Genomic DNA, 57,671 nt, shown 5'->3' on the forward strand with positions numbered 1-57,671 from the left:
GACCCGCGCCTGGCTGGCGGACGAGCGCCTCTCCGACTCCCGCCTCGTCGTCGTCACGAACAACGCCGTCGCCGTCGGCGAGGAGGACGTCACCAACCTCCCCCACGCCGGCCTCTGGGGCCTCCTCCGCTCCGCGCAGACGGAGAACCCGGGCCGGATCGGCATCGTCGACATCGACAGCACCGCGACCGAGGAGCAGCTGACCGCCGCCGTCACCACCGCCGAGCCCCAGCTCGCGATCCGCGGCGAGGCAGTCCTCGTACCCCGCCTGGCCCGTGCCGAGCTGACAGTGGAAACCGCCCCCGCATGGGAGCGCGGCACCACCCTCGTCACCGGCGCCACCGGCGCCCTCGGCGGCATCCTCGCCCGTCACCTGGTCACCCAGCACGGCGCACGCCACCTGCTGCTGCTCAGCCGGCGCGGCGCCGACGCCCCCGGGGCGGCGGAGCTGCGCGACGAGCTGACCGAGCTGGGCGCCACCGTGACGCTCGCCGCCGTCGACGTCGTCGACCGCGCCGCGCTCGCGGACGTGATCGCGGGCATCCCGGCCGAGCACCCGCTCACGGCCGTCGTCCACACGGCGGGCGTCCTGGAGGACGGCGTCATCGCCCAGATGACGCCCGAGCAGCTGACCACGGTCCTGCGCCCCAAGATCGACGCGGCCTGGAACCTCCACGAGCTCACCAAGGACCTGCCGGACCTCTCCTCCTTCGTCCTCTACTCCTCCGTCGCCGGTCTCCTCGGCACGGCCGGCCAGTCCAACTACGCGGCGGGCAACACCTTCCTGGACGCCCTCGCCGAGCACCGCAGGGCCAACGGGCTGCCCGGCACGTCCCTCGCGTGGGGCCTGTGGGCGGACACCGGCTCCATCGCCGGGCACCTGGCGGAGGCGGACCTGCGACGACTGGCCCGATCCGGGCTGCTGGCGCTGAACTCCAAGGAGGCCATGGAGCTGTTCGACGCGGCTCCCGCCACCGGCGAGGCCGTCCTGGCCGTCACCCGGCTGGACACGGCCGCGCTGCGGCGCGGCGAACCGCCGGTGCTGCTGCGCGGCATGGTGCGCACGCCCGCCAAGCGCGCGGCGGCCGCCGCGGGCGGCGGCGCGGACGCCGGGCCGTCGCTCGCCGAGCGGCTGGCGGCCCTGTCCCCGCTGGAGCGGGGCCGGGTCCTGACCGACCTCGTCCGGGCGCAGGTGGCGCAGGTGCTGGGCCACTCCGACGCGAACGGCGTCACCGCCGACCGGGCCTTCTCGGACCTGGGCTTCGACTCGCTGACCGCCGTGGAGCTGCGCAACCTCCTCAACAAGGCCACCGGTCTGCGGCTGCCGACGACGCTGGTCTTCGACCACCCGAGCCCGGCCGCGCTCGCCGCCCACCTCCAGGACCAGCTGGTCATCGAGGAGGTCTCGCCGGCCGAGCCCGTGCTGGCGGGGCTGGACGGCCTGCGGGCGGCGATCGAGTCGGCGGCGGCCACGGGCGAGGACGACCGCGCCCGGATCACCGCCCGGCTGCGGGAGCTGCTGGAGGCCGCGGAAGCGGCCGCCGGCACGCCCGCGGCCGAGGAGGAGGACGACAACGCCGACCTCGACGCGGCCAGCGACGAGGAGCTCTTCGCACTCTTCGACGGTCTCGAATGACCGGCCCGCACCCCACTTGGCCATCACCAGTGGTTGCCGTACCCGTAGTTGCCGAACCCACTCACCAGGAGCTGAACACACGTGGCTGACGAGGTAAAACTCCGCGAATACCTCAAGCGGGCCATCGCCGACGCCCGGGACGCCCGCAAGCGGCTGCGGGAAGTGGAGAGCAAGGACCAGGAGCCCATCGCCATCGTGGGCATGGCCTGCCGCTACCCGGGCGGGGTGACCTCGCCCGAGGACCTGTGGAAGCTGGTCGAGGACGGCGTCGACGCCGTCTCCGAGTTCCCCGCCAACCGCGGCTGGGACGTGGACGGCCTCTACGACCCGGACCCGGAGCAGGTCGGCAAGTCGTACTCCCGCGAGGGCGGTTTTCTCCACGACGCCGACCTGTTCGACCCCGCGTTCTTCGGGATGTCGCCGCGCGAGGCGCTCGCCGCCGACCCCCAGCAGCGGCTGCTGCTGGAGACCGCGTGGGAGACCTTCGAGCGGGCGGGCATCGACCCGGCCACCCTCAAGGGCAGCCGCACCGGTGTCTTCACCGGCGTGATGTACAACGACTACGGCTCCCGGCCGAACCTGCCCCCGGAGGGCTTCGAGGGCTATCTGTTCAGCGGCAGCGCGGGCTCCATCGCCTCCGGGCGGCTCGCCTACAGCTACGGGCTGGAAGGCCCGGCCGTGACCGTGGACACCGCCTGTTCGTCCTCGCTGGTCACCCTCCACCTGGCGGCGGGCGCGCTGCGGCGCGGCGAGTGCGACCTGGCGCTCGCCGGCGGCGCGACCGTGATGTCCACGCCGGTGGCGTTCATCGAGTTCTCCCGGCTGCGCGGCCTGGCCGCCGACGGCCGCTGCAAGTCCTTCGCGGCGTCCGCCGACGGCACCGGCTGGGCCGAGGGCGTGGGCCTGCTGCTCGTCGAGCGGCTCTCCGACGCCCGGAAGAACGGCCACCACGTGCTGGCCGTGCTGCGCGGCTCGGCCGTCAACCAGGACGGCGCGTCCAACGGCCTGACCGCCCCCAACGGCCCCTCCCAGGAGCGGGTCATCCGCCAGGCGCTGGCCAGCGCGGGCCTGAAGCCGTCGGACGTCGACGCCGTCGAGGCCCACGGTACCGGTACGACGCTGGGCGACCCGATCGAGGCGCAGGCGCTGCTGGCCACCTACGGCCAGGACCGGCCCGAGGGCCGCCCGCTCTACCTGGGCTCGCTGAAGTCCAACATCGGCCACGCCCAGGCGGCGGCCGGTGTGGGCGGTGTCATCAAGATGGTGCAGGCCATCGACCACGGGGTGCTGCCCCGCACCCTCCACCTCGGCGAGCGGTCCTCGCACGTCGACTGGGAGGCGGGCGCGATCGAGCTCCTGACCGAGGAGCGCAAGTGGCCCGAGACGGACCGGCCGCGCCGTGCCGCCGTCTCCTCGTTCGGCTTCGGCGGCACCAACGCGCACGTCATCATCGAGCAGGCGACGCCCGAGCAGGCACCCGCCGAGGACGGCGAGCAGGGCGAGGGCACGGCCCCGGCCGCGGCGGCCCCCGAGGCGCCCGCCGTGACGACCGAACTGCCCGCCGTGCCCTGGCCGGTGTCCGGCCACACGCCCGACGCGCTGCGCGCGCAGGCCCGCCGGCTCCTGGACCGCGTCGAGGCGAACCCCGACGCGTCGGCCACGGACATCGGCTTCTCGCTGGCCACGGGCCGTTCGGCGCTGGAGCACCGCGCGGTGGTCACCGGCACCGGCCGCGCGGAACTCGTCGCGTCCTTGCGCTCCCTGGCCGACGGCGAGCCCGGCGCGGGCGTCGTCTCCGACGTGCGCGGCGGCGGCCGGACGGGCTTCCTCTTCACCGGCCAGGGCGCCCAGCGCCCCGGCATGGGCCAGGAGCTGTACGCGGCGTACCCCGTCTTCGCCGCGGCCTTCGACGCGGTGGCAGCCGAACTGGACCCGCTGCTCGGGCGGCCGATCCGTGAGGTGATCGCCTCCGGTGACGGCCTGGACGACACCGGCTTCACCCAGCCCGCCCTCTTCGCCGTCGAGGTCGCCCTCCACCGCCTCGTCGAATCGTGGGGCGTACGGCCCGACTTCCTCGCCGGGCACTCCATCGGCGAGATCACGGCCGCCCATGTGGCCGGGGTGCTCTCGCTGGCGGACGCGGCGAAGCTCGTCGCGGCGCGGGCGAAGCTGATGCAGGCGCTGCCCGGCGGCGGCGCGATGATCGCCGTGCAGGCCGCCGAGGAGGAGGTCCTGCCGCTGCTGACGGGCCTGGAGGACCGGCTCGCGATCGCGGCGGTCAACGGCCCGGACGCCGTGGTGGTCTCCGGTGACGCGGACGCGGCCGAGGAGGTCGCGGCACGGCTGAAGGAGCAGGGCCGCAAGACCAAGCGGCTCACCGTCAGCCACGCCTTCCACTCCCCGCACATGGACGGGATGCTGGAGGAGTTCCGGGCGGTCGCGGCGGGCCTGGCCTACCGCGCGCCGGAGATCCTGGTCGTCTCCACCCTCACCGGCCGGATCGCCACCGGCGACGACCTGCGCACCCCGGACTACTGGGTGCGGCAGGTGCGCGGCGCCGTCCGCTTCGTGGACGCCGTGCGCGTCCTGGAGGCCGAGGGCGTCACCACGCTGCTGGAGCTGGGCCCCGACCCGGTGCTGACGGCCATGGCCGCCACCGCCGTCACGGACGCCGTCGCCGCCGTGCCCGCGCTGCGCTCGGGCCGCCCGGAGGCCGTCACCGCGGTGGCCGCGCTCGGCCGGCTGCACTCCCGGGGCACGGCCGTGGACTGGGCCGCCGTGTTCGCCGGCACCGGCGCCCGCCGGGTGGACCTGCCCACGTACGCCTTCCAGCACCAGCGCTTCTGGCTGGAGCAGCTGCGCACCGCCACCGACCCGTTCGGCGTGGCCGCGGGCACCGACGGCAAGCAGCACCCGGTGCTCGGCTCGCCGATCACCGTGGCCGGCGCCAACCAGCTGCTGTTCGCCAGCCGTCTGTCGCTCAAGACCCACCCCTGGCTCGCCGACCACGTCGTCCTCGGCTCGCCCGTGCTGCCGGCCTCCGCGCTCGTCGAACTGGCCATCCACGCCGGTGACATGATCGGCTACCCGGTCATCGACGAGCTCAACCTCATGGTGCCGCTGGTGCTGCCCGAGGACGGCACCCTCCAGCTCCAGGTGCGCGCGGGCACCCACGACGACTCCGAGCGCCGCTGCCTGTGCCTGTACTCGCGGCCGGACTCCTCCGACGGGCCCTGGACCATGCACGTCGAGGGCTACTACCTGCCGGAGACCGCCGAGCCCGCCGCACGCCCGGAGGGCGAGGGCAAGACGATCGAGTTCCAGCTCCCGGAGGAGCTCCACGAGGAGGCGGGCCGCTACGGCCTCCACCCCGTGCTGCTCAACGCGGCCGTCCCGGTCCGCCCCGCCGACCCTGCCAACGGCACCATCCCGGTGCCCGCCGACTGGTACGGCGTCCGGCTGCACGCCACGGGCGCCACGGCCGTCAGGGCGAAGGTGACCGAGCTCGACGCGAACAGCGTCGCGATGGAGCTGACCGACACGGCGGGCGAGCTCGTCGCCACCGTCGAGTCGATCGTCTTCCGCGACGTGCCCAACGGCCAGTTCACCCCGCACGTCGACAGCACCGGCCGGGACTCCCTGCTGCGCGTCGACTGGGTCCCCGCCCAGCTCACCCCGGCGGAGGAGGCCCCGCTGTGGGGCGCACTGGGCAACACGTCCGAGGACCTGGACGCCCAGCGCTTCCTGGACCCGGCCCAGGTGGCCACGGCGATCGCCTCCGGCACCCCGGTGGACGCGGTCCTGGCGCCCGCCGCCTCCCTCTCGGCGCCCGGGGGGCGCAACGGGGCGGGTTCGGGGAATTCCCTCCCGCCGCAGCCGGCCTCGGCCACGACGGCGCGGTCCGGCGATGCCGAACTCCCGGCAACCGTCCATGCGGAGGCGGCCCGCACCCTCGAACTCCTCCAGCGCTGGCTGGCCGACGACCGTCTGACGGCCACCCCGCTGGTCGTCCTGACCCAGGGCGGCGTGGCCGCGGCCAACGGCGAGGACATCACCGACCTCACCGCGGCCGCCCTGTGGGGACTCGTCCGCACCGCCCAGTCCGAGGCCCCCGACCGCCTCGCGGTCGTCGACACCGACGGCAGCCACACCCCCGAGCTGCTGGCCGCGCTCGTCGCCTCCGGCGAGCCGCAGGCCGCCGTGCGCGGCGGCAAGGTGCTCCTGCCGAGGCTCCAGCGCCTGCTCGCGCCGGAGTTCAAGCCGAAGCGCCCGGAGTGGAAGCCCGACGGCACCGTGCTGATCACCGGCACCGGCGCCCTGGGCGCGGTGTTCGCCCGCCACCTGGTGGCCGAGCACGGCGTCTCGCGGGTGCTGCTCGCCAGCCGCACCGGGGCGGCGACCGAGGGGCTGACCGAGGTCGTCACCGACCTCCAGTCGCTGGGCGCCGAGGTCACCGTCGCCGCCTGCGACGTCGCCGACCGCGAGGCCCTCGCGGAGCTCCTGGCCGGCATCCCCGCCGAGCACCCGCTGACCGGTGTCGTGCACACCGCCGGCGTCCTCGACAACGGCCTGCTGCCCACCCTCACCCCCGAGCGGCTCTCGGCCGTCCTCCGCCCCAAGGTGGACGCGGCCTGGCACCTCCACGAGCTGACGAAGGAGCTGGACCTCGCCGCGTTCGTGCTGTTCTCCTCGGCCGTCGGCGTCCTCGGCGGCCCGGGCCAGGCCAACTACGCCTCCGCCAACGCCTTCCTGGACGCCCTCGCCGAGCACCGCAGGGCCAACGGGCTGCCCGGCACGTCGCTGGCCTGGGGCCTGTGGTCGGTGCCCGGCGGCATCAACAAGGGCCTGGACGAGGCCGACCTCAACCGGTTCGCCCGCGACGGCTTCCGGCCCATCGCCCGCCCCGAGGGCCACTCCCTGTTCGACCGGGCGCTCGCCCACGACAGCGCGGCCCTGGTCGGCACCCCCGTCGGCGCGGCGGCCGTACGCGCCCAGGAGCGCATCCCCGCGCTGCTGCGCGCCCTGGTGAGCCCCGCGACGCCCCGGCGCGCCGCGCAGTCGCAGACCGAGCGGACCGAGTCGCTGGCCGACCGGCTGGTGGAGCTCGCCGTCCCGGAGCGGGAGGCGACGGTACTGGACGTGGTGCGCACCGCCGTCGCGGCCGTGCTGGGCCACGCCGACCCGGCGGGCATCGAAGCCGAACGGGCCTTCTCGGACCTGGGCTTCGACTCGCTGACGGCCGTGGAGCTGCGCAACCGGCTCACCGTGGTCGCCGGCACCCGGCTGCCCGCGACGCTGGTCTTCGACCACCCCACCTCCGCCGCGCTCACCGCGTTCCTCCTGCGCCAGCTGGTGCCGGACGGCGCCGAGGCGCCGCACCCGGTGCTGGCGGGGCTGGACAAGCTGGAGTCGCTGCTGCCCGGCATGACCTCCGACGACCCGGCCCGCGCCGCCGTCTCCGTACGCCTCCAGACGCTGCTCGCCAAGCTCAACGAGTCCACGGCGGCGGCCGCGGAGGAGGACGTCACCGACCAGTTGGAGTCGGCCTCGGCCGAGGACATCTTCAGCTTCATCGACAACGAGCTCGGCCGCTCCTCCGGCTGAGGTGCTCACCGACTTCCGTATCTCCAGGAGAGATTCAGCATGACCAATCAACCCTCCAACGAAGAGAAGCTGGTCGAGTACCTCAAATGGGTGACGGCCGATCTGAAGAAGGCGCGGGCCCGCCTGGCCGAGCTGGAGGCGGGCACCCAGGAGCCCGTCGCCATCGTCGGCATGGCCTGCCGGTTCCCCGGCGGGGTGCGTTCGCCGGAGGACCTGTGGCGGATGGTCGAGGGCGGTGTGGACGGCATCTCGCCGTTCCCCGCCGACCGCGGCTGGGACCTGGAGCGGCTCTACGACCCGGACCCGGCCACCCCCGGCACCTCCTACACCCGTGAGGGCGGCTTCCTCGACGACGCGGCCCAGTTCGACGCGGGCTTCTTCGGGATCTCCCCGCGCGAGGCGCAGGCGATGGACCCCCAGCAGCGGGTGCTGCTGGAGACCGCCTGGGAGACCTTCGAGCAGGCCGGCATCGACCCGGCCGGGCTGCGCGGCAGCCAGGTCGGCGTGTTCGCGGGCGTCATCGAGCAGAGCTACCTCGGGCTCGACGGGCCCGAGGAGTTCGAGGGCTACCTGCTGACCAGCAAGCTCAACTCCGTGGCCTCCGGCCGGATCGCCTACACCTTCGGCTTCGAGGGCCCGGCGCTGTCCGTGGACACGGCCTGCTCGTCCTCGCTGGTCGCCCTCCACCTGGCCGTCCAGTCGGTGCGGCAGGGCGAGTCGACGCTGGCGCTGGCCGGCGGGTCGACGATCACGGCGACCCCGGGCGGCTTCGTCGACTTCTCCCGGCAGAGCGGCCTCGCCCCCGACGGCCGCATCAAGTCCTTCTCGGCGTCCGCCGACGGCACCTCCTGGTCGGAGGGCGTCGGCCTCGTCCTCGTCGAGAAGCTGTCGGACGCGCGGAAGAACGGCCACAAGGTCCTCGCGGTGATCCGCGGTTCCGCCGTCAACCAGGACGGCGCGTCCAACGGCCTGACCGCGCCCAACGGCCCCTCCCAGGAGCGGGTGATCCGCCAGGCGCTCGCCAACGCCCGGCTGACCACCGCCGATGTCGACGTCGTCGAGGCGCACGGCACCGGCACCCGCCTCGGCGACCCCATCGAGGCACAGGCCCTGCTCGCCACCTACGGCCAGGACCGGCCCGAGGGCCGCCCGCTCTACCTGGGCTCGCTGAAGTCCAACATCGGCCACACCGTGGCCGCGGCGGGCGTCGGCGGCGTCATCAAGATGATCCAGGCCATGGAGCACGGGACGCTCCCCCGGACGCTCCACGTCGACGAACCCACGCCCATGGTCGACTGGGAGTCCGGGGCCGTCGAGCTGCTCACCGAGGCGCGGCCGTGGCCCGAGGCCGACCGGCCGCGCCGGGCCGCCGTCTCCGCCTTCGGCGTCAGCGGCACCAACGCCCACCTGATCCTGGAGCAGGCCCCCGCAGAGGAGCCCACCGAGGCCCCGGCGGAGCCGGTCGTCCGGCCCGTCCTGCCGTGGCTGCTGTCCGCGAAGAGCGCCGAGGCGCTGCGCGAGCAGGCCCGCCGACTGCTGGCCGCCACCTCCTCGAACTCGCCCCTCGACGTGGCGTACTCGCTGGCCACGACCCGTTCCGCCCTGGAGCAGCGGGCCGTCGTCACCGGTGCCGACGCGGACGAGCTCCGGGCGGGCCTCACCGCGCTGGCCGAGGGCGGGCAGAGCCCGTACGTCGTCCAGGGCGCGCGCGGCAAGGGCAAGACCGGTGTGCTCTTCACCGGCCAGGGCGCCCAGCACCCCGGCATGGGCCAGGAGCTGTACGCGGCGTACCCCGTCTTCGCCGAGGCCTTCGACGCGGTGGCCGCCGTCCTGGACCCGCTGCTGGAGCGGCCGATCCGTGAGGTGATCGCCTCCGGTGAAGGCCTGGACGACACCGGCTACACCCAGCCCGCCCTCTTCGCCGTCGAGGTCGCCCTCTACCGGCTCGTCGAGTCCTGGGGACTGCGCCCCGACTACCTCGCCGGGCACTCCATCGGCGAGATCGCCGCGGCCCACGTGGCCGGGGTGCTCTCCCTGGAGGACGCCGCCGAGCTCGTCGCCGCGCGCGGCCGGCTGATGCAGGAACTGCCCGAGGGCGGCGCGATGATCGCCGTCCAGGCGACCGAGGACGAGGTGCTGCCGCTGCTCGCGGGCCGCGAGGACGAGGTCGCGATCGCGGCCGTCAACGGCCCCTCCGCCGTCGTCATCGCCGGTGACGAGGGCGCGGCCGAGGAGATCGCGGCACGGCTGAAGGAGCAGGGCCGCAAGACCAAGCGGCTCACCGTCAGCCACGCCTTCCACTCCCCGCACATGCAGCCCATGCTGCCGCTCTTCCGCAAGGTCGCCGAGAGCCTCACCTACCACCCGCCCACGATCCCGGTCGTCTCCGGCCTCACGGGCACCCTCGCCACCGCCGAGGAACTGACCTCGCCCGACTACTGGGTGCGCCACGTCCGCGAGGCCGTGCGGTTCGCGGACGCCGTCCACGCCCTCGCCGCCCACGGCGTGACCACGTTCGTGGAGGCCGGCCCCGGCGGCGTGCTGACCGCGCTCGTCCAGAACACCGTCGAGCCCGGCGCGGCGGTGGCGCTGCTGCGCCGCGGCCGCCCCGAGCCCGCCGCCCTCGTCAAGGGCCTCGGCCGGCTCCACAACCACGGGACGCCCCTGGACTGGCGGGCGTTCTTCGAGGGCACCGGCGCACGCCGGGTGGACCTGCCCACGTACGCCTTCCAGCACCAGCGCTTCTGGGTGGAGTCGGCGGCACGGGCCGCCGACGCCGCCGGGCTCGGCCTGGCCGTCGCCGGGCACCCGCTGCTGGGCGCGGCGCTGCCCGTCGCGGGCGCCGACGAGGCCCTGTTCGCGGGCCGGATCTCGCTGCGCACCCACTGCTGGCTCGGCGAGCACCGCGTGCTGGGCACGGCCGTGGTACCGCCGGCCGCCCTGGCCGAACTGGCGATCCGCGCCGGTGACGAGCTGGGCGCGAGCGTCCTCGCGGACCTCGCGCTGGACGCCCCGCTGGCCGTGCCCGACAAGGGCGAGGTCCAGCTCCAGGCCCACGTCGGCCCCGCCGACGCCGAGGGCCGCCGGACGGTCACCGTCCACGCCCGGCCCGACGGCCTCGACGTGCCGTGGACCCGCCACGCCCACGGCACGCTGAGCCCTGCCGGCTCCGGCTTCGCGGACGACTCCTTCGAGCTCACCGCCTGGCCGCCCCAAGGCGCGGAGGAACTCGCCCCCGAGGAGGCGTACGAGCGGCTGGCCGCCGCCGGGCTGACGTACGGCCCGGCGTTCCGGGGCCTGACCGCCGCCTGGCGGCAGGGCGAGGAGACCTTCGCCGAGGTCCGGCTGCCCGAGGGCACCGACCTCGACGGCTTCGCCCTCCACCCGGCCCTCCTGGACGCGGCCCTGCAGACGGCCGCCCCCGCCGGCGCCCTCGCGGACCGCTGGCAGGGCGTCCGGCTGTACGCCACGGGCGCCACGGCCCTGCGCGTCCGCATCTCCCCCGCCGCCGACGGCGCGCTGTCGCTCCGGCTGGCGGACCTCTCCGGCCGGCCCGTCGCCTCCGTGGAGGCGCTGCGCACCCGCCCGGTCACGGCCGCCGACATCACCGGCGCCCTGGCCCGCCCGCACGACGCGCTGTTCCGCATGGACTGGACGCCGGTCGCCCTCCCCGCGCGGGATGCCGCCCCGGCGTACGCGGTCCTGGACCCCGACGGGTTCGCCGACGTGGCGGCCGTCGCGACGGCGGTCGCGGCCGGCACGCGCTACGACACCGTGCTGCTGCCCCTGACCGCCGAGCCCACGGACGACGTCCCGGCGAGCGTCCACGCCACGGCGCTGCGGGTGCTGGGCCTGGTCCAGGAGTGGCTGGCCGAGGAGCGGCTGGCGGAGACCCCGCTGACGGTCGTCACGTCGGGCGCGATGGCGACGACCCCCGGCGAGGACGTCACCGACCTGGCGGCCGCGACGGTCTGGGGCCTCCTGCGCTCGGCCCAGTCGGAACACGCGGGCCGCTTCGTCCTCCTGGACGCTGAACCGGGCACGGACGAGGCCCTGCTGGCATCGGCCATCGCGACGGGCGAACCCCAGCTGACCCTCCGGGGCGGCGAACTCCGAGTGCCGAGGCTGGCCCGAACCCCGATTGTGGGCACCGCAGCCGCGCAGAGCGCGGCAGGCGGCGCGGTTGTGGGCAATCGTCCCGCAGGGCGGGACGGGTGGGCACAACCCGACCACCGGCCCGCAGCCGCAAACGCGCCCCTGGACCCGCACGGCACCGTGCTCATCACCGGCGGTACGGGCAGCCTCGGCGCCCTCTTCGCCAAGCACCTGATCAAGACGCACGGCATCCGCCACCTGCTGCTGAGCAGCCGCCGAGGAGCGGCGAGCCCCGGCGTCGAAGAGCTCACTGCCGAGCTCAAAGCCCTCGGCGCCGAAGCCGTGACCGTCGCCGCCTGCGACGTAACCGACCGCGAGGCAGTCGCGAAACTGCTGGCCGGCATCCCGTCCGACCACCCCCTCACCGCCGTCATCCACACCGCGGGCGTCCTGGACGACGGCCTCCTCACCTCCCTCACCCCCGAACGCCTCGCCGCCGTCCTCCGCCCCAAGGTCGACGCCGCCTGGCACCTCCACGAGCTGACGAAGGCGAACGAGACGAACCTCGCCGCCTTCGTCCTCTTCTCCTCCATCGCCGGCATCGTCGGCGGCCCCGGCCAGTCCAACTACGCGGCCGCCAACGTCTTCCTGGACGCCCTCGCCGAGCACCGCAGGGCGAACGGCCTGCCCGCCACGTCCCTGGCCTGGGGCCTGTGGGCGCAGGAGGCCGGCATGAGCGGCCACCTGGACGACACCGACCTCAAGCGGATCGCCCGCAGCGGCTTCCGTCCGGTCACCGCCGTCCAGGGCACCGCGCTGCTGGACCTGGCCCTGGAGCTCGGGGACGCGGCCCTGGTCGCCACCCCGCTCGACCTCACCCCGCTGCGGGCCCAGCCGGCCCAGGCGCCCACCGTGCTCGGCGCCCTGGTGCGCACCCCGGCGCGGCGCGCCGCCCGCAACTCCGACGTGGTGGACGGCTCGCTGGCCGAGCGGCTGGCCGGGCTGGACGCGGACGGGCAGCGGCAGGCCGTGCTGGAGCTGGTCACCGCCGAGATCGCCGGGGTGCTCGGGCACTCCGGGGGCACCGGCATCGACGTCTCGCAGCCCTTCCCCTCCCTCGGCTTCGACTCGCTCACCTCGGTCGAGCTGCGCAACCGGCTGGGCGCCGCCACCGGCGTCAAGCTGCCGGCGACGGTGGTCTTCGACCACCCCACGCCGGAGGGCCTGGCCGCCTTCCTGCTGACCGAGGCCCTCGCCGCGGGCACGGACGGCGGCGGGGACGCCCCGGCCGCTGGGACCGTGGACTTCGCCGCGGAGATCGTCCTCGCCGAGGACATCCGCCCGGCGGACGAGGTCGTCCGCGTCGTGGCCGACCCGAAGGAGATCCTGCTCACCGGCGCCACCGGCTTCCTCGGGGCGTTCCTGCTGCGCGATCTGATGCGGACCACCACGGGCCGGATCCGCTGCCTGGTGCGCGGCACGGACGAGGCCGGCGCCCTGGCGCGGCTGCGGGCCAACATGGAGTACTACCGGGTCTGGGACGAGGTCGACCCCGCGCGGCTGACGATCGTCCTCGGCGACCTCGCCGAGCCGGGCCTGGGCCTGACGCCGGAGGACTTCGACGCCCTCGCCCGCGAGGTCGACGTGGTCTACCACAACGGCGCCCGCGTCCACTGGCTCCACCCGTACACCTCGCTCAAGGCGTCCAACGTCCTGGGCACGGAGGAGGTCCTGCGGCTGGCCGCCCGGCACCGCACGGTGCCCGTCCACTACGTCTCGACCGTCGGCGTCTTCGACGGCGTGCGCGAGGAGGGCGTCCCGCTGAAGGTCACCGACCCGACCGGCCCCGCCGAGGCGCTGCCGAGCGGCTACCTCCAGAGCAAGTGGGTGGCGGAGCAGCTCATCGGCGTGGCCCGCGACCGCGGTCTGCCGGTCTCGGTCTACCGCGTCGACGTGATCTCCGGCGACCAGGAGAACGGCGCCTGCCAGACGGCGGACTTCGTCTGGCTCAGCCTCAAGGGCCTGCTCCAGGCCGGTTCGGTGCCCACGACCAGCGGCGGCCGCTTCCACCTGCTGCCGGTGGACTATGTGAGCGCCGCGATCCTGGGCATCTCCCGGCAGGAGAAGAGCGCCGGCGGCACGTTCCACCTCTTCAACCAGAGCTCGCTCTCCCTGGGCACCTGCGTCGGCTATCTGCGCGACCTGGGCTACCCGCTGGGCGAGCGCGCCTGGGACGAGTGGAGCGAGTCCGTCCGTACGGACCGGGACAACGCCCTGTACCCGCTGCTGCACGCCTTCGAGATGATGACGTCGGACACCGACGCCTTCTACCCGCCGATCGGCACGGAGGAGACGGAGGCCGCGCTGGAGGGCAGCGGCATCGCCTGCCCGGAGCTGACGCGCGAGCTCTTCGAGAAGTACGTCGGCTTCTTCGTGGAGGAGGGCCACTTCCCGCCGGTTCCGGTGGGCTAGCCCGCTCGAAAGCCGGAGGGGCCGGTGCGTCCGGCCCCTCCGGCCTTTCCGGCTTTCGGGGAACGAGCCCAAGGGCTGGCAAACTCCCCACCATGAGCAGCCAGAACTCTCTCCTCCCCCACAAGGTGACCCTCGTCACCGGCGCCAGCAGCGGCATCGGCGCCGCCGCCGCCCGCGTCTTCGCCCGTGAGGGCGCCCGCGTCGTCCTCGCCGCCCGCCGCGAGGACCGCCTCGCCGCCCTCGCCGCCGAGCTCCGCGAGCGGGGCGCCGAGGCCTCCTACGTCGTCACCGACGTCACCCGCCCCGACGACGCCCGTCGCGCGGTCGAGTTCGCCGTGGAGCGGTACGGCCGTCTGGACGCCGCCTTCAACAACGCCGGCATCGGCGGTGACCGCACCCCGATGCACCTGATGGGCGACGACGCCTACGACACGATCATGGACATCAACGTCCGGGGCGTCTGGAACTGCCTGCGCCACGAGATATCCGCCATGCTGGCGACCGGCGGCGGCGCGATCGTCAACAACAGCAGCGTCGCGGGGCTCGTCGCCATCCCGGCCGCAGCCCCCTACGTGGCCGCCAAGCACGCGGTGGTCGGGCTCACCCGGGCCGCGGCCGACGAGTACGCCGGGCAGGGCATCCGGGTCAACGCAGTCGCCCCGGGCACCACACGGAGCGAGATCACGGCCGACTGGTTCGACCGCAATCCGGGCCTCGAGGAAATGGTGAACGGCATGACCCCGCAGGGCCGCACCGCGGCCCCGGAGGAGATCGCCGAGGCGGCCGCCTGGCTGCTCAGCGACCGCTCGCCGTTCCTCACCGGCGTGGTGATGCCGGTGGACGGCGGCTTCGTCAACCATTGAGTCCTCCCCTCCTTGAAGGGAGGGGATTCCTGGCTCAGGCCGCCTCCTGGAGCAGCGCTCCAGGAGGTCTTCCGCCGTCGTTACCAGCCGGGTTGAGACCAGCCCGGGTGAGCATGACGTGTGCGGAGTTCTGCGTCGTGGTCGCGGACAACCTTCTTGGCCCACTTACGGCCGGTGTCCTCACGCCGCCTCGCGACCTTCTTGTGCGCCTTCGCCCGCAGTTTCCTCGCCTCGCGGTAGCCCTTCGACCCAGGCCGACCCCTCTCCGGCCTGCGGCGGGCCATCATCCGGTCGTACCGGGCCAGCCTCGTCCGGGCCTTCTTGCCGTGCTCGGCATGCGGCAGGTCGTGCGCGTCCGATGTGGTGGTCGCGGTCTGCTTCACACCCCAGTCGACACCGAGTACGCGGCCGGTCTCCGGCAGGGGCTGGACCTGGGCGGGGACGACGAACGAGCAGTACCAGTGCCCCAGACTGTCCTGGTACACGCGCACCGAGGACGGCTCGGCCGGCAGCTCCCGCGACCACACCACGGTGACCACGATGCCCCCGGCCAGGTGCAGCCGACCGTCCTTGAGCCGGAACCCGCGCCGGGTGTAGTTGAGGGATGGCAGCGCCTCGCGCTTGGTCTTCCACTTCGGCATCCCGGCCCGGCGCGCCATGGGCAGGCGCTCCGCGATGTCCTTGTGCGCCTTGGCCCGGGAGCGGCCGAAGTCGCGGACGACCTGCTGCTGGGGAACCGACGAGCCCTCACGCAACCACGACGTACAGGCGCGGGCCCCGGTCAGCATCCGATCGAGCTGAGCCGGACCGCACGTGGCCTTCCGGCCGGTGGCCTTGTTGTGCAAGTGCACGGCCCTGGACTTGGCGACACACTCGTTCCACACCCACCGGCACCGGTCCCACTCCGCCGCCAGGGCGGTGCCAGCGGTGGACGACACGCGAAGCCGGTAGCTGCAGCGGGCATACCCGGCCTCCGCAGCCACCCCCACCCATGCCACCTCCCCCACGATCCCCGGCCGGGAACCACGACACCCCCACCCTCCGAAGGACCATACGCACGACCGCCGCACACACGTACCCCGATCCCACAACCGCCACCCCAACCAGCGATCACAGGAACGCGCGTTCACATCACCCCCGGCGGCTCCTGGCAGCGATACGGGCGCTCCACGCCCCGAACCGGCTACGGCGACACTCCACGCCACGACACCCGGATGCGATTCCTCCCCGGCATGAATGCCGGGGCCTCCTCGCAAGAACCAGGCGACGTCGGTCAACCGGCAACGTCTCCGGCCCCGGCAACGGCCTCCGCTCCGTACCGCAGCCCTATCCGGAAGGCGACCTCGCCCTCCTGCGTCCCGGTGACCTCGTAGGCCTCCGCCGCCCCCGTCCCCGCCGCCTCCAGGAAGCAGGGCGCGTCGAACTCGACGTACCGGCTGTAGGCCATCGTCACATCGACCGTGCCCGCCGGGGGGTCCCCGGCCGAGGCCGCCGCCCGGGCGGCCCGGGCGGCCTGGCACGCGGCGGTGAAGAGGCCCAGCCCGGGCACATGGTCGACGGGGTGGTCGAACATCTCCTTGTTGTCCGGGTCATTGCGCAGCCGCCAGACGTCCGGGGCACCGGTGGCGGCCAGGACGACCTCACCGGCCCCAAAGCGCCCGACGGCCGAGGGCGCCACCGGCGGGGGTATCTCCCAGTCGCCCCAGCGCGGCGAGAGGTGGGCGCCGCGCAGCCGGCGGTAGACGCCCGGGGAAATCCAGGTGGCGAGCGACCGGGCCCGGATGATGGTCCGCGCACCGGCGCGGACCGTGAAATCCATGGCCTCGCAACCGTGTCCCCGGCCGTCGCGGCCATTCTCCGGTGAACACCGGAGATCGACGCTGAGAAGCAGCGGAGCATTCCCTTCCGCCGGTGCCATGGGGGCAATACTGAAGTCCAGGTTCCGCAAGAGCGACTGATGGTCGAGCGGAACACCGAACTCGGCGTGCGAAATAGCCAGTCCGCACTGCCGGAGGGTATGCGCGGCGAGTTCCGGATCGGGCCGGTCGCCGGACGCGGAGGCGGGCCACTCCACCGTGAGCGTGAATTCGGCGGCGCCCCGGCGCACCCAGTCGATCACGAGGACGGACGCCGGGTCGTGGAGGTGCACCAGGTTCTTGGCGATTCTCTTGCGCGTCGGTCCGGGGGCAGGTCCGGCCGTCCGTCCGCCGGGAGACCGGGGGGACGGTACGGTTGCCGCCTCCGAAGCCTCGGCCGATTTCGGAATTCCGGGCTCCAGCGTGCAGGATTGCTGCACCGTTGCGGACATGATCCCCCCTGGGTCGCCGATGAGTGGGATTGAGCCTGGGCGGGCACTCGCCGCTGAGGATACCTACCCATTGGTACAAATCAACCCTGGGGTAGCCGAACAGAAGGAGGGGGTTTCCGTGGCACAGCAAGAGCGCGCGAAGCGGACCCGTCAGGTGATTCTGGAAGCCGCCGGAATCGTCTTCGACGAGTGCGGCTATGAAGCGGCCACCATTTCCCAGATCCTGGCCCGGGCCGAGGTGACCAGGGGCGCCCTCTACTTCCATTTCAGCTCCAAGGAAGACCTGGCGCGCGGTGTCCTGGACATGGCGGTCACCACGGAGGGCGTACTGCCGCAGCAGTTCAAGCTCCAGGAGCTCGCCGACACCTCGCTGCTGCTCGCCCACCGCATGCCGCGGGAGCCGCTGCTGCGGGCCGCCCTGCGGCTGTCGGTGGACCAGCGGGCGCGCCGGATGTTCGGCACCAAGTGGCCGGAGTGGATCACGGTCGGCGCCGGGCTGCTGGCCGAGGCCAAGGCCCGGGGCGAGCTGCTGGCCCATGTCGACCCGTACGAGACCTCCCGCTTCCTCGTGGGCGCCTGGACGGGCGTCCAGCTGGTGGCCGAGGCCGTGCCGCAGGACGACAGCCTCGTGCACGAGGTCTCGCTGATGTACCAGATGCTGCTGCCGAACATCGCCGTTCCGGCCGTTCTGGCGCGGCTCGACGTCGCGCCGGACCGCCCGCTGCGGCTGAGCGAGGCGGCCGGGGCGTCCCGCTCCGACGAGGGCGGCGAGGGCGAGACCTCCGGGAACTGAACCCGGCGGCCGACGGACGGGGCCCACCGGCTCGCCAGGGGGGCGGGCCGAACGGACCCTGACCATTGGCCAAACCTTCACCCGGTGAAACCGTTCGTATGGTTTATTTACAGTAGTCAGCCCGAGGAGTGACAAGTCCCGGGCTGGGGGGATATCCGCCTGCTCGTACCAGGCCCGTTACGCATAACCAACACGCACAGCGGATCAACATGCTTCGGAGGTCGGCCGTCCGGCCATCGCGGTGGGGGGAATGATGGGAACGGACTCGAGCCGTCCAGTCCTGGGCGACCGGGCGCCGGAACAGGTGCTGGCGGAGCTGCGCACCGCGCTCTTCACGTCGTTCCAGCGGAGCGACCAGCGCCTCCGGGCCGAACAGTACGTCCGCGGCCTGCTGGCCGCCGAGGGGCGCAAGACGCTGCGGAACATCGCGGCGCAGATCGGCGGGGCCACCGCCCGGCAGAGCGTCCACCACTTCATCAGCGACTCGTCCTGGGAGTGGCGGCCGGTGCGCCAGGCCCTGGCACGCCACACCGAGCGGCTCCTGGAGCCACAGGCCTGGGTCGTCCGCCCCACGGTGATCCCCAAGGCGGGGGTGCACTCGGTGGGGGTCGAACCGCGCTTCCTGCCCGATCTGGGCCAGACGGTCAACAGCCAGCAGGCGTACGGGGCCTGGATGGTCTCCGGCGCCCACGCCGTGCCCGTCGACTGGCGGCTGCTGCTGACCGAGAGCTGGCTGGCCGACGCCGAGCGGCGCCGGGGCGCCGGCATCCCCGCCACCGTGCGCACCGCCACCCCCGAGGACTGCGTCAGCCAGCTGGCGCCCCGGGCCGGCGGCGAGTCGCCGGGACGGGTGCCCGTCGTGGTGAACGTCGACGGGCTGGACGCCGCCGAATGCGCCCGCCGGCTGGAGTCGCTGGGCGCCCCGCTGCTGATGCGCGTCGACGCGGCCACCCGGCTGCGCGCCGACGGCTCCGCCCTCCAGGGCTACAGCGAACGGACGACGACCGCGGGGCAGCTGCTGGAGGCCGTGAAGCGGCTGCGCCGCCCGACCGAGTGGACCCTCACCCGCGACGACCGCCGCGACACCGTGGCCACCACCGTTCCCGTGCTGCTCCCCCGCCCCCGGCGCGACCGCGCCGGACGCCCGGACGGCACCCCCTGGCGGCCCATGCGGCTGATCGGCGAATGGGCCGGCGGCGAGCGCCGGCAGGCCCGGCTGTGGCTCACCGACGCGACCGATCTGCCGATCGGGGCGTTACTGCGGCTGACCCGGCTGACCGCCGTCGCCGACCGCGACGCCCGGCGCGTCGCCGACCAGGTGGGCATGCGGGACTTCGTGGGCCGCTCGTTCCAGGGCTGGCACCGGCATGTGACGCTCGCGTCGGCCGCGCATCTCGCCGTGGTCATGGCGGGCACCGAGGCGTTCCCGGCGACGCGCGCGACGACGGCCGCCCCGTCCGACTCGGCCGGGACGGCCGCCTGAGCGAGGGGCCGTACGTACGGGCCGTACGGACGGGCGCGCCAGGCGCGAGCCGGGTCAGGCGCGAGCCGGGTCAGGCGCGAGCCGGGTCAGGCGCGAGCCGGGTCAGGCGAGCGACGCCCCCGCGGGGATCAGCTCGTGGAAACCGCGCTGGTAGTAGACGAGCGGCTCGCCGTCGCCCGCATCGGCGTGGTGGACCTCGCCGATGAGGATCAGGTGGTCGCCGCCGGGGATCCGGCGCTCGGTCCGGCACTCCAGCCGCGCCAGCGCGCCGGGCAGCAGCGGCAGCCCGCGCTCGGAGAGCCGCACGTCCGTCCCCTCGAACTTGTCGGCACCCTTGCTGGCGAACTTGCCGGCCAGGCCCTCCTGGCCCTGGGCCAGCAGGTGGATGACGAAGCCCTCCGACTTGTCGAAGGCGTCGAAGCAGTTCGCCCGGTTGTCCAGGCACACCAGGACGAGTGCGGGGTCCAGGGAGACCGAGGAGAACGCACTGGCGGTGAACCCATGGTTCCGGCCGTCGGCATCGGTGGTGGTCACCACGGTGACGCCGCTGGCCCAGCGGGAGAGCGCGGCGCGGAACAGGTCGGGGGAAATCGTCTCTGTGAGCACGTCCCAAGCCTGTGCGGAACCCCTAGAGCGAGGGTCGAGGGGCACCCTGTCGCCGGGGCTCGCGGGGCTCGAGACCGGATCGAGGTCCGGTGGAGTCCCGCTGTCACGCCTCCGGGTCCAGGCCCGTTCGAGCTGGCCTCAAGCGCCGGGCGCCACGCTGGGACCGCCGGGCGCCCTTGGCCGCAGCCAGGGCGCGCCCGCGTGTTCCCGACCGGAGAGAGGCACCCGTGAGCATCGTCGAGGATAAGCCGCTGAACGTCAGCGACCGGCCGGCCCCGGAGGCGGCCGTCGCGCCCCCCGCCGCCCCCGCCTCCCCCGCGGACATGACCGGACGCGTCGCGGAGCTGGCGGACCTCCGGACGCGGATCCTCGAAGGACCGAGCGCCAAGGCCACCGAGGCCCAGAAGGCCAAGGGCAAGCTCACCGCCCGCGAGCGCCTCGAACTCCTCTTCGACAAGGGCACCTTCACCGAGACCGAGCCCTTCCGCCGCCACCGCGCCACCGGCTTCGGCCTGGAGGCCAGGAAGCCCTACACCGACGGCGTCATCACCGGCTGGGGCAAGGTCGAGGGCCGTACGGTCTTCGCCTACGCCCATGACTTCCGCATCTTCGGCGGCGCCCTCGGCGAGGCCCACGCCCAGAAGATCCACAAGCTGATGGACCTGGCCGAGACGGCGGGCGCGCCCATCGTGGGCCTGTGCGACGGCGCCGGCGCCCGGATCCAGGAGGGCGTCACCGCGCTGGCCGGCTATGGCGGCATCTTCCAGCGCAACGTCCGCAACTCCGGTGTGCTGCCGCAGATCAGCGTCATCATGGGCCCCTGCGCGGGCGGCGCGGCCTACTCCCCCGCGCTCACCGACTTCGTCTTCATGGTGCGCGGCACCTCGCAGATGTTCATCACCGGCCCGGACGTCGTCCAGGCGGTCACCGGCGAGAAGATCACCCAGGACGGGCTGGGCGGCGCGGACGTCCACGCCGAGACCTCCGGAGTGGCGCACAACGCCTACGACGACGAGGAGTCCGCCCTGGAGGACGTGCGCCACCTGCTGTCGCTGCTGCCCTCCAACAACCGCGAGCTGCCGCCCGCCGAGCCGGTGCACGACCCGGTCGACCGGCGCAACGACGTCCTCCTCGACCTCGTCCCGGCCGACCCCAACCAGGCGTACGACATGCGGGCGGTCATCGAGGAGATCGTCGACGACGGCGACTTCTTCGAGGTCCACGAGCGCTGGGCGCCCAACATCATCTGCGCCCTGGCCCGGATGGGCGGCCAGGTCACCGGCATCGTCGCCAACCAGCCGCAGCGGCTGGCGGGCGTGCTGGACATCGAGTCCTCGGAAAAGGCCGCGCGCTTCGTCCAGATGTGCGACGCCTTCAACATCCCGCTGGTGTCCCTCGTCGACGTGCCCGGCTTCCTGCCCGGCGTCGACCAGGAGCACGGCGGCGTCATCCGGCACGGCGCCAAGCTGCTCTACGCCTACTGCAACGCGACCGTACCCCGTATCTCGCTGGTGCTGCGCAAGGCCTACGGCGGCGCCTACATCGTCATGGACTCCCGCTCCATCGGCACCGATCTCGCCCTGGCCTGGCCGGTCAACGAGATCGCCGTCATGGGCGCGGAGGGCGCCGCCAACGTCGTCTTCCGCCGTGAGATCGCCGCCTCCGACGACCCGGAGGCCACCCGGCAGGCCCGGATCGCCGAGTACCGCGACGAGCTGATGCACCCTTACTACGCGGCCGAGCGCGGCCTCGTCGACGACGTCATCGACCCGTCACTCACCCGCGCCACGCTCATCGAGGCCCTCACCATGCTGCGCAACAAGCACGCCGCCCTGCCCGCCCGGAAGCACGGCAACCAGCCGCAGTAGCCATCGATTTGACGGCGCCTCACGGTGCGTACCGTCATGAGCGGTACGTACCGTGGGTACGGGGGCACCCGGCCAACGGCCCGGCCGGTGGGCACAACGGACGGAGCGTCATTAAAGTAGCCCCTTATTAAAATACCTACCGTTAGGTAACATGACACTCTTGGGTCCCTTCGGTAGGAATCCGTACCTGGCATGCCTACTGTCAGAATCACCCTTTCAGGTGATCGGCGCAGGGTTCATCGGTCGCGCCGGGAACAGGAGTGTGCGCAGTGAGGTTCAACCTCATCGGGCCGTTCGAGATCGTCGCGGACGACGGCCGGACCTACGTACCGAGCACCCCGAAGGTCTGTCAGGCGCTGGCACTTCTCCTGACCCGGCCCAACGAGATCGTCACGGCGGACTCGCTGATCCAGGAGCTCTGGGGCCAGAAGCCACCACGCAGTGCCCTCACCACGCTACAGACGTACATCTACCACGCCCGGCGCATGTTCGTCGGCGAGGAGCTGGCCGCCGCCGGCCGGACCCTCCTCGCGACGCGCGCGCCGGGCTATGTCATCCAGGTCGACGACACCGAGGTCGACATCAAGATCTTCGAGCAGCTGATCGCCCGGGGACACTCCGAACTCCAGGACGGCGACCCCGAGTCGGCCGTCCACCACCTCAACCAGGCCCTGGGCCTCTGGCGCGGCCCGGTGCTCTCCAGCATCCCCTCCGGCGACCTGCTCGCGGGCTCCATCGCCCACCTCGACGAGCTGCGCATCCGGGCCCTGGAGCTGCGCATAGAGGGCCAGACCCGGCTCGGCCGGCAGCGCGAGTCGATCCCCGAGCTGCGCCTGCTGGTCCACGCCTACCCCCTCAACGAGTGGTTCCACGGCCAGCTGATCTCCGCCCTCCACGGCTCGGGCCGCCGCGCGGAGGCGCTCCAGGCGTACCAGAACCTCTACCGCATCCTCAACGACGAGCTCGGCCTGGAACCCTCCCCCGAGCTCCAGCGCCTCCAGCGCGAGGTCCTCAACCCGGAGCCGTCCGAGGTGACCTCGCTCAGCCGCGTCACCGCACCGCGCGACGCACGGGCCGTGACACCGCTGTGGATGACCTCCCTGACGGGCTGACGTCCGTGGCGTGACATACGGGTCGGTCGGTTTAATGTTCCGTTAACAACCCGACCGCCCCGGCTCCGTCCCGGGGCCCTGGGGTCCCTGGGGGTCCCTGGGGGTCCCGGGGGTCCCGGGGGTCCCGGGGGTCCCGGGGGTCCCGGGGGTCCCGGGGGTCCCGGGGGAAAACGAAGCGGGAACGAAGAAGCCCGGCTCAGACAGTGTCTGAGCCGGGCTTCTGGCGGAGCCGCCTTCGGGATTCGAACCCGAGACCTACGCATTACGAGTGGTCACGGGGTTTGCTGGGGCGTGGCACCGGGTGCTCCTGAGTCCCGTTTCCGCAGTTCAGAGCTGATATCGGTAGCCGGATCATCCGGGTACGGACGGCTTGTGCTGCTCCGTCCGCTCACGCATCGCTCACGCGACCAGCACTGGTCCAGCGTCCCGAGGCGATGCAGGACCGATCCCAGCCATGGCCGACAGGATCTCCCACCAATTGGGGGTCGCTGGGCACGACCGGATCATCGTCACAGGCAGCACTTGGAACATTCCCCCTGCATGAACGGACCAGCTCACCGACGACAGGGGGATCACCGTCCCGCTGCGGGTGGGCGGCCAGACGGCCTGAATCAGTACCAGCTGGCCTACCCTGAGTCCTCAGGAGGTTACGGGGTTGAGGGATGCGCTACTCAGAGAGCTGGCTGACAGGGTTCGGGGCTCCGGTAACGGCGGGGCACCGAATATCGTGCTCAACGATGCGGGAGTCAAGGCCGCCACGGAACTGATGGCCCTCGCGAGCGAGGCCCTGGACGAGCGGCAGACAGTGGACACCGACATCCTGCACACAGTCGCCGCGTACTACTGGGCACGGTCCCTCGCCCACGGTGACGCCGCGCTGTCGGCCGCCGACCGCCTGCAGGCGATGCACGTTTTCGGACTGCTGTACTTGGTCGATCACCGGCGCGTGCCTCGCGAGTTGTGGTCCCAGCTCACCGAGGAGACCGGCTACGACCCGTGGCAGGACCCTGTTGACCATGCAAGCGACCTTGTATTGGACGCCGAGGAGAGCGGCTACACGTCGGCAATCGACGAGGCGATATCCCTGCTCCACGACTCCCCCGGCACTCCCTACCGCGACACCACACTGGGCCTCGCTCTGTGCCACCGGGCAGCGGTTGTCGACCGCGCGCTCGCCGACCGCCTGGCCGATGCAGACTCTGCCGTCGAACTACTCGCCAGCGTAGCCGCACTCCCCGAAGAGTCGCCCGCCCGGCGGGCCCGCCGCAGACTGACCCTTGCGGACGCCCAGAGGCAGCGTTTCGAGCTCTCCGCCGACCACGACGACCTCGCGGCAGCGGAGTCCTCATCACGTACAGCGTTCACCGAAGCGCCAGAAGGCTCTGCCGAGCAGGCGGACGCGGCGGCAAACATCGGCGTATCCCTCGGCCACCGCGCTGAGGGCGAGCCGCTAGCGGAAGCTGTCGCCCTGCTGCAGGAAGCCGTCTCATGGCTGCGCATTGCGGTGGATCTTGAGACAGCCTCGGGACAGGACTCAGCCCACCGCTCAAACCTGTGCAAGGTGATGGGGCTGCTTCTCGACAGTACGGTTCTGGGCCCAGAGGAAGAGCGGGACACAGCGGCGTCGGAAGCCAGCGCTCCGCTTACCCCAGACTGTGCACGCCAGGCCCGAACCCTCGCCGCTCTAGGCTCGAAAATCGCCGCACGGGTCATTCCGGAGGACGAAGCGATCCGCCGTGTCGTGGCCCCAGCCTTCGCCCTCTCGAAGGAGGCCGTCGACTCCGTGGTGACCGGCGTCATGGGTATCGTCGGCTCCGGGGCACCTGAGGATGTGGTGCCTGCACTCACCCTTGCGCTGGAGGCCGCTTCCGCGCGTTGGGGAACGGGACCCGAGAGTCCTTGGTGGAAGGCCGCCGACGCCTACGTCGAAGCCGCCCGTCTGAGCCTGGTCAGGCGTCCCGACGGGATGCTGTTCCGTCGCGCGCACGACGTCGTCCAGGCCCAGATCGAAGTATTGCGCGAACGTAATGAGACCGATGAACTCGCCGAGACCCTCTTTGCCGCCGGACTACTTCACCTCAGCCCGTACTTCGGCGAACTGCCAGGGCTGACCTTCAACAGCGCGCTCAGCCTCTGGCGGGACCGTCAGATCCGATACCGATCCCTCCACCCGGACGATCCCACCCACACCGCACACCCGGACATGCCGCCCCCCGTGGAAGCAGCAGCAGCGGCGGTCACGTACCTCCGGGATGCTGCGAACCTGTCGTCAGGTCATGCGCTGGGGCGAGTACTCAGGTCTCTAGCCGAGGCACTGTCCTTCCTCGCTGGGATGCAGGAGGAGTCATACGATCGCGAGATCTTGCTCGCCGCGCGGAAGGCCTTCGATGTCCTGGACCCGCAGCGTGACACGCTGAGCCGCCTATACGTGCTCCGTATCCTGCTCCGATTCGGCGAACTGACCCTGCCAAGCGAGCTGTCCGGCCTGCTACCTGTGCCCCTCGCTTTCATCCGGGAGCGGCAGGGGAAGCATGAAGCGTCATGTGCCTTCGCCGAAGCACTAACCGTGGCAAATGAGGCTCACCGCCCCGACCTTCAGGCGCAACTGCTCAATGCAGCGGACCGCGAGCTGCCGAATCTCTCACGGGACTCCCACCGTCGGCTGCGTTGGATGAGTGAGGTGCACTGTCTCGCCGACGACCGACTGGTCTGCTATCCAGAATCAGCGCCTGTGGCCTCAGTTGCCAGCCAGGTGCGGTCGCTCGCCGAAGCTGAGGGATGGTCCTCCTCAGAGCGGGCAGCAACACTCATTCATCTCGCAGCGCATGCCGACCCGGCGGAGACGGGTAAGGCCGGCCGCGATCTCATCGAAGAGGCACGGATATTGGCACCCGAACTCTTCCAGCAGCACGATGACTCGTTTCACTATCTCGACGCCATGCACGCCCATGACCTGGGTGTGCTCGCTGAGAGGGAACATCAACCGGAGGCAGCGGCCCGCAACTTCGCATCGGCCGCGTTCCATTTTGGTGCGTGCCGACAGATCGATCTCGCCCTGGCAGCCCTCGACGCCGGGCTGGAGTGGGCAAATGCCTGCAATGGACCGTCAGCCGTCCGTGCAGCTCACGCACTGCTTCCAGCATCCGTATTCCTGAGACACGGGACCGACGAGACGGTGGACTGGAAACTGCGCGACCTCTATCAGTCACTGATCTTCAAGCTCACTAGCAGCACCGTCGATCTCTCGGTGATGTCCCGGGTGCTCCAAGCCGCAAAGGGCATGGACTTCACCATCGCGGCGGAGCACCCGGGTCCGCTGGAGTTCTCCGCCGGTCTGGACCGGATCCTCAACCGGACGCGACTCGCTGAGGCAAGGCTGCCCGGTCCGCTTCCCGATTTTGAACTGCCTGGCGGAGCCGAGGCAGCGATGCTCTTCTACCTGGGGTCCGGGGAGGCAGAACCGGACAGCAGTATCGAGGCCGAGGTACGCAACTTGCAGCGTGCCGCTGATCGCCGGATCAGCCAAGAACTGCGCACGGCTCGGGAGCCAACACGACTCCCTCTACTGGAGCTCGAACAAGTGCAAGCCCTGCTGCCTGAGGAGACAGTGTTCCTCTCCGTCTTCCTAGGCCAGGTTCACCATCACGGGTCGACCAATCCCATCATGGCGTTGCAGGGTCTCGCGGTGACCCGGGAGGAGTTCGCTTACCGCACGATGATGTTCCCGGACTTCGAAGGTGGGTTGGTCCGGCTCTCCAAGGCTGGCCACTCACTCAACCTGTCTCCCGCAGCAGTACACATCGCAGCACTACGGCGTGACATCACCACGGACCCACTGCACCGCAAAGTGACTCGCACTGCAGAGCAGCTCCTTACGGACGACTCCCATTCCTATCTGGCCGGATTCACTGAATCCCTGGCATCCTGGCTCGACCAGGGAAAGACCCATCTCTGTGTCTGGGCTAACGGCCCCCTCCACTATGTTCCCTATCACTTGCTCCATGCCAACGGCCGTCCGTTGGCAGATGATTGGACCGTCACACAGGTGCCCAGTCTGTCCTTCCTGAGTCGTCCGGACCGACCCACACCGCCCTCATCACGTCAGGGACTCGCCGCTTTCGCATTCGACAGCGGCGGCACAGACTCCCTGGAGGCTCACACCGCACGAATCGCCGCCTCGATGGGTGGCACCGACCCTGTTCTGGGAACGGTCGCCACAGCTCGCCGTTTCCTGGACGCCCTACCCAGCGCCCGCTACGTGCATGTCGCGGCCCACGGGGCACACAACGAGTGGGCTCCTTGGTATCAGTGTCTGTTCCTGGCACCAGATCCGGAGACGGGTGACGACGGTCGGGTCTTCGCCCATGACATCCTCAGAACCGATCTGCGCGGCGTCGAACTCGTCACCATGAGCGCGTGCGAGTCGGCGCTCGGCCGTTTCGACATCAACGACAACCTGCACGGCCTACCTGCCGCCTTCCTCTCGGCCGGTGCCGCCGCCATCGTCGGCTGTCTCTGGCCAGTCGCCCCCGATGTGGCCACGGGATTCTTCGGCGCACTGTACGAACAGCTCGCCATTGACCCAGACCGGCGCACCGCATTCCATATCGCCCAGTCCCAGACCCGCGCCCGCTTCCCCTCCTACCGGGACTGGGGTGCCTTCTGTTTCATCGGCGACTGGCGCACAACCACCAATGCCCCCCAGGGAGCCACCGAATGACCCCCGTCGATCAGCCGACCGAAACGGCAGCACCGGCCTACGACATCCCCCTTGTACCGACGCTCCTCCTGCAGACGCCCACCCCTCATCCCTCTCTGACTGGACGGATCTCACTGGGCATGCCGGTCATACGGCCTCTCACCGCCACGCAGGCCGCGGAAGGGGACGAGGACTGGGTGGAATTCCTGGAGTCGCAGGCCGGCCAGTACGACTACTTCCTCCTAAGCCTGATTTGTTCGTTCCGCCCCTCTCCCGACGGAACTCCCTTCGTGGACGCGGGTATCGGTATCCGGCTAGAAGCTCCCGGCCAGACAGCCGATCGGCAGCCGATCGCGTGGTCCATCTCGCCGAAGAAGAGAGCCCTTCCCGTGACACCCTCCTCCCCCCAGCTGAAGCTGACCGCCAAGCTCATGCTCGTGGAGGCCGGTGTGGAGTACACGCCGGAACAGGGCGGTCGCGAGGAACTGTTCGTGGTCGGCATGGGCGAACGCGACAGCGACCCGGAGTGGCGGTTCAGCGCCACCGCCAGCACGCCCCTGGTCGGCGACGAGTCGATCACCCTCATCGTCCGAGCCCCCGCCGTCGTGCCAGCACAGGCCCACATCACGATGGCCGCGACCGTCAAACAGCGCCGTCTCGGCCTGATCCCGTACCGAGCCGAGCTTCCCCCTGCCCTGCGGACCATCGACTTCCGTTGATCGCAGCGGAGGAAGTCAGCACGGGAAATCACTGCGTGAGAAGTCCTACTCCCGCAAGGCATGGCCTCTCTGATCGTGGTGGTGTGGGCGATCATGTCACTCGAGCACCTCTCACAGGTGAACTCCGGGAACCCCAGTGAGCCGGGAAGACGTCTGTGTCAACATGGCGGATCCTTCGCCCAACCAAGGGCCGCCACAGGGGACTTACTGCCGATGGGGAACAACCTGCTCACCTGCCTGGAGCCGGGCGGGTAAGGCGTTACTGGAGGCCAGATGCGCGAGCTGCTCTACCTTTCGACGGCCAAACTTGGCGAGTTCCATCAGGCCCCAACAGGTGGACTCTCCGCCCGGGCGTTCGAAGCCGAGGCGTCCGTACTGAGTGCCGTCAGGGCACGTGTCTCTGTCGGAGAGGGTTCGGCTGGAGAAGGCTCTCCGGAAGCGCGCCTGGAACAGGTCCTCACCCATATTCAAGCGAAGCTCAGAGCGCACACGAGCCTTCCTAGCACCTGCGAGGATCTGAGGGCCTACGACTGGTTAGAGTTCACCGGCCCATTTCTCTACGGGCCGCGAGTACGCGACTGGGGCCTCATCAATCGTGGGGTGTACACATTCATGTCGCTCCAGGACCCTTTGTGTGTGCTGAGGCGAGGGGAGGAGATGTGCTCGGGTGTCGAACTCATCTTGTGCGGCTCGCGTCAGCACGTGCGGATGGAGCACGACTGCCCGCCCACACGTATGGGGTCCGGCTCTGATTGGCTGCACGATCTTGCCGCCGAGTTGGTGGGCGGGGAGGAAAGCGGAGACACTTCATTCCCGGACCGTTTATTGACGACAAATCGAAGCGACCAGGAGTTTGCGGCACGTTCTAGTTACAGCATGCTCGCGAGCTACTGTGAGGGACCTGCCTACCTCCACGGGTATGCTCGCGTGTTGTGCAATTTCTCTCCCGGCCAGTTTCAGCACCGCTTGATCGTAGCAACCCCCTTATATGTCGAGGCGGTGCCACCACCTGAGCCTGCCACTGTGACCGTCACAGCCCAACCGACTACTCCACCTGCCAGATGGCGGCGTCTGCTGCAGTTGCGGGGCAAGGGCTCCACTTCGCGGTAGTCAAACCGATGAGGCCACCTCGCCCACCTTGCCTACCGCCGGATACCTGAACGTCGAGAGGTTTCAGATGCTGGAGTTCGATTACTCGATCAATGTAAATGGGGTGCTGCAATGCGGAGAATGCGGAACGACGAGATTCTTTGAAATCCTCCTGCATTTCGCCCTACAAGGACACCATCCCAGTGAATTCGCCGCGAATCTAGCTGAAGACGTCCCAGGTTGTTACGGGTGGAAATCCCTTTACCACCCAGAGGGGCGACGCCGTTACGACCTCCCGTTTTATTGCCCGATATGCGTTCCACGAGTGGGTGAGCGCGCAAAGCGTGAAATGCTGGACGACTGTCCGTGGTGCGGCTACGAACAGTGTCAATGCCCACCGCCAATTGAGCACTCCGAGCTCCAGTCCGGCACCGGAGAGGATCCGTGGTTGTTCACAGCCTCGCCTATAACTGGCCTCCGGCCCATGGAAACGGTTGATGAGACGTAAGGATGCGCCATGGGCGACCGAGCTGTAATTCGTCGGCTCGACATGCCCGGTTCGTGAATCGGTGTGGCCTCGTCGGCATAGGCCGGTCCGATGCGCTTGCTGGCCACGGCGGGAACCGCACTCCGGGCGGTCGATTTTGCGCCGTCCGTGCCGGCGGCGCGGTGGTTCGTGGCCCTGTGATGCGTTGGCCAGCCCGGATCACACACTCCAATCAAGCCGAGGCTTGGGAAAGCGACGAGTGGCCGCTCGGATGTGTTCGCACACCGGTGACAAGGGTGTGAACGCCGCTCCCGTTTCGCGAGACAGGGCCGGGAAGAATTTCTGTGCCATCGGCGACTGCCCCGAGGTGGTCCAGTGGTAGTTTTCCGCCCCCCGCATGGCCCGAAGCACCAAGCGCCGGCCCAGGCCCTGGCGCTGCCAGTCATCGGCCATGCTGATTTTGGATATGACGCCGCGGCGGCATGTGTGGCAGGTCTTCCAGATCAAGGTTGCTGAAGCATGGCCCAAGCGGCGGCAGACATTGATCACTTGGTGCTCGCCGTCGCCGCCATCCAGGTAGTACAGGAAGAACCGGTCGGTTCGTGGATGCCGGGTCCGTATCCACCACCACTGGAACTCGCTGAGCCCTTCGGGCTTCATCTCATCTCCTCGCTACGAGCGACTGGCGTGCCTGCGTTGCAGCGCTGGGATAGCGGCGATCTTCTCTGCAGCAAGGTGGTCCCAGAGGATGCCGTCCGGACGGTGCGGTACAGGACAGGTGATGACCTCGTCGGGCGTAATGATCAGGTCGACGCTGACGTCGTGATCGGTGGCGGGGATGGCGCTATCCACGACTTGGAGTGGGTGCACGGTGGTGACGACGAGGGTGTCAGGGCTGATGAGCCCTGCCTCGGTCAGGAGGGCGAACTCCAGGTCGGAGTAGCCGGCCCCTTTGCCGATGCGGATGCCGTCCCGGTTCACGGCGACGCTGCCGAGGACCACGATCTGGATGGGGCGTAGGGCGTCGACATCGACCATGGGGGCAGCGGTCGCCGCGACGCGGCTGGACGCGGCCTCGATAGGCGGGACGGTTATCTCGTCGGGGTCGAGCAGGTAGAATGGGCGGGGGCCGGCGAGTCTCGGCACGGCCATGTAGACAGTCTTCCCGTCAGCCAGTGCCTGTGCACGGACGGGGAGTTGTGCCTTATCGGGCACTGCCTTGATGATCGCGGCGGCCTGCCAGGCGGGCAGAGTGGCAAGGCGGGCGGCCGCCGCATCTGCCCCCTTGAAATTCGGGATGCGGCCGTGGACCGAGACGTCGTGGACGGCCGCAGCATCCTCCAGCGCGTCCCAAACCTGCTGGCGTACGAGCTCTTTGGCCTGGTCGTGCTCGGTGGGCACCGGTTGATCTCCTTTGCCGCTCACTGCGCTGCCATGAGAACCAGCAGCCTGTCGTGTACGTCCTGGACGCCTGGCTCTTGGCGCCAGGGCCGCAGCTCTCGGGCGGCACCGAACACGAGGTTCATGCCCCCGCCGCCGCGTGTCTCCTCCAGTTCCTCGATGGCCTGGCCGAGGGCTTCGACCGCGGCCTCGACCTCGCGCTGGCGGATCAAGGCGAGCGTAAGGTTGCCCATCACGATGGCGCGAGACTTTCTGCGGTCGCGCAGCTCGGCGGCCGTGGCCGTGAGGATGCGCTCGGCACGGCGGTGCTGCCCGAGGGCGAGGTAGCAAGAGCCCGCGAGGCGACCAATCTGGGTGGGGGTGACGAGTTCGGCGGCTGCGTCGGCTGCGTCAGCCCGGTTCAGGTACTTCTCGGCCTCGCCGAGAGCGCTCTCGCACTCGGTGGCGTGGCCCAGCATCGCGTAGGCCTCCCCGGCGTGGAGCATGGCGAGCCCGGCCAGGGCATGGCTGGAGCCCTGGGCCGTGTGCGCTGCCTGGAGGGCGAGATCGAGACCTTCCTGGGCGTCGCGGGTTCCGTACAGGGCGACGTAGCAGGTACGCAGAAGGGCGTGACCTTCCAAAGTGTGGTCGCGAAGGTGGCGGGCGACACTGACGCCTTGGGCGTAGAAGGAGTTGGCGGTCGCGTGGTCCCGCCGCTGGGAGGCGTCCCAGACGAGCTGGCCCATGAGGGTGGCGGCGTCCGCTTGAAGGGTGCGCAGTTCTCGCTGGACCCGGCCCTTGCGGGCTTCGGCTGCCAGGAGGGTGACGTGTCCGAGCTGGCGCCCGCCTTCGGCGAGGAGGCTGGCGGAAGGAACCTCGTCATACCGTTCTGCCAGTTGCTGGAGCTCGGTCCGCAGTGACGCACAGGTGCTGAGGTCGCAGCGTTCAGGGTGCCGTAGCGCGTACTCGCGTCGCCCGTTCTCCGGTGTGGTGTCCAGGCTCGGGGCTGCCAGCAGGTCCTGTAGCCGCTCGGCTGTGACGCCGAGGGCGCGGGCAAGGCGGGGACGCATCCAGGGCTGTGGGTCTCCTCGGCCGCTCTCCCAGCGGACGACGGTGGAACGGTCCACGTGGAGATGCTCGGCCAGGGATTCCTGCGTGAAACCCCGCGCTTTGCGCTGCTGCGCGAGCTGGTGCCGGCTGAGCGCCATGACGTCATCTCCCCGGATGTGCCTCTGAGGGCAACTCCCCAGGTGATGCCCGGATGTGCCGCACGGATGCCTCAGAGGTGCATCAATTCTGCCCTGGTCCGGCTCGCGCGGGAGCGGTTCTGTGGAGGCCACCCCCTATTGGTGGTCGTGCAACAGGGACGTAGTTCGAGCTGGGCGGCGCGGCGTGAGCCCCGCAAGCCGGCGACCGGCGACGAAAGGCGACAACTCCGTGATCACGCACGCCAGCCCCCAGAAGCGGGACCTCCGCTACGACCACCGGCAGCAGCGGTTCACACTCCCGATCTCCGTGCACCACCTGGACGGCACCGTCGAGGCCGTGAACCTGGTTTTCGACCCGGATCAGATGACGCTGTTCTCCATCCAGGCCGAAAACGCCATCGAGCGGCGCAAGAAGGCCGTGGTCACGGACCGCGTGGCGCGCACGGAGTGACCGGGTAGTGCCCGTGCCCAGCCGACCGTAGGTCGGTGATGAGGTGCGGGACGAGACAACCGGGCGGGCCGCGATCATCACCGACGTCCGCCGCAAGAAGTTGTACGTGCTGCGGCCTGTCGCTGGTGCGGGCGAGTGGATCGCCGAGGACCCGTAACAGCTGACCTTGGTCTGTCGTCGGCAGCACCGGCAGACCTGGTGAGCGGGCATCGCCCTACGGAAACGACCACTGCGGGCGAGAAGTGGCTCGCCGTCGAATCTCCGGACTCCTCTACCGATTGAGAGGATCGTTATGCACGAGCTGATCGTCAGCGTGGTCCAAGGCGAGCACTTGGCCGTGCGAGCGGGAAGCCGGAAGGGGGTCAAGATTCCCCGTGCCCGGTTCGCCGAGCTCCAGCATGCCGTCGCCAGCGGCGAAACCATTCCCGGCTGGCTCACGGGCGCAGCACGCGCTTCGTGGGACATCGACCTCTCGGGACGCCTGGCCGCCGGAGCTCTCCTGGTGCGGGCTCCGGCCCCGTACGGCTACAGCCGGGCCACCTGGGAGATCAACCTCGGCTGTGATTTCGAATGCGAACACTGCTATCTCGGTGAGAAGAAGTTCGCCGGCCTCGACTGGCAGGGCAAGAAACGGCTCCTGCGGATCATGCGGGACGCGGGAGTGCTGTGGCTCCAGATCACGGGCGGTGAACCGCTGATCGACCCGCACTTCCCCGACGCCTACGTGCTGGCGTACGAGCTGGGGATGCTGACGGAGATCCTCTCCAACGGTTCCCGGCTCTGGCACCCCACGATCCTCGACCTCCTGACCACCTACCGGCCCACCAGGATCTCGCTCAGCGTCTACGGCGCGAGCGTCCGGACGTACGACGGACTCACCCGCCGCAAAGGCGCGTTCAAACGGTTCGCACGGGGCCTCGACGCCGCATTGGCCGCCGGACTGAACATCGACCTCAGCTTGGTCATCACCAACCGCAACGCCCACGAGCAGGAGGGCATGCGGGCCTGGGCCGAACAACTCGGTCTTCCCTACCGCGAGTACGCCAACATGTCCCCCACCATCTACGGAGGTTCCGAGAGCCTGCCCTCGCAGTCGCCCGAGCACCTCACCCAACGGGCCCCGTTCACCGGCTGCCCCGCCGGACACACGTTCTTCCATGCCGACCCGCACGGGCGAGCCTCGATCTGCAAGGTCGGCCGCGACCGGCAGATCGACCTAATGGCCGATGGAGTTGAAGGGCTGAGCCGTCTCGGCGGCATCGCCGACTCCCTGATGCTTCGCACCAGAGGATGCTCCGGCTGTCAGCTCTCCGGCTCCTGCCGGGTCTGCCGACCGCTGGCCAAGCTCTTCCAGGAAGCGAAGGCACCACTGATCAACTACTGCCAGCACGGACAACCGAAAGAGAAGGTACGTCATGACCACTGTCATGGTCGAGCTCACGCCGACGCGCGCGGTGGAAGACTCCGAGGAGGTTGTGCTCATCGACGACCTGGACGCCTACACCAGTGCCACACAGCCGGGCTGCAACGACGACAACCCGTACACCTAGCCCCTGCGCTCGGGAGGCCGTGACGCACTTCGCGTTACGGCCTCCCCTGTCGTCCCTGTCTGGAAGCCTGCCCCCATGCCGACTCACCGCCTCACCGAGATCCCCACCGCAGTCCAGGACGCCATCGAGACCGTCGCCGGGCCCGTGTTCAAGGCCGAGATGCTTTCCGCCGGCTTCAACAGCGAGATCGCGGCACGGCTGCACACTCCCGACGGCGCCGTCTTCGTCAAGGGGCTTCGCACGGATCACCCCCGCGTGTGGACCCAGGACCGCGAAGCCGCGATCAACCCCTACGTTCAGCCTGTGGCTCCCGCTCTCCTGTGGCACGTCCGCGAGGCTGGCTGGGACCTGCTCGGCTTCGAGGACATCGACGCACCGCACGCCGATTACAGCCCCGGCTCGCCCCATCTTCCGCTGGTGGTGGAAGCGCTTCGGACCCTCGCAGACATCGCTGGCCCCGACATCCCGCTGCGCGCGATGCCCCAGCGGATGGAGACCTACGTGGACGACCCGGCAGTCCTCGAACTCTTCGACGGCGACCGTCTGTTGCACACTGACTGGAACACCACCAACGTTCTGGTCAAGGACCGTGCCCGCATCGTCGACTGGGCCTGGGCCTCCACAGGCGCCGGATGGATCGACCCCGCCCTGTGGATCATCTGGCTCGTCGCCAGCGGTCATACCCCGGCCCAGGCCGAGACCTTGGCGGGAGGGATCTCGGCCTGGAACATCGCGCCCGCGCATGGGGTCGATGCCTTCGCTCAGGCGCAGCGGCGGCTCTGGGACGAGATCGCCGGAGACGCCACCGACGCCTGGACATCCCGTATGCGGGCAGCGGCACGTAGCTGGGCAGTGCACCGCTGCCTCGGCTGAGCGCGAGTGCCCGGGCGTCGCCGCTCAGGAGGAGTGACCATTTATGTGCCCAGACGGCACAGATTTCTTCGTCAATGAGGCTGTGCGTTCGACTGCATCTGGTCGACCACACCGGCGTTTCCAGCCAACTCCGCACCCGCAGCGCTCGCAAGATCCCGAACGGCCAGAGCCTGGTTTCCGGTCTCGATCCAGTCATCCACGAACAGAACCCGGTCGACTGGCCCCAGCAACGCCCGCTGGATCCGCAGCGAGTGCCGGATCCCCCGATAGTCCGGCTCTGTTTCCCGGACGAGCTTCTCGCCGGGAAACATGCCAGCTGCCTTCCGCACGGCGATGAAGCCCACACCGAGCTCCAGCGCCGCTGCCCCTCCAAGCAGGAACCCTCGCGACTCGATCCCGCACACACCCGTCACCCCCGCGTCGCGGAACGGATCCACCAGCGCCTGCACAACCACGCGCAAAGCATCGCCATCCCGAAAGAGCGGCCGCATGTCCGCGTGGCCACCGACCCACCGGAACCGCTCCAGCAGAAGATCACGCGCCGAGATCGTCATGGCGTCGGATTCTCACGCACTCGTCGGCAAGAAGCGACCGACTTTCCGCCGCCACGAGGGGCCCAGCCCTCTCACCGCATGGGCTGCGAGCAACACCCATTCGGACAGTTCCAATACCCGACGTCACCATTAAGTGTCCTGCCCCAAGTCGGCAAGAACGCCGCCGAGGCCACCGCCAAGTTGGTCCCGCTTCAGCGCAAAGCCGAGGCAGAGAAGGCGGCCCGCAAGGCTGCGAAGGCCGCCAAGAAGGCCAAGGCCAAGGCCAAGAAGAACGGCAAGGGCAACGGCAAGCCGAAGGACAAGGCGAACGCCCAGACCAAAGCCAAGAAGAAGGCCAAGCGCCGGAAGCCCGAGAAGTAGGCCCCGACGGCGCTCCGCTCACGCATCGCTCACGCAGGCCATCCCACGACACCCCGGCCGTGTGACGCGTCATGCCCCGAGCAACGGAAAAGCCCAGGTCAGCGGTATCTGACCTGGGCTTCTGGCGGAGCCGCCTTCGGGATTCGAACCCGAGACCTACGCATTACGAGTGCGTTGCTCTGGCCAACTGAGCTAAGGCGGCAAGCTGCGTAACCAAGGTTGGCGTGTGCAGCGCGCCTAAGTCTACACAGTTTCCAGGGGTGCTCCGTACATGGTCGTCCGCGAGGGGATCCCGCAGGTCAGGAGCACCTGCGGGAGGCCGGCGGCGGGGTGCCCGTGAGGAGGTAGTCGTTGATCGCGCCGTCCACGCAGCGGCTGCCCCGGGTGTAGGCGGTGTGGCCGTCGCCGTCGTAGGTGAGCAAACGGCCGGAGGAGAGCTGGGAAGCCAGGGCGCGGGCCCAGGGGTAGGGCGTCGCCGGGTCGCGGGTGGTGCCGACGACGAGGATGGGGGCGGCGCCCCGGGCCGGGATGCGGTGGGGGCCGCCGGTGGCCCGGACGGGCCAATAAGCGCAGCTCAGGGCGGACCAGGCGAAGCTGGCGCCGAGGGCCGGGGAGGCCTTCTCGAAGTCCGGGACAGCACGGCGGACGGCGGCCGGACCGCGGAAGGCGGGCGGGAGGTCGAGGCAGTTCACCGCGTTGTTGGCGGGCATCAGATTGGTGTAGTGCCCGCGCTGGTCGCGCTCGTAGTAGAGGTCCGAGAGGCGCAGCAGCAGGGCGCCGTCGCCGGTCTGGGCGTTGTGGAGGGCCTTGCGGAGGACGGGCCAGGTGGTCTCGTCGTACATGGCGGAGATCACACCCGTGGTGGCCAGGCTCTCGGTGAGCCGGCGGGGGGTGCCGGTGGCCAGCGGGTGCTGGTCGAGCTGCTCGAAGAACTGCTTGAGGCGGACGCCCGCGACATCGGGGCGGCCGCCCTCCAGCGGGCAGTCCTCGTGCTGGGCGCAGTCCGCCGCGAAGGAGGCCAGGGCCGTCTGGAAGCCCGCCGTCTGGTCGCGGTTGATCCGGCGGGCGTCGAGGCCGGGGTCCATGGCTCCGTCGAGGACGAGCCGGCCGACGCGGGAGGGGAAGAGCCCCGCGTAGGTGGCGCCGAGGAAGGTGCCGTACGAGGCGCCGACGTAGTGGAGCCTGTCGTCGCCGAGGACGGCGCGGAGGACGTCCATGTCGCGGGCCGCCTCGACGGTCGAGACATGACCCAGCAGCTTGCCCGAGTGGGCGGCGCAGCCCTGGGCGAACTTCTTGAACGAGGCCACCAGTTCGCGGACCTCCGCGGGGTCGTCCGGGGTGGTGTCGACCTGGGCGTAGGCGTCCATCTCCTTGTCGGAGAGGCAGGTGACGGGCTGGCTCGCGGCGACGCCGCGCGGGTCCATCGCGACCATGTCGTACTGGGCGCGGACGGCGGCGGGGTAGCCGGAGGCCGCGTACTCCTGGAGGAAGCCGATCGCCGAGCCGCCCGGGCCGCCGGGGTTGACCATCAGGGCGCCGAGGCGCTTGCCGGGGCCCGTGGCCTTCTTCCGGGAGACGGCGAGCCGCACGTCGTCGTGGGAGCGGGGGGCGTCGTAGTCGAGGGGGGCGCGCAGGGTGGCGCACTCGAAGCCCGCGCGCTTGCCGCCGCAGGAGTGCCAGGCGAGCCGCTGGTCGTAGTACGGCCGGAGGGCGCGCGGCAGGGCGGTGGGCAGCGGGGCCAGCTCCGGGAGCGCCGCCTGTTCGTCGGCCGCCTCGGGAGGGAGGAGGGAGGCGAAGGAGCCGGGGTCGCCCATGTGCCGCGGTCTGGCCGCCGCCGCGCCCGGCACCACGGCCCCCGAGACGGCGGCGGAGATCAGCAGGGCCGCGGTCGCGGCGAGCGTGCCGGAGGTGCGGAACAGGCGACTGGTGTCCATCGGCTGGCCCCTCGGTGTGGGAGACAGGGTGGGCGCATGGCATTCGGGCATCCGTAGGACATACGGACATGCGACATGCACAGGACCACGCGGGCATACGGAGCGTATCCGGACGGATACCCGACTTGGCCAGCCTTACGGCCCACTAGTCCTCATACGAGTGAGGAATCACCCAACCTGCGGTGTGCCCGCCGTTCCTCGTACTACTCACCCTCCCCGGACCGGCTCACCTGTTCCCCCCGTCACCCGGACGGGGCCCCTGTCACCCGGACGGACCGCGCCCGGACGACACCGGGAACGACACGCGGTACGCGGTACGCGGTAGGTGGTGCGGCACCCGGTACGACTCGCGGTGCGCGGTACGGCGCCGGGCGTCAGCCGGCGCGCAGCGCGACCGCCATGGCCTCGACGGCGAGCAGCGGCGCCACATTGCGGTCGAGCGCCTGCCGGCAGGCGCTGATCGCCTCGATGCGGCGCAGCGTCGCCTCGGGCCGGGAGCCGCGCGCGATGCGCTCCAGGGCGTCCCGCGCGTCGTCGTTGGCGAGCTCGACGCGCGAGCCGAGCTGTATCGCGAGCACGTCGCGGTAGAAGCCGGTCAGGTCGGTGAGGGCCAGGTCGAGGCTGTCGCGCTGGGTGCGGGTCGCGCGGCGCTTCTGGCGGTCCTGGAGCTCCTTCATGGCGCCTGCGGTACCGCGCGGCAGCCGGCCGCCCGTGCCCGCGGCCGCGCCGAGCGCGGCCCGCAGCTCCTCGGTCTCCTTGGTGTCGACCTCCTCGGCGACCTGCTTGGCGTCCTCGGCGGCGGCGTCGATCAGCTCCTGGGCCGCCTTGAGGCAGCCGCCCATGTCGGTCACGCGCAGCGGCATCTTCAGCACGGCCGCGCGGCGGGCCCGGGCGCGCTCGTCCATGGCCAGGCGGCGGGCCCGGCCGATGTGCCCCTGCGTGGCGCGGGCCGAGCGGGTCGCGAGCTCCGGCTCGATGCCGTCCCGGCGCATGAGGATGTCGGCCACCGCCGCCGTGGGGGGCGTGCGCAGCGTCAGGGACCGGCAGCGGGAGCGGATCGTCGGCAGCACGTCCTCCAGGGAGGGCGCGCAGAGCAGCCAGACCGTGCGGGGGGCGGGCTCCTCCACGGCCTTGAGCAGCACATTGCCCGCGCCTTCGGTGAGCCGGTCCGCGTCCTCCAGGACGATCACCTGCCAGCGGCCGCCGGCGGGCGACAGCTGGGCCCGGCGGACCAGGTCACGGGTCTCCTTGACGCCGATGGACAGCAGGTCCGTACGGACGATCTCCACGTCCGCGTGCGTCCCGACGAGGGTGGTGTGGCAGCCCTCGCAGAAGCCGCACCCGGGGGCGCCGCCCGTCGCGCGGTCGGGGCTGACGCACTGGAGCGCGGCGGCGAAGGCACGGGCGGCGGTGGCCCGGCCGGAGCCGGGCGGGCCCGTGAACAGCCACGCGTGCGTCATCCGGGAGGCGGCCGCCGCCTCCGGCACCGCCGAGGGGTCCACCCCGGCGACCGTGACCAGCGCGTCCGCGTCCCGCGCGGCAGCGGAGAGCTGCTCGATCACCCGGTCCTGGCCGACCAGGTCGTCCCACACCGCCATGGCTGTTCCTCCGCGCTGTCCGTCCTGCGGCTACCCATTGTGGGCCACACCACTGACAAGTCCGGCACCGCAAGCGGGCCCCGAAGGGGCGCGGGGAACTGCGCGACCAGCCACGACGGCGCCGCAGCCGATCGACGCCCCGGCGCCGCACTTCCAGCGGCGCCTAGCGCCGCTCTCCCTCGTCGCCGTCGGCATCGACATCCCGCTTGCCGAGCAGATCGTCCGCCAGCGTCGGGGCGTCGTCCGCCCACTCCGGCCGGTGGCGCCGCGCCTTCCGCAGGGGACGGCGCGGCGCGGCACCGCCCTCGCCCTCCGCGTCGACCTGCGGCAACTCGCGCGTGCGCTCGACCTCCGGGGCGGCGTCGTCGTCCTTGCGGAAGAGCCAGTCGGGGACGCGGTCCACCGGGTTCTCCGACCGCTCCGGTCGCTCCGGTCGCGCGGGCCGCGCCGGGGGCTTCGGCAGCACGGCCGTCTCCTCCGACTCCGAGCCCTGGCCATGGGGGGCGTCCTGCGGCTCGACGCCCCAGGTCACGCGCGGGGTCGGCGGCATCGGCGCGACGACGGGCGGCAGCACGGCCGTCCGGTCCTCGGATCCGGCCGGGGGCCGGGGCGTCTCGACGGTCGGCGCGTCACCGGCGCCCTTGGCGTCCTTGGCCTCCTTGCGGAAGGCAGCAGTCCCCACGACGGGCGGACGCACAGAACCACGATCGCCGCTGTCACCCGCGTCCGCATCCGCCTCCGGCTTCCGCAGCGAGGGCTGCGGCACGGTGGGCGCCTCGTCGGCGTCGCCGGCCGCACCAGCCTCCGCCGCCCCCGCCGACGCGGCCTCCGCCGCCAGCCGGGACTGCTCGGCCTTCAGCAAGGCTTCCTCCGCCCTGCGCTGCTTCTCCATGCGCCGTTCCTCGGCCTCGGCGCGCAGCCGGGCCTCCTCGGCGGCCTGCTCGCGCAGTCGTTCCTGCTCGGCGGCGCGGGCGCGCTCCTCCGCCTCACGGCGGACGCGCTCCTCCTCCGCGCGCTGACGCGCTTCCTCGGCCTCGCGCGCGCGGCGCTCTTCCTCACGGCGCGCGGCCTCCTCGGCCTCGCGCCGGGCGCGCTCCTCCTCGGCGCGCAACCGCTCCTGACGCTCGCGCTCCAGCCGCGCCTCTTCCGCCCGGCGGCGCTCTTCCTCCGCCTTGCGGGCGGCGGCCTCTGCCTCGCGGGCGGCGGCCTCCGCCGCTTCCCGCTCCGCCTTGCGGCGGGCCTCCTCCTCGGCCGCCTGGCGGGCCGCCTCCAGGGCCGCCGCGCGCGCGGCCTCGCGGGCCTCGAGCTCGGCGGCGGACAGCGGCAGCATCTGGTCGAGCCGGTGCCGGACGACCTCGGTGACGGACGAGGGCTCCTGCCCGGCGTCCACCACGAGGTACCGCGCCGGGTCGGCTGCGGCCAGGGTCAGGAACCCGGTCCGGACGCGCTGGTGGAACTCCGCCGGCTCGGACTCCAGCCGGTCCGGCGCCTCCGTGAAGCGCTCGCGCGCGGTCTCGGGCGAGACGTCGAGCAGCACGGTCATGTTCGGGACGAGCCCGTCCGTGGCCCAGCGCGAGATCCGGGCGATCTCGGTCGGCGAGAGGTCGCGCCCGGCGCCCTGATAGGCGACGGACGAGTCGATGTAGCGGTCGCTGATGACGACCGCGCCGCGCTCCAGGGCGGGCCGTACGACGGAGGCGACGTGCTCGGCGCGGTCGGCCGCGTAGAGCAGCGCCTCGGCGCGGTCGGAGAGACCGGCCGACGCGACGTCCAGCAGGATCGCGCGCAGCCGCTTGCCGATGGGCGTGGCGCCCGGCTCGCGGGTGACGACGACCTCGTGGCCCTTGGCGCGGATCCACTCGGCGATCGCCCGCACCTGGGTGGACTTCCCGGCGCCGTCGCCGCCCTCGAAGGCGATGAAGAAGCCGGCGGGGGCCGTGCCCTCGGCGGGGTCGCCGCCGCGCACCACGTCCAGCAGGTCGCGGTGGAAGGGCACCCCGTGCCGGTCGTCGGTCCGGCCCAGCACGAGCGCGCCCACGGGCAGCAGCAGCGCGCCGACGAGCATCAGCGTGAACGCCGCCCCGCCGTGCGCGAAGACGAAGGAGCCGGACACGAGCCGGTGCGGCCCGATGACCGCGGCGAGGACGGGCGCCACGACCGCGCCCAGCGCGACGGTGAGGCGGACGACCGCGTGGAGGTGCTCGGTGGTGCGGGCCCGGCGGGTCTCCTCGGTCTCCTGGTCGAGGAGGGAGTGCCCGGTGTTGGCGACGACGCCGGCGGAGCAGCCCGCCAGCAGGACGAGCAGCAGCACGGTCGTCGTGTCGGGCACCAGCCCGGCGGCGAGCAGCGCGGCGCCGGTCAGGGCGAGCGCCAGCGCGAGCAGCCGGCGGCGGGAGAAGCCGGGCAGCACCTTCCGGGCGCCGCGGATGCCCAGGACCGGGCCGCCGGTGAGCGCGAGGGCCAGCAGGGCGAAGCCGACGGGCCCGCCGCCGAGGTCGGCCGCCTGGAGCGCGGCGACGCCGACGGCCGCCGCGACCGCGCCCGCGATGGCCGCGCAGGACAGGACGAGCACCGGGATCGCGCCCGTGCGCCCCTTGTCGGCGGCGCCGTGGGCGGTCTTGGGGCGGCGCAGGCCCTCCAGCGGAGAGCGCGCACGAGGGGGCTTCACGCCCTCGGGGAGCGCGGGCAGCGTCAGCTGGTGGAGCACCACGCCGGACGTCGCGAAGAGCCCGGCCGCGAGGAACGAGCCGAGGGCCGCCTGGTGGAGGTGGAACCAGTCGATGCCCGAGCCGAGCAGATTGCCGATCAGGGTGATGACGAGGAGCGCGGCCGCCGCGACGGGCAGCGCGAGGTAGGTCGTGCGCAGCGACAGCCGCCGCAGCGCCTCCTGGTGGTCCGGCAGCGGGCGCACCGCGCCGCCCTCGGGCGGCGGGGCGGGCAGCAGGGCGGGGACGGCGCCGTCCTTGGCGACCGTCCAGACGCGTTCGGCGGCGCCGACGACGAACGCCGTGACCAGCAGCCAGACGACGGCCTGGCGCCCGGTCCAGTCGGCCCACAGGGGTGCGACGGCGAGCAGCGCGAACCGCAGCCCGTCCGCGCCGATCATCGTCCAGCGGCGGTCGAGCTTGCCGGCCGGGGCGAAGAGCGAGGACAGCGGGTCCAGCAGGACCGCGCCGGGGAGCAGGGTGCCCAGCAGCCGCGCGCCGATCACGGCGGCGATCGCGAAGGCGGCGCCGCGGTAGCCACCGCCGAAGGACCCCGCCTCGACCGCGGCCTGGAGGGCCAGCAGCAGGAGGACGAAGACGGCGAGGCCGTCGCCGACGGCCCCGGCGGACTGGGCGCTCCACAGCCGCCGCAGCGGACGGAAGCGCAGCAGGGCCCGTACGGCACGCTCGCGGGAGTCCGCGGCCAGTGCTCCGGATACGGGGCTCTCCAAAGGTGGCTGCTCGGCTCGCGTCATCCTGCCAGCCTATCCGGAGTTGTCCGGATGCCGACTGTCAATACGAACGTATATGCGAACTTACGTCCGGTCCCGGAGCCGCCCGCCGAGGGCGGATACGGGACCGGGCCGCCCCCGGCAGGGGCGGCCCGGTCCGGACTGCTCGGCGTCGACTCCCGACTGCTCGGCGTCGGCTCCGGCCTACTCGGCGTCGGCCGCCGCTGCCGTCGACGCGGCGGTCTTCTTGGCCGCAGCCGTCGTCTTCTTCGCCGCGGCGGTCTTCGTCGCCGTGGTCTTCTTGGCGGCCGTCGTCTTCTTGGCCGCGGTCTTCTTCGCCGGGGCCTTCTTGGCGGCGGCCTTCTTGGCGGCGGCCTTCTTCGCGGGCGCCTTCTTCGCCACCTTCTTGGCCGGCCCCTTGGCGCGCTTCTCCGCGAGCAGCTCGTAGCCGCGCTCCGGCGTGATCGTCTCGACGTCGTCGTCACGGCGCAGCGTCGCGTTGGTCTCGCCGTCGGTGACGTACGGGCCGAAGCGGCCGTCCTTGACCACGACCGGACGCTCGCTGACCGGGTCGGTGCCGAGCTCCTTCAGCGGGGGCTTGGCCGCGGCGCGGCCGCGCTGCTTGGGCTGCGCGTAGATCGCCAGGGCCTCGTCCAGCGTGATGCTGAAGATCTGGTCCTCGGCCTCCAGGGAGCGCGAGTCCGTGCCCTTCTTCAGGTACGGGCCGTAGCGGCCGTTCTGCGCGGTGATCTCCACGCCCTCGGCGTCCTTGCCGACCACCCGGGGGAGGGACATCAGCCGCAGCGCGTCGTCCAGCGTCACCGTGTCGAGGGACATCGACTTGAAGAGCGACGCGGTACGCGGCTTGACGGCGTTCTTCCCGGTCTTCGGGGTGCCCTCGGGGAGCACCTCGGTGACGTACGGGCCGTAGCGGCCGTCACGGGCGACGATCTGGTGGCCGGTGCCCGGGTCGGCGCCCAGCTCGAAGTCGCCGCTCGGCTTGGCGAGCAGCTCCTCCGCGTACTCCACCGTCAGCTCGTCCGGGGCCAGGTCGGTGGGGACGTCGGCGCGCTGGTGGCCCTCGGCGTCCTTCTCGCCGCGCTCCACATACGGGCCGTAGCGGCCGACGCGCAGCACGATGTCGTTGCCCACGGGGAAGGAGGACACCTCGCGGGCGTCGATCGCGCCCAGGTCGGTGACGAGCTCCTTCAGACCGCCGAGGTGGTCGCCGTCGCCGTTGCCGGCGTCGGCGGCGCCGCCCTCCGGGCCCTCGCCGAAGTAGAACCGGCGCAGCCACGGCACGGCCTGGGCCTCGCCGCGGGCGATGCGGTCGAGGTCCTCCTCCATCGAGGCGGTGAAGTCGTAGTCGACGAGCCGGCCGAAGTGCTTCTCCAGCAGGTTGACGACGGCGAAGCTCAGGAAGGACGGCACGAGCGCCGTGCCCTTCTTGAAGACGTAGCCGCGGTCGAGGATCGTGCCGATGATCGACGCGTAGGTCGACGGGCGGCCGATCTCCCGCTCCTCGAGCTCCTTGACCAGCGAGGCCTCGGTGTAGCGGGCCGGGGGCTTGGTGGCGTGGCCGTCGGCGGTGATCTCCTCGGCCGTCAGCGCGTCGCCCTCGGCGACCTGCGGCAGCCGGCGCTCGCGGTCGTCCAGCTCGGCGTTCGGGTCGTCGGCGCCCTCGACGTAGGCCTTCATGAAGCCGTGGAAGGTGATGGTCTTGCCGGACGCGCTGAACTCGGCGTCCCGGCCGTCGCTCGCCCGGCCGCCGATCCGCACGGTGACGGAGTTGCCGGTCGCGTCCTTCATCTGGGAGGCGACGGTCCGCTTCCAGATCAGCTCGTAGAGCCGGAACTGATCGCCGCTCAGACCCGTCTCGGCGGGGGTGCGGAAACGATCACCCGAAGGACGGATCGCCTCGTGCGCCTCCTGGGCGTTCTTGACCTTCCCGGCGTACGTGCGCGGCTTCTCCGGCAGGTAGTCGGCGCCGTAGAGCTGGGTCACCTGCGCCCGGGCGGCGGTGATCGCCGTGTCCGAGAGCGTGGTGGAGTCCGTACGCATATAGGTGATGAAGCCGTTCTCGTACAGCTTCTGGGCCACCTGCATGGTCGCCTTGGCACCGAAGCCCAGCTTGCGCGAGGCCTCCTGCTGGAGCGTGGTGGTGCGGAAAGGCGCGTACGGGGAGCGGCGGTACGGCTTGGACTCGACCGAGCGCACCGAGAAGGCGGTGTCGGCGAGGGCGGCGGCCAGCCCGCGGGCGGTCGCCTCGTCCAGGTGGAGGACCTGGGAGCGGTCCTTGAGCTGCCCGTTCGACCCGAAGTCACGGCCCTGGGCGACACGCCGGCCGTCGACCGAGGCCAGCCGTGCGATCAGGGTCGAGGGGTCGCTGTTGTCGCCGGGACGACCGGTGCCGAAGGTGCCGGTGAGGTCCCAGTACTCGGCGGACCGGAAGGCGATGCGCTCCCGCTCCCGCTCGACGACGAGCCGCGTGGCCACGGACTGCACCCGGCCGGCGGACAGCCGCGGCATGACCTTCTTCCAGAGGACCGGCGAGACCTCGTAGCCGTAGAGGCGGTCGAGGATGCGGCGGGTCTCCTGGGCGTCGACGAGCTTCTTGTTGAGCTCGCGCGGATTGGCGACGGCGGCCTGGATGGCGTCCTTGGTGATCTCGTGGAAGACCATCCGGCGGACCGGGACCTTGGGCTTGAGGACTTCCTGGAGGTGCCAGGCGATGGCCTCGCCCTCGCGGTCCTCATCGGTGGCGAGGAAGAGCTCGTCGGACTCGGCCAGCAGGCCCTTGAGCTTCTTGACCTGATCCTTCTTGTCGGCGTTGACGACGTAGATCGGCTGGAAGTCCTTGTCCACGTTGACGCCGAGCCGGGCCCAGGGCTCACCCTTGTACTTCGCCGGGACCTCGGCGGCCCCGTTCGGGAGGTCACGGATGTGCCCGACGCTCGCCTCGACGACGTATCCGGGGCCGAGGTAGCCCTTGATCGTCTTCGCCTTGGCAGGCGACTCGACGATGACGAGTCGGCGGCCGCCCTGTGCGGTCTCGCTGGTCGGGGACAACTTCGCTCTTCTTCCGGTCGACACTCGGTGGGTGTTTCGGTCTGGGCGTTGCGTGACGCTGCGGAGTGTGACGGTACATCCCGCCCCCGTGTCAAACGGAAAAAGCCCGCAACGCCACTCGAACGGTAACCCGACAAGCGTCCTGTCTGCCGCCCGGACCGTCACACCACTGCCAGGAGGGCCCCATCGGCCCCACGGCCGCCGCCCGCCGCACCGGCCCTGCCCGGCGGGCGGGACGGGCGGCGGAAACATGACGCGAACACGACCCCTCCGTCCGCCCTTCCCAAGAGTCGGGCGACGGCTTCCCGGGGCCCGGGCCGGTGGGACGGCGAGGGGCCGAAGGCGAGCCCTCAGTCGCCGACCGGCGAGAGAAAGCCCTGCTCGACGAGGGTGCGGATGGAGTCCGGCGTACGGTCGCGGAGGAGCACCGCGTCCTCCCCGACGAGCTGGGCGATGGCGTCGAGGATCCGGCCCGCCGGGAGCGTCCCGTCGCAGACGCCCGCGAAGCCCGCCCCGACCGTGTCCACCTTGGTGGCCCGGCGCATCCCCCGGTTCTGCCGCAGCACGACGTGCTCGGGGTCCTCGGCGCCCGGCAGCCCGACCTGTTCCTGGACGACCTCGTCGGCCAGCGTGAAACGGGCCGCGAGCAGCGCCGCGTCGTCATGCGACCGGAGGAAGTCCTGTCGCTCGAAATGAGCCGTTACGGACGGGCCGAGCGGCTGCTCGACCGGGTGCGGCCACTCCTCCGCGATCACCGACGGGCGGTCGCTGCCCGTTTTGCGCAACGTGATCCAGCCAAATCCGACGCCCTTGGTCTTGCGGGCCTCGAACTCCGCCAGCCAGGCGTCGTAGCGGGCCGCGTACTCCTCGGGCGCGGTGCGGTGGTCACCGGCGTCGCGCAGCCACAGCTCGGCGTACTGGGCGATGTCCTGGACCTCGCGCTGGACGATCCACGCGTCGCAGCCGCGCGGCACCCAGGAGGACAGCCGCTCGCGCCAGTCCTCGCCCTCGACGTGCTGCCAGTTGGCCAGCAGCTGGCAGTGGCCCCCGTCGTTGAGCCGGTCGGCCGAGTTCTGGACCAGCGTGCGGCACAGGTCGTCGCCGCCCATGCCTCCGTCGCGGTAGGTCAGCCGGGCGCCGGGCGAGATCACGAAGGGCGGGTTGGAGACGATCAGGTCGAAGGTCTCCCCCGCGACCGGCTCGAAGAGCGAGCCCTGGCGCAGATCGGCCTCCGGCGCGCCGGACAGCGCGAGGGTGAGCCGCGCGATGTGGAGCGCGCGCGGGTTGAGGTCCGTGGCCGTGACCTTGGTCGCGTGCTGGGCGGCGTGCAGCGCCTGGATGCCGGAGCCGGTGCCGAGGTCGAGGGCGCTGCCGACGGGGGTGCGGACCGTGATCCCGGCGAGCGTGGTGGAGGCCCCGCCGACGCCGAGGACGAGCTCCGAGCGGTCCACCCCGGCCGGGCCGCCGCCCCCGGCGATCCCGCCGGCACCGCCGACGGCGCAGCCGAGGTCGGAGACGATCCACCAGTCCTGGCCGTCGGGCCCGCCGTACGGGCGGACGTCGACGGTGGCCCGTACCTCGTCGCCGTCGCGGACGAGCCAGCCGTCGGCGAGGCAGTCGGCCACGGGCAGCGCGGCGGCGGCACGGTCGTACGAGACGGGGCACTGGAGCAGGAAGAGCCGGGTCAGCGTCTCCAGCGGGCCGTCGCCGCGCGTGGCGCGCAGGGCGGGGACGGTCTCGCTGCGGGCGAGGGCTGCGTAGGCGGGGGCGCCGAGCAGGTCGAGGAGGCCGTCGGCGGTGAAGGCGGCGGCCAGCAGGGATTCGCGCAGGCGTGCGGTGCGCGTGGGATCGGCGTCGGGAAGGCGGGGCGTACTCACGGGACCATTGTCGGGGGCGGCACCGGGGAACGACGAAGGCCCGGCGCGCCGGAGGGGGCGCACCGGGGCCGGACGGCCGCCGTGCCTTCCTGGCCGACCGTGCTTTCTTGGTCGGCCGTGCCTTCTTGGCCGGCCGTGCCTTCTTGGCCGGCTATGCCTTCTTGGCCGGCTATGCCTTCTTGGTCTGCGACGGGGAGCCCACCGGCTTCTGGCAGGCCGGCGTCCTCGACATCGCCTTGCCGACGTCGCCGGACTGGAGCTTCTTGAGCGCGTCGTCGCTCCGGCCGCTGAGCTTGGCGATGTCGCCCGCGATGGCCTTGAGGCCGTCGCCGAACTTGGACCTGTCGCCGGTGTCCAGCCCGTCCACCCGCTTCTTCAGCTCGGCGTACGCCCCGGAGAGGTCGTTGAGCGCCTTGACCGCGTTCTTCTGGCTGCTCTCGCCGTCCTTGACGGGCGGCGCGCCCGCGTTCTGGACGGCGGTCGCGAGCGACTTGTACGCGTCCACGTTGGCCTGGAAGGCCGCGGAGTCGGTCTGCTGGATCTTCTTGGAGTCCTGCTCGTTCAGGACGGTCGCGATGGAGGCGTTGGCATCGGTGATCTTCTTCACCTGAGGCTGCATCTGGTCGCAGACCTGCTTGGCCCAGTCATCCAGCTTCTTCTTGTTGCCGCTGTCGTCGCCGCCGCAGCCCGTCAGCACCAGGACGAGTGCCGCCCCGCCGGACAGTGCGGCCACAAGCTTCTTGTTCACCGGATTGGTCCCTTCGATGGCTCTCGGCCCGGGAACTTACACGTCCGCTCGGGAAGGGCCGGGAGCCAAGCACACCGTTTGCACCCTTTTAAAGCCATTTGCACCAAGTTTGGCGTGGCATTCACCGCACCTGGGCGGGGGTGCGAACGGTGTGCTCCGCTCATTTCCGTACGGGGTACCGCTCCGTGCGTCGTTCCGCGCATCGTTCCGTGCGCCGCTCCGTTTACCGCTCCGGCTGAGACGCCGTCAGAGCCGGGGGGACGGAGCCACCACCGCCGGGTCCGCGGACGACACCGCCCGCTCCGCGCCGTCGCCCCCGTCCACGGCGACACCGCGCCGCTTGGAGAGGTAGACCGCGCCCACGATGACGACAACGGCCAGCGCCGCGACGGCGATTCTCAGCCCCTTGTTGGCGTCGGCACCGTAACTGAACTTCACCACCGCCGGCGCGATGAGCAGCGCCACCAGATTCATCACCTTCAGCAGCGGGTTGATCGCGGGACCGGCGGTGTCCTTGAACGGGTCGCCGACCGTGTCGCCGATGACGGTCGCCGCGTGCGCCTCGCTGCCCTTGCCGCCGTGGTGCCCGTCCTCGACGAGCTTCTTGGCGTTGTCCCAGGCGCCACCGGAGTTGGCGAGGAAGACGGCCATCAGGGTCCCGGTGCCGATCGCCCCGGCCAGGTACGAGCCGAGCGCCCCGACGCCCAGCGAGAAGCCGACGGCGATGGGGGCCAGCACCGCGAGCAGACCGGGGGTGGCCAGCTCGCGCAGCGCGTCCTTGGTGCAGATGTCCACCACGCGCCCGTACTCGGGCTTCTCGCTGTAGTCCATGATCCCGGGGTGCTCGCGGAACTGCCGCCGCACCTCGTAGACCACCGCGCCCGCCGACCGCGACACCGCGTTGATCGCGAGCCCCGAGAAGAGGAAGACGACGGCCGCGCCGAGGACCAGCCCGACCAGGTTGTTGGGCTGCGAGATGTCCAGGCTCAGCCCCATCTCCCCCGCCTTGGCGTGCACATCCGCCACGGCCGTCGCGATCGCGTCGCGGTACGAGCCGAACAGCGCGGACGCGGCGAGGACGGCCGTCGCGATCGCGATGCCCTTGGTGATCGCCTTGGTGGTGTTGCCCACCGCGTCGAGGTCGGTGAGCACCCGCGCGCCCGCGCCCTCGACGTCACCGGACATCTCGGCGATGCCCTGCGCGTTGTCGGAGACCGGCCCGAAGGTGTCCATCGCCACGATGACGCCGACGGTCGTCAGCAGCCCGGTGCCCGCGAGGGCCACCGCGAACAGGGCCAGCATGATCGAGGTGCCACCGAGCAGGAACGCCCCGTACACCCCGAGCGCGATCAGCACGGCCGAGTAGACCGCGGACTCCAGGCCCACGGAGATCCCCGCGAGGACGACGGTCGCCGGGCCGGTCAGGGACGTCTTGCCGATGTCCCGCACGGGGCGCCGGCCGGTCTCGGTGAAGTAGCCCGTGAGCTGCTGGATCAGGGCCGCGAGGACGATGCCGATGGCCACGGCCACCAGGGCGAGGACGCGCGGGTCGCCGCCGTGCCCCTGGATGGCGGCGTCGCCGACGCCCTTCAAGTCGGCGTAACTGGAGGGCAGATAGGCGAACACGGCCACCGCCACCAGCACCAGCGAGATGACGGCCGAGACGAAGAACCCCCGGTTGATCGCGGTCATCCCACTTCGGTCGCTGCGGCGCGGCGCCACCGCGAAGATGCCGATCATCGCCGTGACCACGCCGATGGCGGGCACGAGCAGCGGGAAGGCCAGGCCCGAGTCGCCGAAGGCGGCCTTGCCGAGGATCAGCGCGGCGACGAGCGTCACGGCGTACGACTCGAAGAGGTCGGCCGCCATGCCCGCGCAGTCCCCGACGTTGTCGCCCACGTTGTCGGCGATGGTGGCCGCGTTGCGGGGGTCGTCCTCGGGGATGCCCTGCTCGACCTTGCCGACCAGGTCGGCGCCCACGTCGGCGGCCTTGGTGAAGATGCCGCCGCCGACCCTCATGAACATGGCCAGCAGCGCCGCGCCGAAGCCGAAGCCCTCCAGCACCTTGGGCGCGTCGGCCGCGTAGACCAGCACCACACAGGAGGCGCCCAGCAGACCGAGGCCGACCGTGCACATGCCGACGACGCCACCCGTACGGAACGCGACCTTCATGGCCCGGTGGGCCACGGCCGTCAGGTCCTTCTCCGGCTCGCCCTCCGCGGGGGTCGCCTCCCGCGCCGCCGCCGCCACCCGCACATTGCTGCGCACCGCGAGCCACATGCCGATATAGCCGGTGGCCGCCGAGAACACGGCACCGACCAGGAAGAAGAGCGAACGGCCCATGCGCTGCGACCAGTTGTCGGCCGGCAGCAGCATCAGCAGGAAGAACACGATCACGGCGAAGACGCCGAGGGTGCGCAACTGCCGGGCGAGATAGGCGTTCGCACCCTCCTGCACCGCCGCGGCGATTCTCTTCATGCTGTCGGTTCCCTCACCGGCCGCCAGCACCTGACGCACCAGCACCACGGCCACCACGAGCGCCGCAGCCGCCACCACCGCGATCACCGTGACGAGGGTGCGATTGCCGTCGGTGAGCTCGACGGCGAGTCGTTGAGTGAAGTCCACCTGTTCAGGGGTGAAAGGCCCCGCCATTCGTCCTCCTTAGACGTTTGGCACATGGGCGCGCGGCCATTCGTCCAGCCGCCACGCTCAGGCGTCCTGAGCTCAAGATGGACGGATTGTAGGGAGCATGGCGAGATCAAAACAGAGCGCGGCAAACGGAATGAGACTTCTCGCGAACCGAGCCCGCACGGAGCCCATCGGGGGAAATGGTGAAGATCAAGAATTGATCCCCGGAGGATCCCCGGAAAAACGATCATTCATTGATCGATCGGTGAAGAATCACAATGGCGCGAGAACACGAGCGGAGCCATGGGCAGCGTTCCCCACCCGGGTGACGACGGTTCCCGCCCGGGGCGACGACGCACGGTTACGACCGGCGTCAGCCGCGCGCTACAGCGCGAAGCGGCTGCCGGACTACGGCGTGACGGACGACGGTGTCGTCGGCCAGCTCATCCGGATCAGGCCGCCCGTCTCACTCGCCGTCACCTCGACGTCATCGACCAGGCCGCTGATCACGGCGAGCCCCATGTCGTCCTCGCTGTCGGCACCGCTGTCGTCCGGCGTGGCGGGGGCGACGGAAGCGGATGACGCCGGGGAACCGGCGGGGGCTGCGGAGGCGCCGGAACCGGACGCGGCAGCGGCCGTCGCAGCCATGACACCGGGGTGGGGGGCGTCGTCGGCGACCTCGATGGAGAACTTCTTCTCGTCCTCCGTGAGCACCACCTTCACCGGGCCGGCGATCTCATGGCTCCGGTGGAGGCTCACGGCGCGTGAGCACGCCTCGCCGACGGCGAGGCGGACCTCGTCCAGCACGGCCTCGTCGACCCCCGCCCGGCGCGCCACCGCGGCCGCCACGAGCCTGGCCGTGCGGACGTGCTCGGGAAGGGCGCTGAAGAGCAGTTCGACGGTGGCCATGCCATCCCCCTCGGTGGTACGTGCCCTCGTCCCCACTGCCGGAACACAGGGCGAACTCGCGGAGGGGCCGGGCCCGTGAGCCCGTCACCCCCGGCGCGGCTATGTGGCTGTGCGGCTGTACGCGTGCGGCACCGCGGCCGTACGACGGGCGGGCGGGCGCCATCCGGCGCCGACCGACCGCCACCCGGCCGTCAGTCGGTCGCCTGCACCGCGTCCTCGACCGAGGTGTGGATCGGGAACACCTTGGTCAGGCCGGTGATACGGAAAATCTTCAGGATGCGCTCCTGGTTGCAGACCAGCCGCAGCGAACCCTCATGGGCGCGCACGCGCTTCAGCCCGCCGACCAGGACGCCGAGCCCGGTGGAGTCGAGGAAGTCGACGCCCTCCATGTCCACGACGAGGTGATAGCTGCCGTCGTTGACAAGCTCGACCAGCTGCTCACGCAGCTTGGGCGCGGTGTACACATCAATCTCGCCACCGACCCGGACAACCGTACGGTCGCCTACGGTCTCGGTCGACAGGGACAGGTCCACGGATCCTCCAGCACCTTGCATCGAGCGGTCGCCCCCCATGGATCGGCAGCCGCGATGGCATTCAATCACTTACCGGCAGGCGCGCACGACGCCTTGGCGCCATTGTCCGTCAAGCCGGTGACACACTCGGTGTCGATGGCCAACGATCAACTCCCGCCGGAGGCGGGCGTGCACCCCGCTCCCCGGACAGTCCTCGACCGACTCGCCGCCGGGCCGGGCCGGGCTGCACGCATCACTCATACGGAGCACTTGCCCCCTCGTCCCGGACGTCATGCCCCCTGGCCGGAGAAGATCCGGCCGGAAGTGATCGACGCCATCCGGGCCGCCGGAATCGAACGGCCTTGGGCCCACCAGGCGCGCGTCGCCGAGCACGCGCTGCGCGGCGAGTCGGCCGTGGTGGCCACCGGCACCGCCTCCGGCAAGTCCCTCGCCTATCTGGCCCCCGTCCTCAGCGCCCTGCTGGACGGCTCCGAGGCCCCCAACGGGCGGGGCGCGACCGCCCTCTACCTCGCCCCCACCAAGGCCCTCGCCGCCGACCAGCGGCGCGCCGTACGCGCCCTCGCCGACCCCCTGGGCAAGGGCGTCCGGCCCGCCGTCTACGACGGGGACACCCCCTTCGAGGAACGCGAGTGGGTACGTCAGTACGCCAATTACGCCCTGACCAACCCGGACATGCTCCACCGCTCGATCCTGCCCGCCCACCCCCGATGGGCCTCCTTCCTGCGCGCCCTGCGCTATGTCGTCATCGACGAGTGCCACACCTACCGGGGCGTCTTCGGCTCCCACGTCGCCCAGGTGCTCCGCCGGCTGCGCCGCCTGTGCGCCCGTTACGGCTCCGACCCCGTCTTCCTCCTCGCCTCCGCCACGGCCTCCGAGCCCGGCCCCGCCGCGAGCCGGCTCACCGGCCTGCCGGTGGCGGAGGTCACCGAGGACGCCTCCCCGCGCGGCGAAGTGGTCTTCGCCCTCTGGGAGCCCCCGCTCACCGAGCTCCACGGCGAGCGGGGCGCCCCCGTCCGCCGCACCGCCACCGCCGAGACCGCCGACCTCCTCACCGACCTCGCCGTCCAGGGCGTGCGCACCGTCGCCTTCGTCCGCTCCCGGCGCGGCGCCGAGCTGGTGGCCCTCATCGCCCAGGAGCGGCTGGCCGCCGTGGACCGTTCCCTCCCCTCCCGCGTCGCCGCCTACCGCGGCGGCTACCTCCCCGAGGAGCGCCGCGCCCTGGAGCGCTCCCTCCACACCGGCGAGCTGCTGGGCCTCGCCGCCACCTCAGCCCTGGAACTGGGCGTCGACGTCGCCGGCCTCGACGCCGTCCTCCTCTCCGGCTACCCCGGCACCCGCGCCTCCCTGTGGCAGCAGGCCGGCCGCGCGGGCCGCACCGGCCGGGGCGCGCTCGCCGTCCTGATCGCCCGCGACGACCCCCTGGACACCTACCTCGTCCACCACCCCGAGGCCCTCTTCCGGCAGCCCGTGGAGTCCACCGTCCTCGACCCGGACAACCCCTACGTCCTCGCGCCCCACCTGTGCGCGGCCGCCGAGGAGCTGCCCCTGACCGAGTCCGACCTGTCGCTCTTCGGACCCGAGGCCATGGTCGTGATCTCCCAGCTGGAGGCCCGCAAGCTCCTCCGCCACCGGGGCACCGCCTGGCACTGGACCCGCCGCGAGCGCGCCGCCGACCTCACCGACATCCGGGGCGGGGGCGGCCGCCCCGTCCAGGTCGTCGAGGAGGGCACGGGACGGCTGCTGGGCACCGTGGACCGGTCCGCCGCCCACACCTCCGTCCACGAGGGCGCCGTCCACCTCCACCAGGGCCGCAGCTACCTCGTGCGTCACCTCGACCTCGACGACTCCGTCGCCCTGGTGGAACAGGCCGACCCGCCCTACTCCACGACGGCCCGCGACACCACGGCCGTCTCCATCCTGGAGACCACCACCGAGGTCCCCTGGGGGGACGCACGGCTGTGCTTCGGCTCCGTCGAGGTCACCAACCAGGTCGTCTCCTTCCTCCGTCGCAGACTCATCACCGGCGAGGTCATGGGCGAGACCAAGCTGGACCTGCCGCCCCGCACCCTGCGCACCCGCGCCGTGTGGTGGACCGTCACCGAGGACCAGCTCGACGACGCCCGGATCTCCCCCGAGGCCCTCGGCGGCGCCCTCCACGCCGCCGAACACGCTTCCATCGGCATGCTCCCCCTCTTCGCCACCTGCGACCGCTGGGACATCGGGGGCGTCTCCGTCCCCCTCCACCCCGACACCCTCCTGCCGACCGTCTTCGTCTACGACGGCCACCCCGGCGGCGCCGGCTTCGCCGAGCGCGCCTTCCACACCGCCGCCCGCTGGCTCGGCGCCACCCGCGAGGCGATCGCGGCCTGCGAGTGCGCCACCGGGTGCCCTTCCTGCATCCAGTCCCCCAAATGCGGGAACGGCAACGACCCACTGGACAAGAAGGCCGCCATCCGCCTCCTCACCCGCCTCCTCTCCGACGCCCCGGAGACCCCGACGGAAACGGACTAAGCGCCGGGCGGCGCCGTCGGGCTACGTACGGCGAGGCGTCACGGCGCGTACGCCGCCTCCGGCGGCCCGGCGCGGGCCCGTACCCTCAGCGGGTACGGCCCGGCCCGGGCCTCCGCCGCCACTTCCGCGAACTCGCCCTTCACCCCGCAGCGCACCACGCTCACGCCCTGCGCCGATGCGACCCTCCGGGCGAGGCCACAGGCCACCGCCTCCCCCTGGAGGGCGTGGTCGGCGGCGGCGAGCGCCGCCAGGTCCGCTGCCCCGCCCGCACGATGACGGGCCATCACCACCTGGCTCATGGCCAGCAGCGCGGCGAAGACCACACAGGACGCCATCGCGACGGCCGCCACCCACACCGAGGCCAGACCTCCGTCATCCCACCGTCTCCTCCGCAAGAGCCACCGCCTCCCCACTCAGCCGTACCGCCAGCGGCCCCGGCCCGGCGGCCCGGGCCTCGACCCGCACCCGGACGAGATCGCCCTCCCGTGACAGCCCGATCCGGGCCCCGCGCGGAGCGGCGGACCGGGCCGCGGCGACGGCCGCCGGAGGCGGGTCCTGCCGGGCCGCCGCCCGCGCCCCCGCCCGGGCCGCATCCACGCACTGGATCTGCGCGGACGCGGCCATCAGCCCCCAGAGCAGGGCCAGGGCGAACAACATCAGCACCGGCAGTGCCACCGCGGCCTCGGCCGTCACATAGCCACCGTCGGACCGCACTCCGGACGCCCCATCAGAAGGTCGCATGGAGCGCCTTCACGATCAGTTGCTGAAGGGCCGAGCTGACGGCCCCACTGGTGACCACCTTGTACAGAACAGCCGCCAGCGCGCACGCCGCGAGCGTGCCCACCGCGTACTCCGCCGTCGTCATCCCGGCCTCACCGGCACCCCTCACCCAGGCCCGGCGCGCCGCCCACCACGACGTGACCTTCATCGCCACCACCGCCATGACCGATCCCCCATCTCTTGTTGACGTGCGCGGTGCGCGGCCTCATCCGTCGCACCGTCACTTTCCTTTTTTCGGGTGTTTCTTCAGGCGTTTCGTCAGGTGTTACTTCAGGTGTTACTTCAGGTGTTTCCTCATGCGCGTCTTCACGCGCTTGCTCTGTCCGCCCCTGTGCCAGGCCGCGCTCAGCTTCCGCGCATGAGTCCCTCCGCCAGCCCGGCCACCACCGGCACCACCCCGACCGTCAGGAACGCGGGCAGGAAGCAGAGCCCCAGCGGTGCCGTCGCCTGGACCCCCGCGCGACGGGCCCTCATCGCCGCCGTTCTCCCCTGAGCCGCGCGCAGCCGTGCCGCCAGCCGCGCCATGGGCTCCACCGCCGGGACTCCGGTGGCCTGAGCCCGTTCCAGGCAGCCGGCCAGCGGGGCCGCCCCGGGCAGGCTCCCCAGCCGCCCCCAGGCGGTGCCCGGATCACCGCCGAGCCGTACCTCCGCCGCCGCTTGGGCCAGCCGGGACCCGACCGGGCCGCCCAGCGAACCCCCGACCGCCTCGGCGGCCTCCCTGGGCCCGGCACCGGCGGCCAGGCAGGCGGCCAGAAGATCGGCCGCCAGGGGCAACTGCCGCCCCACTTCCTCGGCCCGCACCTCTCCCTCGGCCTCCTCGGCCTTCCGCCGCCATGCCCAGACACCACAGGCCGCGGCGACTCCCGCCACGCAACCGGTGACGCCCGCGACCAGCCAGACGAGCACGAGCCCGGCGATCCCCATCACCACGGCCGCCGCCATCGCCGCCCGCCTCTCCAGGCCGCTCACCGCGCGCCGTGACCGACTGCGCGACCGTCCCTCACCTTCCGCCGTCTCGCCTGCCGTCGGGCCATGGCTCCCGAGTAGAGTCACCAGTCGGCCACGCGCCGCGCGTCTGCCGCGCGCGCCCCTCCCCAGCACCGCCACGCACACCGTCGCGATCGCGACCAGCGCCACCGCCCACAGGCTGTGGACAACAACGCCCCCGTTGCCCCCGTTCACTTCTCCCGCTCCTTCCCGTTCGTCTTCCCCGGCCCTTCGGCGACCCGGACGATCCGCTGGGTCCACGCGATCCCCGCGCACTCCAGCAGTCCGCCGAGCAGCAGACACCCGAGCCCGGTCGGCGTGTGCAGCAGCACCCGCAACGGCTCGGCCCCCAGCGCGGCACCCATCAGCAACGCGAGGACGGGAAGCAGCGCCAGCATCACGGCCGTGGACCGGGTACCGGCCAACTGCGCGCGCAGGTCCTCCCGTTGAT

35 protein-coding genes, 1 tRNA gene and 2 pseudogenes (2 of these 38 running past the window's edge) are annotated in these 57,671 nt (G+C 71.5%); 16 read left to right on the plus strand and 22 right to left on the minus strand.

What is annotated here, in order from left to right; all coding sequences use genetic code 11:
- From ACFYZR_RS27000 to ACFYZR_RS27015, 4 genes and pseudogenes are all read left to right on the plus strand, one after another.
- Window positions 1-1,636, plus strand: the end of a protein-coding gene (locus ACFYZR_RS27000) for a type I polyketide synthase (RefSeq protein WP_391914655.1). The gene continues 12,161 nt to the left of window position 1, outside the view; the window shows 1,636 of its 13,797 coding nt (coding positions 12,162-13,797); its start codon lies off the left edge, out of view; the stop codon is at window positions 1,634-1,636.
- Window positions 1,637-1,720: 84 nt separating this feature from the next.
- Window positions 1,721-7,240, plus strand: a pseudogene (locus tag ACFYZR_RS27005) (SDR family NAD(P)-dependent oxidoreductase); the annotation flags it as partial.
- A gap of 39 nt (window positions 7,241-7,279) precedes the next feature.
- On the plus strand, window positions 7,280-13,807 hold the full coding sequence (locus ACFYZR_RS27010; RefSeq protein ID WP_391914657.1) for a type I polyketide synthase: 6,528 nt from the start codon (window positions 7,280-7,282) through the stop codon (window positions 13,805-13,807).
- Between the two features lie 92 nt (window positions 13,808-13,899).
- A complete protein-coding gene (locus ACFYZR_RS27015) occupies window positions 13,900-14,670 on the plus strand; it encodes a glucose 1-dehydrogenase (protein ID WP_391914659.1) in 771 nt (256 codons plus the stop codon).
- A 131-nt stretch (window positions 14,671-14,801) separates the two neighbouring features.
- On the opposite strand, the pseudogene ACFYZR_RS27020 reads toward ACFYZR_RS27015, so the two are convergent.
- A pseudogene (locus ACFYZR_RS27020) lies at window positions 14,802-15,653 on the minus strand (RNA-guided endonuclease InsQ/TnpB family protein); the annotation flags it as partial.
- Window positions 15,654-15,943: 290 nt separating this feature from the next.
- Complete coding sequence (locus tag ACFYZR_RS27025; protein ID WP_391914661.1) at window positions 15,944-16,978, minus strand: ScbA/BarX family gamma-butyrolactone biosynthesis protein; 1,035 nt, start codon at window positions 16,976-16,978, stop codon at window positions 15,944-15,946.
- 118 nt (window positions 16,979-17,096) lie between these two features.
- Here ACFYZR_RS27025 and ACFYZR_RS27030 point away from each other — a divergent pair, with 118 nt between their 5' ends.
- Both ACFYZR_RS27030 and ACFYZR_RS27035 read left to right on the plus strand, forming a co-directional pair.
- Window positions 17,097-17,771, plus strand: coding sequence for a ScbR family autoregulator-binding transcription factor (locus ACFYZR_RS27030; RefSeq protein ID WP_391914663.1), 675 nt, complete (start codon window positions 17,097-17,099; stop codon window positions 17,769-17,771).
- 250 nt (window positions 17,772-18,021) lie between these two features.
- Window positions 18,022-19,254 (plus strand): IS701 family transposase, encoded by a 1,233-nt coding sequence (locus ACFYZR_RS27035; protein WP_391914665.1) that lies wholly within the window; start codon window positions 18,022-18,024, stop codon window positions 19,252-19,254.
- 102 nt (window positions 19,255-19,356) lie between these two features.
- Here ACFYZR_RS27035 and ACFYZR_RS27040 read toward each other — a convergent pair whose 3' ends face one another.
- Entirely contained in the window at window positions 19,357-19,860 is a 504-nt protein-coding gene (locus tag ACFYZR_RS27040) for a flavin reductase family protein (protein WP_391914667.1), read from the minus strand.
- Window positions 19,861-20,183: 323 nt separating this feature from the next.
- Here ACFYZR_RS27040 and ACFYZR_RS27045 point away from each other — a divergent pair, with 323 nt between their 5' ends.
- The 5 genes from ACFYZR_RS27045 to ACFYZR_RS27065 all read left to right on the plus strand — a co-directional run bounded on the left by ACFYZR_RS27045 (window position 20,184) and on the right by ACFYZR_RS27065 (window position 29,368).
- Complete coding sequence (locus ACFYZR_RS27045; RefSeq protein ID WP_391914762.1) at window positions 20,184-21,728, plus strand: acyl-CoA carboxylase subunit beta; 1,545 nt, start codon at window positions 20,184-20,186, stop codon at window positions 21,726-21,728.
- A 269-nt stretch (window positions 21,729-21,997) separates the two neighbouring features.
- The gene (locus ACFYZR_RS27050; protein WP_391914669.1) at window positions 21,998-22,840 is read left to right on the plus strand and encodes a BTAD domain-containing putative transcriptional regulator; all 843 of its coding nucleotides are present in this window, start codon (window positions 21,998-22,000) and stop codon (window positions 22,838-22,840) included.
- A 727-nt stretch (window positions 22,841-23,567) separates the two neighbouring features.
- Entirely contained in the window at window positions 23,568-27,560 is a 3,993-nt protein-coding gene (locus ACFYZR_RS27055; protein WP_391914671.1) for a CHAT domain-containing protein, read from the plus strand.
- The gene (locus ACFYZR_RS27060; protein ID WP_391914673.1) at window positions 27,557-28,258 is read left to right on the plus strand and encodes a hypothetical protein; all 702 of its coding nucleotides are present in this window, start codon (window positions 27,557-27,559) and stop codon (window positions 28,256-28,258) included. The genes ACFYZR_RS27055 and ACFYZR_RS27060 overlap by 4 nt, the downstream gene beginning before the upstream one ends.
- Before the next feature lie 273 nt (window positions 28,259-28,531).
- On the plus strand, window positions 28,532-29,368 hold the full coding sequence (locus ACFYZR_RS27065) for an SAVMC3_10250 family protein (protein WP_391914675.1): 837 nt from the start codon (window positions 28,532-28,534) through the stop codon (window positions 29,366-29,368).
- Window positions 29,369-30,053: 685 nt separating this feature from the next.
- Here the strand turns inward: ACFYZR_RS27065 and ACFYZR_RS27070 are convergent.
- Genes ACFYZR_RS27070 through ACFYZR_RS27080 form a run of 3 tightly spaced genes read right to left on the minus strand, consistent with a single transcriptional unit; the run spans window position 30,054 to window position 32,422 of the window.
- Entirely contained in the window at window positions 30,054-30,494 is a 441-nt protein-coding gene (locus tag ACFYZR_RS27070; RefSeq protein WP_391914677.1) for a GNAT family N-acetyltransferase, read from the minus strand.
- A gap of 12 nt (window positions 30,495-30,506) precedes the next feature.
- Window positions 30,507-31,235, minus strand: a complete 729-nt coding sequence (locus ACFYZR_RS27075) for a 5-formyltetrahydrofolate cyclo-ligase (protein ID WP_391914679.1) — start codon at window positions 31,233-31,235, stop codon at window positions 30,507-30,509.
- Window positions 31,236-31,255: 20 nt separating this feature from the next.
- Window positions 31,256-32,422 (minus strand): helix-turn-helix transcriptional regulator, encoded by a 1,167-nt coding sequence (locus ACFYZR_RS27080; protein WP_391914681.1) that lies wholly within the window; start codon window positions 32,420-32,422, stop codon window positions 31,256-31,258.
- Between the two features lie 229 nt (window positions 32,423-32,651).
- On the opposite strand from ACFYZR_RS27080, the gene ACFYZR_RS27085 reads away from it, so the two are divergent.
- From ACFYZR_RS27085 to ACFYZR_RS27095, 3 genes are all read left to right on the plus strand, one after another.
- Window positions 32,652-32,873 carry a hypothetical protein gene (locus tag ACFYZR_RS27085; RefSeq protein WP_391914683.1) on the plus strand — a complete coding sequence of 74 codons (222 nt, stop codon included), beginning with the start codon at window positions 32,652-32,654 and terminating at the stop codon, window positions 32,871-32,873.
- A gap of 292 nt (window positions 32,874-33,165) precedes the next feature.
- A complete protein-coding gene (locus tag ACFYZR_RS27090; protein WP_391914685.1) occupies window positions 33,166-34,446 on the plus strand; it encodes a radical SAM protein in 1,281 nt (426 codons plus the stop codon).
- A gap of 52 nt (window positions 34,447-34,498) precedes the next feature.
- Entirely contained in the window at window positions 34,499-35,296 is a 798-nt protein-coding gene (locus tag ACFYZR_RS27095; RefSeq protein WP_391914687.1) for an aminoglycoside phosphotransferase, read from the plus strand.
- A 71-nt stretch (window positions 35,297-35,367) separates the two neighbouring features.
- On the opposite strand, the gene ACFYZR_RS27100 is transcribed toward ACFYZR_RS27095, so the two are convergent.
- Complete coding sequence (locus ACFYZR_RS27100) at window positions 35,368-35,850, minus strand: phosphoribosyltransferase (protein WP_391914689.1); 483 nt, start codon at window positions 35,848-35,850, stop codon at window positions 35,368-35,370.
- 78 nt (window positions 35,851-35,928) lie between these two features.
- Between ACFYZR_RS27100 and ACFYZR_RS27105 the strand changes: the two genes are divergently transcribed.
- Complete coding sequence (locus ACFYZR_RS27105; RefSeq protein ID WP_391914691.1) at window positions 35,929-36,210, plus strand: hypothetical protein; 282 nt, start codon at window positions 35,929-35,931, stop codon at window positions 36,208-36,210.
- Window positions 36,211-36,338: 128 nt separating this feature from the next.
- On the opposite strand, the gene ACFYZR_RS27110 is transcribed toward ACFYZR_RS27105, so the two are convergent.
- The 10 genes from ACFYZR_RS27110 to bldG all read right to left on the minus strand — a co-directional run bounded on the left by ACFYZR_RS27110 (window position 36,339) and on the right by bldG (window position 52,942).
- A tRNA-Thr gene (locus ACFYZR_RS27110) sits at window positions 36,339-36,412 on the minus strand.
- Window positions 36,413-36,509: 97 nt separating this feature from the next.
- Window positions 36,510-38,144 carry an alpha/beta hydrolase gene (locus tag ACFYZR_RS27115; protein WP_391914693.1) on the minus strand — a complete coding sequence of 545 codons (1,635 nt, stop codon included), beginning with the start codon at window positions 38,142-38,144 and terminating at the stop codon, window positions 36,510-36,512.
- Between the two features lie 374 nt (window positions 38,145-38,518).
- The gene (locus ACFYZR_RS27120; RefSeq protein ID WP_391914695.1) at window positions 38,519-39,742 is read right to left on the minus strand and encodes a DNA polymerase III subunit delta'; all 1,224 of its coding nucleotides are present in this window, start codon (window positions 39,740-39,742) and stop codon (window positions 38,519-38,521) included.
- 163 nt (window positions 39,743-39,905) lie between these two features.
- Window positions 39,906-43,202, minus strand: coding sequence for a dTMP kinase (gene tmk, locus ACFYZR_RS27125; protein ID WP_391914697.1), 3,297 nt, complete (start codon window positions 43,200-43,202; stop codon window positions 39,906-39,908).
- 180 nt (window positions 43,203-43,382) lie between these two features.
- On the minus strand, window positions 43,383-46,247 hold the full coding sequence (gene topA, locus ACFYZR_RS27130) for a type I DNA topoisomerase (RefSeq protein ID WP_391914699.1): 2,865 nt from the start codon (window positions 46,245-46,247) through the stop codon (window positions 43,383-43,385).
- Window positions 46,248-46,597: 350 nt separating this feature from the next.
- On the minus strand, window positions 46,598-48,124 hold the full coding sequence (locus ACFYZR_RS27135; protein ID WP_391914701.1) for a methyltransferase: 1,527 nt from the start codon (window positions 48,122-48,124) through the stop codon (window positions 46,598-46,600).
- Between the two features lie 169 nt (window positions 48,125-48,293).
- Window positions 48,294-48,872, minus strand: coding sequence for a small secreted protein (locus ACFYZR_RS27140; RefSeq protein WP_391914703.1), 579 nt, complete (start codon window positions 48,870-48,872; stop codon window positions 48,294-48,296).
- 246 nt (window positions 48,873-49,118) lie between these two features.
- On the minus strand, window positions 49,119-51,524 hold the full coding sequence (locus ACFYZR_RS27145; protein ID WP_391914705.1) for a sodium-translocating pyrophosphatase: 2,406 nt from the start codon (window positions 51,522-51,524) through the stop codon (window positions 49,119-49,121).
- A 384-nt stretch (window positions 51,525-51,908) separates the two neighbouring features.
- On the minus strand, window positions 51,909-52,409 hold the full coding sequence (locus ACFYZR_RS27150) for an ATP-binding protein (RefSeq protein WP_391914707.1): 501 nt from the start codon (window positions 52,407-52,409) through the stop codon (window positions 51,909-51,911).
- 191 nt (window positions 52,410-52,600) lie between these two features.
- Window positions 52,601-52,942 carry an anti-sigma factor antagonist BldG gene (bldG, locus tag ACFYZR_RS27155; protein ID WP_030367299.1) on the minus strand — a complete coding sequence of 114 codons (342 nt, stop codon included), beginning with the start codon at window positions 52,940-52,942 and terminating at the stop codon, window positions 52,601-52,603.
- A 54-nt stretch (window positions 52,943-52,996) separates the two neighbouring features.
- On the opposite strand from bldG, the gene ACFYZR_RS27160 reads away from it, so the two are divergent.
- On the plus strand, window positions 52,997-55,453 hold the full coding sequence (locus ACFYZR_RS27160) for a DEAD/DEAH box helicase (RefSeq protein ID WP_391914709.1): 2,457 nt from the start codon (window positions 52,997-52,999) through the stop codon (window positions 55,451-55,453).
- A gap of 38 nt (window positions 55,454-55,491) precedes the next feature.
- Here the strand turns inward: ACFYZR_RS27160 and ACFYZR_RS27165 are convergent, their stop codons facing one another.
- From ACFYZR_RS27165 to ACFYZR_RS27185, 5 genes are all read right to left on the minus strand, one after another.
- The gene (locus ACFYZR_RS27165; RefSeq protein WP_391914711.1) at window positions 55,492-55,866 is read right to left on the minus strand and encodes an Rv3654c family TadE-like protein; all 375 of its coding nucleotides are present in this window, start codon (window positions 55,864-55,866) and stop codon (window positions 55,492-55,494) included.
- Window positions 55,826-56,194 carry a TadE family type IV pilus minor pilin gene (locus tag ACFYZR_RS27170; protein WP_391914713.1) on the minus strand — a complete coding sequence of 123 codons (369 nt, stop codon included), beginning with the start codon at window positions 56,192-56,194 and terminating at the stop codon, window positions 55,826-55,828. The genes ACFYZR_RS27165 and ACFYZR_RS27170 overlap by 41 nt, the downstream gene beginning before the upstream one ends.
- Window positions 56,181-56,396, minus strand: a complete 216-nt coding sequence (locus ACFYZR_RS27175; RefSeq protein WP_391914715.1) for a DUF4244 domain-containing protein — start codon at window positions 56,394-56,396, stop codon at window positions 56,181-56,183. The genes ACFYZR_RS27170 and ACFYZR_RS27175 overlap by 14 nt, the downstream gene beginning before the upstream one ends.
- Before the next feature lie 182 nt (window positions 56,397-56,578).
- A complete protein-coding gene (locus tag ACFYZR_RS27180; RefSeq protein WP_391914717.1) occupies window positions 56,579-57,175 on the minus strand; it encodes a type II secretion system F family protein in 597 nt (198 codons plus the stop codon).
- Between the two features lie 236 nt (window positions 57,176-57,411).
- Window positions 57,412-57,671: the 3' portion of a type II secretion system F family protein gene (locus ACFYZR_RS27185; protein ID WP_391914719.1), read on the minus strand. It continues 700 nt past the right edge of the window; 260 of the gene's 960 nt are visible here — the last part of the coding sequence; the start codon falls outside the window, past its right edge; the stop codon is at window positions 57,412-57,414.

Source organism: Streptomyces sp. NPDC001678 (genome assembly GCF_042892945.1).
Classification (GTDB): Bacteria; Actinomycetota; Actinomycetes; order Streptomycetales; family Streptomycetaceae; genus Streptomyces.

Bases quoted from the DNA above. Each gene is read 5' to 3' on its own strand.
- ACFYZR_RS27105 (WP_391914691.1), top strand. From the start codon at position 35,929: ATGGGCTGCGAGCAACACCCATTCGGACAGTTCCAATACCCGACGTCA.
- ACFYZR_RS27170 (WP_391914713.1), bottom strand. From the start codon at position 56,194: ATGCGACCTTCTGATGGGGCGTCCGGAGTGCGGTCCGACGGTGGCTAT.
- ACFYZR_RS27120 (WP_391914695.1), bottom strand. From the start codon at position 39,742: ATGGCGGTGTGGGACGACCTGGTCGGCCAGGACCGGGTGATCGAGCAG.
- ACFYZR_RS27090 (WP_391914685.1), top strand. From the start codon at position 33,166: ATGCACGAGCTGATCGTCAGCGTGGTCCAAGGCGAGCACTTGGCCGTG.
- ACFYZR_RS27150 (WP_391914707.1), bottom strand. From the start codon at position 52,409: ATGGCCACCGTCGAACTGCTCTTCAGCGCCCTTCCCGAGCACGTCCGC.
- ACFYZR_RS27080 (WP_391914681.1), bottom strand. From the start codon at position 32,422: ATGGCGCTCAGCCGGCACCAGCTCGCGCAGCAGCGCAAAGCGCGGGGT.
- ACFYZR_RS27035 (WP_391914665.1), top strand. From the start codon at position 18,022: ATGATGGGAACGGACTCGAGCCGTCCAGTCCTGGGCGACCGGGCGCCG.
- ACFYZR_RS27115 (WP_391914693.1), bottom strand. From the start codon at position 38,144: ATGGACACCAGTCGCCTGTTCCGCACCTCCGGCACGCTCGCCGCGACC.
- ACFYZR_RS27180 (WP_391914717.1), bottom strand. From the start codon at position 57,175: ATGGCGGCGGCCGTGGTGATGGGGATCGCCGGGCTCGTGCTCGTCTGG.
- ACFYZR_RS27145 (WP_391914705.1), bottom strand. From the start codon at position 51,524: ATGGCGGGGCCTTTCACCCCTGAACAGGTGGACTTCACTCAACGACTC.
- ACFYZR_RS27015 (WP_391914659.1), top strand. From the start codon at position 13,900: ATGAGCAGCCAGAACTCTCTCCTCCCCCACAAGGTGACCCTCGTCACC.
- ACFYZR_RS27095 (WP_391914687.1), top strand. From the start codon at position 34,499: ATGCCGACTCACCGCCTCACCGAGATCCCCACCGCAGTCCAGGACGCC.
- ACFYZR_RS27060 (WP_391914673.1), top strand. From the start codon at position 27,557: ATGACCCCCGTCGATCAGCCGACCGAAACGGCAGCACCGGCCTACGAC.
- ACFYZR_RS27100 (WP_391914689.1), bottom strand. From the start codon at position 35,850: ATGACGATCTCGGCGCGTGATCTTCTGCTGGAGCGGTTCCGGTGGGTC.
- ACFYZR_RS27070 (WP_391914677.1), bottom strand. From the start codon at position 30,494: ATGAAGCCCGAAGGGCTCAGCGAGTTCCAGTGGTGGTGGATACGGACC.
- ACFYZR_RS27045 (WP_391914762.1), top strand. From the start codon at position 20,184: ATGACCGGACGCGTCGCGGAGCTGGCGGACCTCCGGACGCGGATCCTC.
- tmk (WP_391914697.1), bottom strand. From the start codon at position 43,202: ATGACGCGAGCCGAGCAGCCACCTTTGGAGAGCCCCGTATCCGGAGCA.
- ACFYZR_RS27010 (WP_391914657.1), top strand. From the start codon at position 7,280: ATGACCAATCAACCCTCCAACGAAGAGAAGCTGGTCGAGTACCTCAAA.
- ACFYZR_RS27025 (WP_391914661.1), bottom strand. From the start codon at position 16,978: ATGTCCGCAACGGTGCAGCAATCCTGCACGCTGGAGCCCGGAATTCCG.
- ACFYZR_RS27160 (WP_391914709.1), top strand. From the start codon at position 52,997: ATGGCATTCAATCACTTACCGGCAGGCGCGCACGACGCCTTGGCGCCA.
- ACFYZR_RS27175 (WP_391914715.1), bottom strand. From the start codon at position 56,396: ATGGCGGTGGTGGCGATGAAGGTCACGTCGTGGTGGGCGGCGCGCCGG.
- ACFYZR_RS27065 (WP_391914675.1), top strand. From the start codon at position 28,532: ATGCGCGAGCTGCTCTACCTTTCGACGGCCAAACTTGGCGAGTTCCAT.